Raw genomic sequence first — 49286 nt, forward strand, 5'->3', positions numbered from 1 at the left:
GCGGCGGCGGTGGCCGTGGCGCTGGTCGTCCAGTACGCGCCGAGCGGCAGGGGAGCGGCGCACGGCGGGACGGCCGGCGGCGGGGCCGCGAACCAGGCGGGAGCCCACTCGTCCGCGCCGTCCGGCGGGACCGGGCCGGGCTCCCCGAGCGGCTCCCGGACGGCGACGGGCTCCGTCGGCGGCATTCCCGGGGACAAGATCACCGTCCAGCCGCTCGACGCGCACTTCACGGACCTCGCCTGGAAGGACGACCACACCGGCTGCCTGCCCAACTCGCGGACCGACCCCGACGCCCCGGCCGAGCTCCAGACGAGCGCGCCGCGCTCGACCATGGACGTCAAGGCCGGAGGGACGACCCGGCTGGCGATGCGCTTCAAGTACACCTGGCCCACCCGCTACTACGTGGCGGCCCAGGTCCGCCAGCCCGCTTCCCTCCAGGGCAGCGACTCCAGCGGAGTCGTCATCAGCAAGCCGAGGCTCCTGCCCACCAACGGCGACTACGCCGAGTTCACCTTCCCGCAGGACTTCAGCGGCGAGGCGGCCACGACCGCGGCCCTGGTCAAGGGGACCTACACGGTCCTCTGGCTGCACGTCCACCCCAACGGGGACGCCTACTACCTAGGCTGCGACGGCTTCGCAGTCAGTTGATGGCGATGAGGGCGGATCCGTGGCCGAAGAGGCCCTGGTTGACGGCTATGGCGGCTTTGGGGGTGTCGGGGACCTGGCGGGATTCGGCCTGGCCCCGGAGTTGCCAGGTGAGTTCGCAGGCCTGGGCTATGGCCTGGGCGGGGATGGCCTCGCCGAAGCAGGCGAGGCCGCCGGACGGGTTGACGGGGACGCGGCCGCCGAGGGTGGTGGCGCCGGAGCGGAGGAGGGCCTCGGCCTCGCCTTCGGGGCAGAGGCCGAGGTCCTCGTACCAGTCGAGTTCGAGGGCCGTGGACAGGTCGTAGACCTCGGCGAAGGAGAGGTCGGACGGGCCGAGGCCGGCCTCCTCGTAGGCGGCGTGGGCGATGGCGGCGCGGAACGGGCGGTCCGGAGGCGGGACGGTCATGGCGGAGTCGGTCGCGAAGTCCGGCAGGTCCAGGACGGTCTTGGGGAACGTCGGGGTGACCGTCGAGAGGCCCGCGAGGCGCACCGGGTTCGGGACGCCGTGGCGGCGGGCGAAGTCGACGGAGGTCAGGACGAGGGCGGCGCCGCCGTCGCTGGTCGCGCAGATGTCGAGGAGGCGCAGCGGGTCGGCGACGACGGCGGACGCGCGGACGTCCTCGACCGTGACCTCCTTGCGGTAACGCGCGTTCGGGTTGGCGAGGCCGTGCCGGGCGTTCTTGACCTTCACGGCGGCGAAGTCGTCGGTGGACGCGCCGTACAGGGCCATGCGGCGGCGGGCGTAGAGCGCGAAGTAGGTCGGGTTGGACGCGCCGAGGAGGCGGAAGCGCAGCCAGTCCGGGTCGTCCGGGCGGTCGCCGCCGACGGGCTTGAAGAAGCCCTTCGGGGTGGTGTCGGCGCCGACGACGAGGGCGACGTCCGCGAGGCCCGCGAGGATCTGGGCGCGGGCGTTCGCGATGGCCTGGGCGCCGGACGCGCAGGCGGCGTAGCAGCTGGACACACGCGCGCCCGACCAGCCGAGGGCCTGCGCGAACGTGGCGCCGGAGATGAAGCCGGGGTAGCCGTTGCGGATGGTGTCGGCGCCCGCGACGTACTGGACGTCCGGCCAGGTCAGGCCCGCGTCGGCGAGGGCGGCGCGGGCGGCGGCCAGGCCGTACTCGACGAAGTTGCGGCCCCATTTGCCCCACGGGTGCATGCCCGCGCCGAGGATGGCGACGTCGTTCACGGGAGCGGCCTCCACATCCAGACCGTGTGGACGGCCTCGTCGTCCTCGAACAGGACGCCCTCGGTGAGCTCGACCTCCATGCCGACCGACAGGTCGTCCACGGTCACGTCCGGGACGGCCTGGCCGAGCACGACCACGCGTTCGGCCTCCAGTTCGACCGCGACGATCGTGAACGGGCGGAACGGGTCGGCGGCGACGTACGGGGGCGGCGGCTGGTAGCGGGCGTCGGTGTACGACCAGACGCGGCCGCGTGACGAGAACGCGTAGGGGGCGAGTTCGGAGCCGTCCTTGGGGCCGGCGCAGCCGGGGTTGCGGCAGGCCAGCTCGTTGCGGGGGAAGTAGGGGGTGCCGCAGGACGCGCAGCGCGTGCCGAGCAGGCGCGTCGTGCCGTCCGCGGCGGTGAACCATCCGTCGACGGCGGGCCGCCGGGCTTTGGTGTCGCGCTGCTGGGTGTCGCTCACCGGCGCAGTTTACCAACCAAGCGCACGCTCAAATCAAGGGTGGACGCGGCGAGCAGGGCGACGCCGTAGAGGGCCAGGACGTAGAGGGCGGTGGCCGTCCAGTGGCCGTGCTCGAACGCGACGCCGCCCGCCGAGCCGCCGATCGAACTGCCGAAGTAGTACGCGAACAGGTACAGCGCGGACGCCTGGGCGCGGCCGGTGCGGGCGCGCAGTCCGACCCAGCCGCTGGCCACCGCGTGCGTCCCGAAGAACCCGCAGGTGAAGATCAGCAGGCCGACGCCGATGAGGACGAGCACCGGCGGCAGCGTCAGCAGGAGCCCGGCCGCCGCGAGCACGATCGAGCCGAGCAGGACGGGCCGCTTCCCGATCCGGTCGGCGAGCGTCCCGGCACGGGCCGAGAACGCCGAGCCCGCCAGGTTCGTCACCGCGATCAGCGACACGACCGCCAGCGGCAGGTGGAATGGCGCGTCCAGCAGCCGGTAGGTGAGGAAGTTGTAGACCGTGACGAACCCGGCCATCGCGGTCAGCGCGACGAGGTAGAGGCGGCGCAGGCCGGGATCGCGCAGGTGGGCGAGTAGCGGACGGTAGTCGACGCGTCCGGGGGTGAAGAAGCGGGACGGCGGCAGCAGTGCCCAGAACGCGAGCGTGAACCCGAACGCCACGAGGACGGTCACCGCGAGCGCCCAGCGCCAGCCCGCGACGTCCGAGACCAGGCCGGGGACGAGCCGTCCGAGCACGCCGCCGATCCCGGTCCCGGCGACGTACCGGCCCATCGCCCCGCCCAGGGACGCGCCGTGCACCTCGTCGGCCAGGTAGGCCATCGCGACCGCCGGGACGCCCGCGAGCGTGGCGCCCTGCACCGTCCGGACGACCGCCAGCTCCGCGAACGTCGAGCACAGCGGGATCGCCAGCCCGACCAGCGCGGACGCCACCGACGACACGATCATCACCCGCGTCCGGCCGAACCGCTCCGACAGCGAGCTGACCGGGACGACCGCCAGCGCGACCGCGCCCGTCGCGAGCGACACCAGCAGGCTGGCGCGCGCGGGGGAGACGGCGAACGCCTCCGACAGCTGCGGCAGGAGCGCCTGCGTGCAGTAGAGGGACATGAACGTGGTGAGACCGGCGGCGAAGAGGGCGAGGTTGATCCGGCGGAGCCCGGCGGAACCGGCCCGGTGCCGTTCGAGAGGGGGTGCGAGGACGGCGGTCATGCCGAGAAGCGTGCGTCCGCGAGGACTGATGCGTCCAATGACGGTTCCGACGTCGATCGATGCGTGATACGCATGAGGGCATGGACCTCCAGACGGTGCGCTGGTTCCTCGCCGTCGTCGAGCACGGGCATGTGACGAACGCCGCAGCGGAGCTGCGCGTCTCGCAGCCGGGCCTGTCGCGCGCGATCGGCCGGCTGGAGCACGAGCTCGGCGTCCCGCTGTTCGACCGGGTCGGACGCGGCGTCGAGCCGTCGCCGTTCGGGCGGGTCTTCGCCGAGCACGCCCGCCGCCTCGTCGCCGAGGACGAGGCCGCCCGGCGCGCGCTCGCGCAGGCCGCGGACCCCTCGCGCGGCGAGGTCGCGCTCGCGTTCCTGCACACGCAGGGGCCGTCGTTCGTGCCCGATCTCGTCCGGCGGTTCCGGGAGACGCGGCCCGGTGTGACGTTCCGGCTGTTCCAGGACCGGTCGGCGCGGATCGTCGCGGCCGTCCGGGACGGGCGCGCCGACCTCGCGATCACCAGCCCGCGCCCGTCCGGGACGGACCTCGGGTGGCGTCCGCTGGTGACCGAGCGGCTCCTGCTGGCCGTCCCCGAGGGGCATCCGCTGGCGCGCCGCCGCCTCGTCCGGACGGCGGAGCTGGCGGGCGAGCCGGTCGTGGCGTTCCGGCAGGGCGCCGGGCTGCGGACGATCGCCGAGGAGATGTTCGCGCGGGCCGGGATCGCGCCGGAGATGCCGTTCGAGGGCGAGGAGTCGGCCACCGTCCGGGGGCTGGTCGCGGCCGGGCTCGGCGTCGCGATCGTCGCGCCGCCGCTGCCGGGCGAGGCGCACGGCGTCGCCCACGTCCGCCTCGCCGACCCCCTCGCGGTCAGGACCATCGGCCTGACCTGGTCGGACGGACGCACCAGGCCGCCGGTCGCCGAGGCGTTCCGGCGGTTCGTGCTCACCCCGGGCGGGACCCCGGAGGCCACTAACTGACCCGTCAGTTACTTCGGTACAGTGACATCGAGCCAGATGCGAACGAGGAGTGGACACATGCGGACTGGACTTGAGGGCAAGACCGCGCTCGTCACGGGCGCGTCCCGGGGGATCGGCAAGGCGATCGCGACCGCGTTCGCCGCCGAGGGCGCCAACGTGGTGCTGTCCTCGCGCAGGCAGGAGGCGCTCGACGAGGTCGCCGCCGAGATCCGCGCCGCCCACCCCGGCGCCCGCGTCCTCGCCAAGGCCGCCCACGTCGGCGACGCCGAGCAGGCCGCCGCCTGCGTGGACGCCGCCGTCGCCGAGTTCGGCGCCCTGGACGTCCTGGTCAACAACGCCGGCACCAGCCCCCACTTCGGCGCGATGACCGACATCACCCCCGAGGCCGCCGCCAAGACCGTCCAGGTCAACCAGTTCGCGGTCGTCCAGTGGACGCAGCTGGCGTGGAAGGCGTCCATGGCCGAGCACGGCGGGTCGATCGTCAACATCGCGTCCGTCGGCGGCCTGGTCACCGAGCACGGCATCGGCTACTACAACGCCACCAAGGCCGCCGTCATCCACATCACCCGCCAGTTCGGGATGGAGCTGGCGCCGAAGGTCCGGGTCAACTGCATCGCCCCCGGCCTCGTCCGCACCGCCCTCGCCCGCGCGCTGTGGGAGAACAACGAGGAGCAGATCAACAAGTACATGCCGCTCGGCCGGATCGGCGAGCCCGAGGACATCGCGAACGCCGCCGTCTTCCTCGCCGGGTCCGCCTCGTCCTGGATGACCGGCCAGACCATGGTCGTCGACGGCGGCGCCACCATCCGCCCCTCGATCGCCTAGGGGGACGCGATGCCGCGCTGGGGACTCACCCTTCCGCTGACCGGCGTCCCGCTCGCCGAGCACGCCGCGCTCGTCGCCGAACTGCCGTCCCTCGGCTACACCGACGCCTGGTCGGCCGAGACGAACGGCACCGACGCGTTCACCCCGCTCGCCCTCGCCTCGCAGTGGGCGCCCGAACTGCGCCTCGGCCCGGCCATCGTGCCGGTCTACACGCGCGGCCCGGCCCTCCTCGCCCAGCAGGCCGCGACCCTCGCCGACCTCGCGCCCGGACGCTTCGTCATGGGCATCGGCACCTCGTCCGACACGATCGTCTCGCGCTGGAACGGCATCCCGTTCGAGGAGCCGTACCAGCGCGTCCGCGACACGCTGCGCTTCCTGCGCCGCGCCCTCGCGGGGGAGAAGGTCAAGGAGGACTACGCGACCTTCTCGGTCCAGGGCTTCAAGCTGGAGAAGGCCCCCGACGTCGCGCCGCCGATCGTCCTCGCGGCCCTCCGCCCCGGCATGCTCCGCCTGGCGTCCCGCGAGGCCGACGGCGCGATCACCAACTGGCTCGCCCCCACGGACGTCCCGAAGGTCCGCGCCGAACTCGGCGACGACCCCGAGCTGATCGCCCGCCTCTTCGTCTGCCCCACCGAGGACGCCGCCGAGGCCCGCGCCATCGGCCGCTGGATGATCGCCGCGTACATGACCGTCCCCGTCTACCGCGCCTTCCACGCCTGGCTCGGACGCGGCGACGCCCTCGCCCCCATGAACGAGGCGTGGGCGGCGGGCGACCGCAAGAAGGCCCTCGAGGTCATCCCGGACGAGGTCGTCGACGACCTCATCGTCCACGGCTCCCCGTCCGCCTGCCGGGCCCGCATCCGCGAGTACGTCGACAACGGCCTCACCACCCCCGTCCTCGCCGTCGTCCCCAGCGGAACACTCTCCCCGGCGGAAGCCGTAAGAGCCCTGGCCCCCACCAACGACTAGCCCACGGCACGAAATCCGGCCCCCGGGGGCTCCGCTCATTTACGGGGTGTTCACGTTGGATTCGGATGGGTTCTCTAGGGTCGTCGCGCTGCACCTTCGGGCGGTGCGCACGTTGACGGGGGACCGATCCGGATGTCGTTGTTGGGCTGGCCGCTGCTCATCCTGTTCGTCGTGCTCGCCCTGGGGGCGCCGGTCGGGTGCCTGATGGCGTGGAACCGCGTGCCGGGGCCGGACGCGGTGCGGGTGACGGCGCGGCTCGGCATGATCGCGTTGTGCCAGGCGACGGCGTTGATGCTGGTCGGGACGTTGCTGAACCGCAGCCTGCACCTGTACCCGACCTGGGCGGACCTGTTCGGAACCGCCGGACGCAACGGGAACATCGAGGCGGCGGGCCCGACGCTGACCCGTCCCGCGGGCGGACGCGGCCTGGACGAGGGCGGGTTCCGGTTCGACCGGGACAGCCGGACGCACGTCGGGCACCCGAGCGGCGCGGTGTCGGGGATCCGCGCCGAGGTCCGGGTATGGCTGCCGCCGCAGTACGACGACCCGGCCTACCGGGGACGCCGGTTCCCGGTGATCGAGCTGCTGCCGGGGTTCCCCGGGTCGTCCTGGACCTGGTTCGGCGCGCTGCACGTCGCCGGTGAGCTGGAGAAGGCGATGAGGAACGGCCAGGCCAAGCCGTACATCCTGGTCTCGCCGACGATCACCGTCCAGCCGGGCCGGGACACCGAGTGCACCGACATCACGGGCGGGCCGCGGGTCGCGACGTGGCTCACCACCGACGTCCGGACGGCCGTGACCCGTGACTTCCGGGCGCTGCCGAACGCCGAGTCGTGGGCGACGATGGGGTACTCGACCGGAGGGTTCTGCGCGGTGAAGCTGGCCGAGCAGCGGCCGGACCTGTTCCGCGCGGCGGTGAGCCTGGCCGGGTACTTCAAGCCGACGTCGCCCGACATCACGCGCGACGCGAACGCCGTCCACGCCAACAGCCCGATGGAGCTCCTGACGACGCGTCCGCCCGTGGACCTGCTGCTCGGCGGGACCCGGACGGACAGGGGGACGGCCTCCGCGATCGACGCCATGGTGGCGCACGTGCAGCCGCCGACCAGGGCGTTCACCTACATCCTGTCGAACGGCGGTCACCTTCCGAAGGTGTGGGAAGGGATGCTGGCGAAGTCGTTCGACTGGCTCACGCAACGCGTGACGGGCCCGAGCTGAGTGTTTACGGACGCGGAACGAGGGCAAGGGGTGCGCGTCCGAATCACTTGGCAAAAAGGAAGTCAGCTCCCATGCTCACCCTGACCAGCGACGCCGTCCAGGTCATCCGCACCGTCACCGCCGACCCGCAGCTGCCGCCGAAGAGCGGCATCCGGATCCAGGCGGGCATCGACGGCTCCGAAACGCTCAAGCTCTCGGTCGCGCCCGCGCCGGAGGACGGCGACGAGGTCGTCGACGAGCAGGGCGCGCGGGTCTACCTGGAGCCCGCCACCGCGAAGATGCTCGAGGACATGACCCTCGACGCGACGGTGGACCCGAAGGGCGACGTCGCGTTCACCCTCACCGGACCCCCGACCGAGGTCTGACCCACCGCTCCCGCCCACCGCTCCCGCCCACCGCTCCCGCCCACCGCTCCCGCGCGGCGGTTCAGCGTGGCGGTTCAGCGACCGGCCGCCAGGACGACCAGGAGGACGACCACGCCGAGGGCGAGGGTCGTGAGGAGGCAGAAGGCGGCGATGACGGCGCAGGCCAGCCCCTTGGGCTGGTCGCGCCAGTTGCCGTAGTGTCCGCGCACCTGCCGGTCCAGCTCCTCCCGCGAGGGTCCGCCCGTGGCGTCTCCGGTGTCCACGGCGGTCAGTCTCGCAGACGGCCGCCGGGTCGGCGGACCGTCCACCGGAAGCGTCACCCTGGGTAGGCAGAGCGTCACTCTGGGAACGTGGGGTGCGGCCCCAGCGCCCAGTACTCGAACAGGCCGTATCCGACTCGGCCTGATCCGTCCTGGTACTCGTAGCGTCCGACGGCGTCGACCATGCCCCACATGCGCGCGGCGTCCTCGGGGATCCGGGTGTCGTAGGCGACGCCCTGGACGACCGGCTCCGGCCCCTGGTACATGCCGTGCTTCCAGTCCGGTTCGAGGCCGTAGCCGGTGCCGACCATCAGGTGGACGGGCAGGATCGGCGTCACCTTGATCTCGAACGGCTTGCCCGCGGGCGGGTGGAAGGCGAGCGTCGCGGTGACGACGTCCCGGGTGCCCTCGGCGTAGACGGGACGGTAGTCGAGGCGTCCGAGATGCTCGGGTTCGCGGTCCGGATCCGGGAAGACGCGGACGGCCTCCTCGAGGATCCGGCGTCCCTTCTCGTCCTCCTGGAGGATGCAGAGCACCGAGTGGTCCTCGAACTGGAACGGCGCGTAGACCCAGTAGAAGGTGCCCGGATTCCTGACCTGGATGCCGGGCGGCTCGGGTTCGCCGACGGGGCGGATGCCCCACGAGCGGTCGCGCGATCCCCAGTAGGCGTCGGGCGTGACGTCGATCCGCTCGCCGTCTAGGACGATGTGGCCGGTCCAGCGGCCGGTCTGGGCGAGGCGGCGCGAGTCGAACATGACGCGCTCCTGCCAGCGCAGGTAGTGCGGCGGTTCGAGCTGCGCGGGGATGGACGCGTCCCAGGTGAGGTCGAACGAGAGGCCGTTCCCGGTGTCGGCGAGGACGACGCGCAGCCTCCGCAGGCCCTCGATGACCTCGACGCGGAACGGCCCGACGGTGGTGTCCATGCGGTCCGCGCCGAGCTCCCGCGACGCCCGGACGACCTTGTGCCACGGCCCGCGGCGGACGACCGCGAACGCGTCGGTCACGCCGAGGTTCGGGTACTGCCCGACGCCGACCAGCATCATCAGCTCGCCGGACGTGTCGTGGACGTTGAAGTAGTAGCGGTCGTAGAAGTTGCGGTCGGAGGTCGCGACGTGCCGCATCACCTCCGGGGCCTGGTGGATCGGGTAGTCGTCCAGGGGCGAGAGGGTCACGCGAGGCCTCCCAGGATGCGGTCGAGCAGGCGGGTGCAGTTGTTGTCGTGCGGGAAGGCGTCGTCCGGCTCGATCCAGCCGAAGTCGATCATCGCCTGCCCGATCCGGGACATGATCACGGCGAACTTGAACCCGGACAGGACCTCGTAGAACTCCATGTCCCGGACGGGACGCCCGAGCAGCCCGGAGTACCGCCGGGTGGTCTCGGCGGCGGACGGGAAGCCCGGCAGCCGCGGGACGCCGATGCCCTCGCTGTGGTGCCGGTCCAGGAACAGGAACCAGGCGAGGTCCTCCTCGGGCGCGCCGAGGACGGCGTTCTCCCAGTCCAGGACGGCCGCGGGCACGCCCTTCCGGAAGATCACGTTCCCGATCCGGGCGTCGCCCCAGAGGACCCTCGGCGCGTCCGGTTCGCCGGGGCGGTGCGCGCGCAGCCAGTCGAGGGCGCGCAGGGCGGTCTCCTGCGGCCCGTCGTAGGCCCAGTGCAGGTAGTGCTCGTAGTAGTTGAGCCGCTGGTCCAGGCCCGTCCCGCCCCACTCCGGCTGGTCCAGGAAGCCGAGGCCGAGGTCGTCCGGGTCGAGCCGGTGCAGCTCGGCGAGGATCTCGAGCGTGGACCACCACATCGCGGCCCGCTCCTCCTCCGCGACCTCGGTGACCCAGCCGTCCATGTGGTACGGCGGCATGTCGGTCGGGACGCGGCCGTCGACGCGTCCCATCACGAAGAACGGCGCGCCGAGCGGCTCGTCGGACGGCTCGTACCAGCGGATCGGCGGGACGGGCACGCCGGTCCGCTCGTCGAGGACGCGCATCAGCCGGTACTGCTCGGCGAACCGCGGCTCGGGGAAGACCTGGTAGCGGGACGGCGCGACCCGCGCGACGAGCGGTTCGTGCCGCGCGGTGCCGTCGGGGGCCGTCCAGGCGGCGTCGAAGATCAGCGTCTCGGAGGAGAACCCGCTGGTCTCCGGGGTCTCGATCCTCGGGACACGGGCGCCGGGCAGCCGGCCGGCCAGCCACCGCGTCAGCGCGCGGCGCGTCACCTCGGGATCGCGTTGGTCGGGTACCGGCACGGGCACCTCCGGAAAGTGAAACTAGAACGTGTTCTATCAACGTCGTCCGGCCCGGTCAATGGGCGGGCGAGGTGCGGGGCCGGGACGCGGACATGAAAAAATCGGCCCATGCGTCTCACCAAGCTCGGCCACGCCTGCGTGCGGCTCCAGAAGGACGACCGGACCCTCGTCATCGACCCCGGCGCGCTCACGCCCGAGACCGACGCGCTGGACGGCGCGGACGCCGTCCTGGTCACCCACGAGCACTTCGACCACTTCGTCCCGGACCGGCTGCGCGCCGCGATGGCCGCCGACCCCCGGCTCGACGTCTGGTGCTCCCGCGCGGTCGCCGCGTCCCTCTCCGACCTGGGCGGACGCGTCCACGAGGTCGGGCACGGCGACGCCGTCACCGTCGCCGGCTTCGACGTCCACGTCTACGGCGAGGACCACGAGATCCTCCACCCGGACGTCCCGCCCATCCCCAACACCGGGTTCCTGGTCGACGGCGAGGTCTTCCACCCCGGCGACGCGCTGACCGTGCCGTCCGAGACCGTCCGGACGCTGTGCCTGCCCGGCAACGCGCCCTGGATGAAGGTCTCCGAGCTGTACGCCTACGCCCGCGCCGTGAACCCCGAGCGCGCGTTCGTCATCCACGACGGCCTGCTCAACGACGCCGGCCTCGGCGTCATGAACAAGCACGTCGACGCCGCCGGCGAGGAACTCGGCCGCGACTTCCGCCGCCTGACCCCCGGTGAGTCGGTGGAACTGTGACGAGCGTGCGCATCGACGCCGTCTTCTTCGACATCGGCGAGACCCTCATCAACGAGGGCGAGATCTACGGCCGCTGGGCCGACTGGCTCGGCGTCCCCCGGCACACCTTCCTCACCGTCCTCGGCGCCTTCATCTCCGAGGGCGCCACCAACATGGACGTGTTCGAGTACTTCCGCCCGGGCTTCGACCTGGAGAAGGAGGAGAAGGCGCGCGCCGACGCGGGCGTCCCGAACGGGTTCGGGCCGTCCGACCTGTATCCCGACGTGCGCGCATGCCTCGCCGGGCTGCGCGCCCAGGGCCTGTTCATCGGCATCGCCGGCAACCAGCCCGTCGAGGCCGCCGAGCAGATCGCCGCGCTCGACCTCGACGCCGACGTCCTCGGGATCTCCGACGTCTGGGGTGTCGGCAAACCCGACCGCGAGTTCTTCGAACGCTGCGCCCAGCTCGCCGACGCGCTGCCCGAACACGTCCTGTACGTGGGGGACCGGCTCGACAACGACGTCCTCCCGGCCGCCGACTTCGGCATGCGCACCGCCTTCCTGAGACGCGGGCCCTGGGGCCACATCTGGGACGACCCGGAGGCCGAGACACGGGCCACCTTCGTCCTCGACGACCTGGCCTCCCTCCCCGAGCGCGTGGCCCGGTTCAACTCCCCCTAAGGGATCCCCCCTAGCTCCGGAGTAGGGCATGCGAACCAGCCGTTAGGGCGATGTGAGGCGGGGTGTCCGCTTCGTAGCGTTGTTGTCGTGGCCGCGAAACCGGCGGTCCGACGATCCGCAAGGGAGAACAACGACATGAACGGCCTCTACCGTCCTCGCCACGGTCGCGTCATCGCTGGCGTCTGCGCGGGCATCGCCCGGCGCTTCGGGATGAGCCCGTGGACCGTCCGCCTGCTCGCGCTGCTGTCCTGCCTGCTTCCGGGCCCGCAGTTCGTCGTCTACATCGTCCTCTGGATCATGCTGCCGAGCGAGTAGCGCGCCCGCCACCGTCCGGGACGCCCCGCCCGCCGCCCGGCGGGCGGCGTTGACCCGGCCGAGTCAAGGCGGCGCCGCCGCGCCGGGCCGATTACGCCCCGTTCGCTGGAACGGGGGCCCGGCGGGGTGTTAGATCTGGGGGTACTTCCGAAAAAGGAAACTCCCTGTGCCGGACCTCCCCCCGCCGACCGCGACCGGCGCGCACGCCGCCCCGGACCCGCTCGCCGTGACGCGCGCCCTCCTGCGCCATCTCGGCGAGCTGTCCCGCGCCCGCGCCCGCCGCGGCCCGTCCGGCCAGCCCCCACCGAAGGAACAGCCGGCGCCGAAGGAACAGCCGGCGCCGTCCGACCCTCCGCCCCAGGACCCCGGCCCCGGTGGGCAGGCGGGGGACGGTGGCGAGGGACGGGCCGCCGCGTCCGGGACGCACTGGTTGTCGGAGCTGCCCGCCGAGGTGTTCGTCGAGGCGGAGGCGGGGCCGGGGCAGGTGCTGTTCAGCGTGCCGCTGATCCCGCTGCGGCCGCCGTCCGTGCCGGTCGAGTTCGACACGTGGCTCGAGATGCGGCACTGGTACCGGGCCCTGCGCGACCTCGCCGACCAGGACCTGGCGCTCGTCACGGGCCTCCTGTCGTGGCGTCCCCCGGAAGGCCCGCCGGTGCGCGGGCACCTGCTGTCCACGCCCGTCGAGATCAGCGTGGACGACCGGACCGAGCGCGTCGACGTGATCGTCGCCGGGCCGACGACCCCGCTCGACCACGAACTGCTCGCGGACGTGCCCGGCTACCAGCCCGGCCACGCCGCCTGGGTCTGGGACGCCGTCCAGGCGGGCCAGGGGTTCGCCCTGCGCGCGTCGGTGTCGGACGTCCTGCGCAAATGGTGCGCGGCCGCGTTCGGTGAAGACGGCGCCCCGGGCGTCGTGTACCGGGACGACTGGGCGCCGGGCGGACCACCGGGAGAGATCCCCTCGGTGCGCCTCGCGCCCGCCCTCGTCGTCCGGCGGCGCCCGCGCAGCACCGGCCTCGCGGCCCACTACGACCAGCTGATCTCCAGCCTCACCGACCCGCCGCCGGACGGCCTCGTCCGGTTCCTGGCCGCCGACCTGCGCGTCCTGCACGTCCCGGACCCGGAACCGCACGCCGCCGCCGGGCTGCTCGCCGGGATGACCGCGCAGGGCCGCCGCGTCCTGGTCGTCCGCCCGGACACCGACACCGGCGGCATCCCGCCGCGCCCGGACCTCCCCGAGGTCCCGCCGCTCACCGACGGCGAGACCGCCGAACTCCTGCGCCTGCTCGGCCGCCGCACGCTCGCGCCCCCGGCCGACACCGCCGCGCTGCCCGACCCGAACCGGATCCTCGCGCTCGTGAACGTCGAACGGGCCGTCCCGCCGGAGGCGTCCGGCGAGGTCGCGCGCCGCCTCCGCCAGTTCGACCCGGCCGTCCTGGCCCGCCTGACCGGACGCGTCGCGCAGGTGGAGGGCATCCTCAACGAACTCGGCCTCGGCGGGCACCCGTCGAGGTGGACGGGCGCCGACCCCGCCGCCCGCGCCTTCGCCGACCTCCTCGGCCGCCGCAACCTCAAGGCCTGGGAGCGCCTCGCCGAGCTGACCGTCCAGGCCGACCGCGCCCTCCGCGCCCTCCGCTCCCTGCGGGGCCGCCGGATCGTCGTCCCGCCGGAGCCGTCCGCCCGCGACCTCGCGGACGCCGCCCACGAACTCCGCGCCCACCTCCTCACCGGCGGCACCCTCAAGCGCGGCCCGATGCGCTCCGCCGCGCAGCGCAAGGCCGAACCCCTTCTCGCCACCGTCACGGTCGACGGCCAGCCGCCGGCCACACTCGCCCTCCTGGAGATCGTCCTCACCCACCTCACGGCGGAGATCACCGTCCAGGACCTGCACTACACCTGGGACGCGGCGGGCGTCCCCTTCCGCACCGACCTTCCCCTCGCCGACCGCGCCGCCCGCTTCGCCGAGGCCCACGCGCGGCTGGCCCGCGTCCGCATCCTCACCCCCGTCCTCACCGAGGTCGCCGAACTCGGCATCCCCCTGACCCACCCCCTCCAGTGGCACGGCCTGACCATCGGCCTCGCCGCCGCCCGTCTCGCCGCCGAGGCGGACCGCGCCACCGCCGCCCTCACCCACCTGCGCGACGCCGTCGACCCGTCCCTCGGCGACGTCCGGGCCGCCCTGGACGCCCGCGACCCGGACGCCTACGCCCGCGCCCTCCACGCCCTGGCGGACGCCCACCGCGTCCGCACCCGCCGCGACGCCCTCCTCGGCCGCCTCCACGCCGTCCACCCGGACCTCGCGGCCCGCATGACCGCCGACCCGTCCGCCTTCGCCCCCCTCGCCCGCACCTGGACGACGTCCTGGACCGCCGCCCGCCGGATCGCCCCGGACGCCGTCCCCCTCTGGGACGTCCCCGCCGTCGCCCCCGCGGCCCCCGACTCCCTCGACGCGATCATCCTCGACGACGTCCACGACGCGGGCCCCGAGGCCCTCTTCCTCCTCTGGTACACCACCCGCGTGATCCTCCTGGGCCGTCCGGGCGAGGACCTCCCGCCCCTGGACGCCCCCCGCCCGCCCCTCCCACAGGACCTCCACCACTCCCTCGCCCCCACCACCCCCCTCTACAAGGCCCTCCTCTCCCGAGCCCTGGAATCCCAAGAACCCCCCACCCGTGGACAAACGCCCGCCCGCCAAGAAGGACCCGCAAAGCCACAGGACGACGAGGCCCCGACTCCCGGCCAGGTCCCCCCGGAGGAGGACACCGGCCAAGCCACACCGCCGCCAGAGCCAGAGCCAGAGCCTGACGCGGTCCCCGGAGGCACGGACGACGCCGTCCGGACGAACGACGGCGAGAATCCCGCGCACAGCGAGCCGGACGCGGCGCCTGAAGGCGATTCGGCATCTGCGGCCGGTGCCTCCGAGCCCATTTCGCAGGACAGTGCTCCCGAGCAGACCGATGATTCCGGCGACAGTGCGGAGCACGCGGACCAGCCGGGAAAGGGTGCGCCGCCTGAAGGGGGCGACCCCGTGCAGGACGCCCCGCCCGCTGATGGGCCTGCGCAGTCTGGAGAGGCCGAGCAGGATCAGACGGCGCCACAGGCCGATGAAGGCGATGGAGCAGCGGCCCCCGGACAGCCTGAGGAGCCTGCCCCGGTCGACGATCCCCAGGGAGGAGACGCGGCTCGGAGTGAGGGGGCTGCGCGCGCTCTGGCTGGTGGACGTGGGGTCGGGGCCCTTGGCAGGTCCGCTGCTGAGGCATCGCTGGCGCGTGCTTTCGTTCCACGGCATGCGCGAGGTGAAGGACGTGACTCCGCTGACGGGGATCCGCGTGGCCAAGGGCCTGCGGGGAACGACGGCGCTGCGCGGGGGAGTGGTGCGTCCGTGCCCCGGCATGCGCGGGCTGAGGGATCCGGGCGTGATGAGGAGCGCGCGCACGTCGAGGGTCCTGCGGACGCCGAAGAGCGCCAAGACGCTGAGGTGGGCTCTCCCGTTGGAGGGCCCGCGGACGACGAGGCATCGGCGCACCTCGAAGAAGGCGCCGAGGCCGGAGGGCGTGCCGAGGTCGAAGGGCCTCCGCAGGGTGCCGTCCGTGCGGACGAGAAGGAGGGGGAGCCCTCGCGGAGTGAGGCGGACGCCTCCTCAGGGGCGGACGGCCAGGGGGAGGCCGTGCCGGCGGTCCGGATTGAGCCGGGGCGGTCGATTGTGAGCTATGCGCGGGACGACCTGCGGATTCTCGTGGAGCGGTTGCTGCGGGCGGCTCCGGGGCTGTCGGAGGACGAGGTGGTGGCTCGGGCCACGCGGCTGCTGGCGTGTCCGGCGGACGAGACCGAGCTGGTGGAGGTGCGGATTCGGTATGCGCTGCATGAGCGTGATTGACTCCGGTGCGTGACGGGTCATGAGGTGCTGCGGGTCTTCTGCGGGGCGGACGGGCGGTTCGGGAACGAGCTCGGCGTGGTGCTGGACGGCCCGGCCCTGGCGGCGCGGGAGGAACGGCAGGCCCTCGCGGGCAGGCTGGGCTTCAGCGAGACGGTGTTCGTGGACGACGCGTCCCGGGGAGTGATCGACATCTACACGCCCACGCTGCGGCTGCCGTTCGCGGGCCACCCCTGCGTGGGGACGGCGTGGTTGCTGGGCGTGCCGGAGCTGGTGACGGCGGCCGGGACGGTCTCGGTGCGCCGGGACGGGGACGTCACGTGGATCGCGGCGCGGGCGGACTGGGCGCCGGCGCGGACGCTGCGCGAGTTCGGGTCGTCCGGCCAGGTGGACGCGCTGGAGGTGCCGCCGCCCGGCGAGTGGGTCTACGCCTGGGCGCGAACGGACGAGGGGGCCGGGGACGCCCTGGGAATCCGGGCCCGCGGCTTCCCCGGGCGGGACGACGGGATCGACGAGGACGAGGCGACCGGCGCGGCCGCGCTGCTGCTGACGGCCGAGCTCGGACGGCCGCTGGTGGTGACGCAGGGACGCGGGTCGCAGATCTTCACCAGGCCGCTCGCGGACGGGATGGTCGAGGTCGGCGGTCGCGTGTCGCGATGAGCCCCCGCGGCCCCTGGAAGGCGAGCGACTGACCGGCCCCGAGCCGCCGGCCGCCGGCGGGTCAGGAGGTTGCGGACGTCCAGGTGAGGGTGCCTGCGCGGAGGGCTTCGATCGTCGACAGGAGCCAGGCGTGTTCGGCGGCGGTGATGGTCCGCGCGTATTCGGTTTCCAGGCCGGAAACGCGGTCGAGGCCATCGCGCGCGTTGTCGGCGAGGATCCGGTCGTGCTCGTCCAAGGCCGCGGACACGCGCGCGGCGCGCCCCTCCAGCGCTGACAGGGCCTCCTGGGGGGCGATCATCAGCAGGTTCGAGAGGGCGGCGGGGAAGTCGGGGAAGTCCTTGCGCGGCGTCGCGAGCATCTCCTTCATCCAGGCGCGCGCGGTGACGCGGCCCGCCTCGGTGATCTCGTAGACGGTCCGCTCGGGGTACGCGTGGTCGCGCTCGGTGGCGTGGACGCGGATGAGCCCCCCCTCGGCGAGCCGGTCGATCGCCCGGTGGAGGCTGGTCCGCTGGCCGACGTTGACGACCTGGTCCTTGCCCCACTCCTTGATCAGCCGCTGCATCCCGTACGGGTGCAGCGGCTTGTAGGTGAGTATCGCGAGGACGGTCAGCGCGAGAGGTGAGCTTCGGACGGCCATGGGGTCAGCCTAGGTCACCCGACTAGTTGCCACAACTCTAGTTTCTGTGTAACTATCGCCCCATGACGAACACCACGGAAGTGCGCACGGCCCTGGTCATCGGCGGAGGCATCGCGGGCCCCGTCACCGCCCTCGCGCTCGCCAAGGCGGGCATCGAGGCCACCGTCTTCGAGGGGCGCCCCGAGGCCGCCGACGGGGTCGGCGCGATGCTCAGCATCGCCCCCAACGGCCTCAACGCCCTCGCCGTCGTCGGCGCGGACGAGGCGGTCCGCAAGGTCGGCCAGCCCGTCCCCGGCGTCGTCATGCGGACCGGCACCGGACACGTCCTCGCCGACTTCCACGGCTTCCCCGGCCTGCCCGAGACGCTCGCCCTCGCCCGCGCCGACCTGTTCCGCGCGCTCGCCGACCACGCCATCGCGGGCGGCATCGACATTCGGTACGGAAAGCGCCTGGTCGGCGTGGTCGAGAAGGCGGACGGCGTGACCGCCGAGTTCGCCGACGGGACGACCGCCACCGCCGACATCCTCATCGGCGCGGACGGCATCCGCTCGACCGTCCGCAAGCTGATCGACCCCGGCGCCCCCGAGCCCGGCTACGGCGGTGTCCTCAGCTTCGGTGGCATCGCGGACGGTGGCCCGGACGCCCCGTCCGAGCCCGGCATGATGTCCTTCGCGTTCGGCCGGGCGTTCCTCGGCTTCTGGACGCTCCCGGACGGGCGCGTCGTCTGGTTCGGCAGCCTGCCGCGCGAGGAGCCGATGACGTCCGCCGAGGTGCGCGAGGTGCCGAACGAGGACTGGCTCGCGCGCCTGCGCGAGCTGTACACCGGCCACGTCCCCGGGGAGGCCCTGATCGGGCGGACCGCCCCCGAAGACCTGATGGCGGTCGGACCGATGGAGTTCATGCCGGACGTGCCGACCTGGCACACCGACCGGATCGTCCTGCTCGGGGACGCCGTCCACGCGCCGTCCTCCAGCTCCGGGCAGGGGGCGTCGCTGGCGGCCGAGAGCGCCGTCGAGCTGGCACGGTGCCTCCGGGACCGTCCGACCGCCGCCGAGGCGTTCGCCGCGTACGAGGCCCTGCGGCGTCCGCGCGTCGAGGCGATCACGGGTGACGCCCAGGGAAAGAACAAGGCCAAGGCGGGCAAGGCGGGCGACAAGCCGTCGTTCCCGACTCCTGAGCAGATGTTCGCCCACGTCCACAAGTTCCAGATCGACTGGGATAGCCGCATCTGACCGGCGCGGCACGGTCCCCCCTCGCCGCCTCGGGCTACAACCGGGGGTTGTGCCAGGACCCCCGGTCGTTGTTTGAGTGCGGGACGCCGGTGCGTGTTGGATCCGGGTGTGGCTTTCCGGTTGGCTCTTGGACGAGATTTCGCCTGGTTGTGGCGGGCGTACACGGTCAGTGCGCTCGGCACCTGGCTCGCGCTGGACGCGTTCCCGATGATCGCGGTCTTCGCCCTGCACGTGAACGCGGCGCGCGTGTCGCTCATCGCGGTGGCGGGCGGTGCGGCGGCGGCGCTGCTGGCCGTCCCGCTCGGCCCGTGGGTGGAGTTCCGGTCGAAGCGCCGGCTGATGATCCACTCGGATCTGGTGCGGTTCGCCGCGCTCGCGACCATCCCGGTCGCCTACCTGGCGGACGGCCTGACCTACACGCACCTGCTGGTGGTGTCGGTGATCGTCGCGGTCGCGAACATCGTGTTCACCGGGGCGTCCGGCTCGCACCTCAAGGCGCTGGTCCCGGCGGAGCGGCTCGGCGACGCCAACGGCAGCTTCGAGTCGGTGAACTGGCTGTCCACGGCGGTCGGGCCGCCGGCGGGCGGCGCGCTGATCGGGCTGTTCGGGCCGGTCGCGACGGTCGTGCTGAACGCGCTGAGCTTCCTCGGGTCCGCGGCCGCGATCCGCCGGATCCGCCGTCCGGAGCCCGCGCCGCCCGAACGCCACGCCGGGACGTCCCGCCGCGCCGAGATCGCCGAGGGCTGGCGGGTGATCGCCGCGAACCGCGAGCTGCGGACGCTGTTCATCGGCACCGTCCTGTACAGCGCGCTGGTCATGGCCGTGTCGCCGCTGATGACGTTCTGGATGCTGAACGACCTGGGCTTCTCGCCGCTGGAGTACGGCCTCGGCGTCGGCGTCCCCTGCCTCGGCGGGCTGCTCGGGGCGCGGGTGTCGCGTCCGCTGGTGACGCGGTTCGGGATGCGGCGTGTCACGGTCGTCTCGGGCGTCCTGCGCATTCCGGGCCTGCTCGGGCTGGCCTTCGTCGGGCCCGGCCCGGTCGGGCTGCTCGTGTTCATGGTGTCCCAGCTCGGCCTCATCGCCGGCTCGGGCGTGTTCAGCCCGGCGTTCGCGACCCGCCGCCTGGAGCTCTCGGGCGAGCGCACCACCGCGCGCGTCCTCACCGCGTGGAAGATCGGCGGGCAGGTCGGCATCGCGTCCGCGACGCTGCTGTGGGCGGGCCTCGCCACCGTGACCGACGTCCGGACGGCCGTCGCGATCGCCGGCGTCGCCCTCCTGCCCACGGCCGTCTTCCTGCCCTGGCGGGCGACGGGGTCCGTGGCGTCTTCCCCTCCCGAGCCCAAGCCCGAGCCCGCGCCCGAACCCGTCGCCAAGGCGGAGGCGGGTGCCGGGTCCGGGGGGTAAAGCCTGCCTCAGAACGTCCGGGAAAGGGCTGATAGATGCCGGTTCGCTTCTATGCCGAGGTGAGATTTCGGGGCCCCTGGAGGTAAGGCTTCCGTCACACTGCCCCGGATAGGTGTCGAGGAGCCCGTCCGACGGAGGCGGCCATGAGAAGCAGCGCCACGCGCCGGGAGCGGCGTTGGATGGAGCGCCTGCGCCACTGCCTGCTGGGCCTCGGCTGGGACGTCGTGCGCCGCTACGAGGACGAGCGGCCGCTGCTCCGCGTCCTGTCCCCGGTGAGCACCTGCATCGGTGACAGCGTCGTGATCGACGGCGGCTGGTTCCGTTCCGGGACGGGCGTCTGGCTGGCCCCCTGCCGCGAGGCGGACCGCGCCGCCGAGGCCGTGGCGCAACTCCTCGCCCCCTACGTGATAGCGATCGTGATGGCGCGTCAACAGGAGGACGAATGAGTGGTCCCCCGGGTGGACGCGCGACTTCCACCCCACCGCCGATGACTCACCGCAGGTCCGGCGACTACCGTCGGTGAACATCGGACGGAACATCGGCGGTGAAGGACATGGGTGTCTGGTTTTTCTATGCGGCCCTGATCGTCTGGCTGGCCGGGGAGGTCGGCCTCCGGGTCGTGGAGATGCGCAAGGCCGGGACGGTGCGGGTCAGCGAGCACGGGACGCTCGGGCTCTTCGTCGTCCTCGGCGTCGGCGGAACGGTCGTGGGCGCGGCGGTCGGCCGCGCGGTGCCGTCCCTGGACTGGCACGTCGGGTCGGCCGTGTACCTGGTCGCGGCGGCGGTCATGCTCGCCGGGCTGGTGATCCGGTTCTGGGCGATCGTGACGCTGGGGAAGTTCTTCCGGTCGAGCGTGCACGTCCAGGAGGGGCACGAGGTCGTCTCGGACGGTCCGTACCGGTTCGTCCGGCATCCGTCCTACACCGGGCTGATGCTGCTGTTCATCGGGGCCTCGCTGACCTTCGGCAACGCCCTCGCGGTGGTGATCTTCCTGGTGTGCGTGTCGATCGCGACGCTCGTCCGGATCCGGGTCGAGGAGCGCGTCCTGTCGGCCGAGCTGGGCGAGGCCTACCGCGAGTTCGCCCGCACGCGAGCCCGCCTCGTCCCCTACGTCTGGTGATGAGACGGCGTCTGGTGATGTGACGGCGTCCGGTGGCATGACGCCCCCGCCGGGCTCTGCGCCCAGGGCCTGCGACCTGGGCTCGGAGACCCGGGAGGCGAATCGTCGGAGGTGTGCCGTAGGGTGCGCCACGACCGCATTCCGCTGGAGGACGGGGCTTGGGGTCTGTGGCGAGTTGGGACGCGGACGCGCTGGTCGGGCTGCGTGCGGCGGACTTCCGAGGGGACGGGGCCGCCGCCTTCGGCGTGCTCCGGAACCGTCCGCTCGGGCCCGTCCTTCAGCTCGCGGGAGACCTGCTCGCGGACGCGGTGCGCGAGGGCCGGGCGGAGGCCGCGCCGCTCGCCCGCGCGTGCCTGGACGCCCTGAAGGCCCGCGACGCCGCCGGTGACGCACTCCTGGCCGCGACCCTCCAGGAAGCCTTGAACGGGCACCCGCACGGCGACGGGCACCGCCACGGCGACGGGCACCCGCAGGACGACGCACGGCCCGTCCCCGTCGATCTGGGCGCCCTGGCCTACGCCCTCGCGGACGGCGACCCGATCACGATCCTCGACCTCCACACGGGCGACCTCCTCGCAGAGGACGAAGCGACCGCGATGGACGGCACAGGCCACCTCGTCGCCCTCTACCGTGACACCGCGTCCGCCCACCACGACATGCACGCCTTCGCCGATTCCGAGCCGAACACGCCCGCGCCCATGCAGACCGTCCGCGCCTACACGGACGCCCTAGCGGGCACGAAGCTGGAGTCCGCCTGGGACCTCTTCCGTGAGGAGCGGCAACGCGGACGCGCCCGGCAGTGGCTCGCCGACCACGGCCTCCGCCCCGTCCCCAGGCGCTTCCTCTAGCTCTGCGGAAAGAGTCCTGTGGCCACAAAGAAAGACCCCGGCCCGGATACGCATCCGGGCCGGGGCCGATCGAAGCTCCAGCGGGGGAGTTATAGACCGGGACGAACCAGGGGAAACGGGACGGTCTCCCGGATCGACCGTCCGGTGAGGGTGATCAGCAGCCGGTCGATCCCCATGCCCATGCCGCCCGCCGGGGGCATCGCGTACTCCAGGGCGCGGAGGAAGTCCTCGTCCAGCTCCATCGCCTCGGGGTCGCCGCCCGCGGCCTGGAGCGACTGCTCGGTGAGCCGCTGCCGCTGCAGGATCGGGTCGATCAGCTCGGAGTAGGCGGTGCCCAGCTCCAGCCCGAAGACGATCAGGTCCCACTTCTCGGCGAGCCGCGGGTCCTTGCGGTGCGGGCGGGTCAGCGGCGACGTCTCGGCCGGGAAGTCGCGGACGAAGGTCGGGAACATCAGCTTGCCCTCGACCAGCTCCTCGAACAGCTCCTGGACGATCCGCCCCTGCCCCCACTCCGGCGCGTACCCGAGGTCGATCCGGTCGGCCAGGGCCCGGACGGCCGGGAGCGGCGTGTCCGGCGTGACCTCCTCGCCGAGCGCCTCCGACACCGAGCCGTAGACGGTGATCTCCTTCCACGGCTCGCCGAGGTCGTGCTCCACGCCGTCCCGGACGATCACGGTCCCGCCCGTCGCGGCCAGTGCGGCGTTCACGACGAGATCGCGGGTGAGGACGGCCATCGTGTCGTAGTTCCCGTACGGCTGGTACGCCTCGAGCATCGTGAACTCGGGGTTGTGGGTCGCGTCCACGCCCTCGTTGCGGAAGTTGCGGTTCAGCTCGAAGACCTTGCCGACGCCGCCGACCAGCAGCCGCTTCAGGTACAGCTCGGGGGCGATCCGCAAGTACAGCTGCATGTTGTAGGCGTTGATGCGGGTCGTGAACGGACGCGCCGTCGCCCCGCCGTGGATCGGCTGGAGCATCGGCGTCTCGACCTCCAGGTACCCGCCCTCGCGGAGCGTGTCCCGGACGGCCGCGACGGCGTCGCCGCGCATCCGCAGCATCTTCCGCGACTCGTCGTTGACGATGAAGTCGACGTACCGCTGCCGGACGCGCGCCTCCGGGTCGGACAGGCCCGACCGCTTGTTCGGCAGGGGCCGCAGGCACTTGGCGGTCAGCTTCCACTGGGACGCCAGCACCGACAGCTCACCGCGCCGGGACGTGACGACCTCACCGGTCACGCCGACCTGGTCGCCGAGGTCGATCAGCCGCTTCCACTGCTCGAGCGGCTCCTCGCCGAGGTCGTCCGCGGTCAGCATGACCTGGATGTCGCCCGTCTCGTCCCGCAGCCGGACGAAGACCAGCCGGCCGTGCTCGCGGGCCAGGACGACACGCCCGGCGACCGCGACCCGCGCCCCAGTGTGCGTGTCCGGTGCGAGGCCGGGGTGCGCGGCGAGGACGTCGGCGACGTAGTCGGTCCGCTCGAATCCGAGCGGGTAGGGCTCCATCCCGGCCTCGCGGATCTCGGCGAGCTTGGCGTGCCGCACCCGCTCCTGCTCCGACAGGCGCCGCTGCGGGGCGCGCCGGGACTCGGCCGCCTCCTCGATCTCGGAGATCTTGGAGACCAGCTCCGGCGTCGGGACGCGGTTGGCGGCCCGCTCCAGCTTGATCCGGTTCAGCGACGGGACGAACCCCTCGGCGCGGGCGTAGGCCAGGCCGAGCCGCACCAGGTCGCGGGACTGCCGGTAGCAGATGAACCGTGGACGCCAGTGCGGCAGGTACTTGGCGTTCGACAGGTACAGGGACTCCATCTGCCAGAACCGGGACGCGAACGACAGCAGCTTGTAGTAGAACCGCGCGACCGGGCCCGCGCCGATCTGCGAGCCGCGCTCGAACGCCGACCGCAGCATGGCGAAGTTCAGCGAGAGCTGCTGGGCGCCGACCGCCGCGGCGCGTTCGGCCAGCTTGGCGACCATGAACTCGTTCAGGCCGTTCTCGGCGGCCCGGTCGCGGCGCATGAGGTCCAGCGAGAGCCCGGCCCGTCCCCACGGGACGAACGACAGGAGCCCGCGCAGCTCGCCCTTGGCGTCGAACGCCTCGACCATGACGCAGCGTCCGTCGGTCGGGTCGCCGAGGCGGCCGATGGCCATCGAGAATCCCCGCTCGGTGGCCTCGCCGCGCCAGGCGTCCGCGCTGCGGATCAGCTTGGCCATCTCCCAGTCCGGGATCTGCGAGTGCCGCCGGATGCGCACCGTGTACCCGGCGCGTTCCACCCGGTGGACCGCCTGCCGGACCTGCCGCATCTCGCGGCCGTCCAGGTTGAAGTCGGTGAGGTCCAGGATCGCCTCGTCGCCCAGTTCGAGGGCGTCGAAGCCGTGCCGGGCGTAGATGTGGGCGGCGCGCTCCCCGACGCTGACCGCCCCCGGGATCCAGGAGTGCGTGCGGCACTCGTTCAGCCACGCCTCGATCGCCTGGTCCCACGACTCGGGGTCGCCGAGCGGGTCGCCGGACGCCAGCGACACCGAGCCCTCGACCCGGTAGGCGATCCCGGCGCGGCCGTTCGGCGCGAGGATGAAGTCCTTGTCGCGGCGCAGCGCGAAGTAGCCGAGCGAGTCCTGCTCGCCGTACTCGGCCAGCAGGCTGCGGGCGGAGAGCTCCTCCTCGGGGCTGAGCACCGCGTCCCGGCGTCCGGGCCGGAACAGGGCCCACATGGTGACGATCAGCAGCCCGGTGCCGAGCACCCCGATGATCACGTCCACCCAGCCGGGCACCTTGACGTTGATCGGCTCCCCGGTGATCCCCGCACCGAGGACGGTCTGGAGCACCACGTACCAGGGGTGCGTCCAGAAGCTGCCCTCCGGGTCCTCGTCGGTGACGGTGACCAGGAACGTCCCGATGCCGCCGCTCAGCACCAGCAGGACGGAGAAGACCACGGCCGCCAGGCGCCGGTTGGCACGGTCCGGCAGCGAGGTGAACTGGCTGCGGGACGCCAGCGCCAGCCCGAGCACCACCATGTACGCGCCGGTGGTGACGACCTCCCCGAAGGCCGTCGGCTGGCTCGGATCCAGCGCCGTGTGCAGCAGCAGCGCCACCGAGAACGCGGTGTACAGGCTGAACAGCAGCACCAGGACCCGCCAGGCCGCCTTCTTCCGCCGCCTGATCCCCATCGACAGCAGGATGAACAGCAGCCCCCACGGGATGCTGGGGAAGACCGCCAGGTAGTAAAGCCATCTCAGGGCCCAGATGTCGGCGAGTCGGACGATGAGGTCCGACGACAGCCAGGAGAGGATGGACACGATCCCGGAGAGCCGGGTGTACCAGAAGAAGACGGTGGGCGCCGCCTCCACGAGTCTTCGCCAACCGGTGCGCAGGCTCCCCGTTTCGCCTGTTGCCGCCATGGTTCTCCCGTTCAGGACTGTCGGATTGTAGGGATATTTGTACCGGGTGACGCCTTACGCACGCCTACCGCCGACGATAGTCACCATCCCGTCCGGTCTGTCCCTGATGTCCGGCGGGTAGGGTGACGGTCGGCCCGGCGGATCCGGCGGGTTCGATGCGGGCGTCACCGGCGGGTGAGAGGATCGTTCGCGGGCCGGGTCCAAGATTGTCATCAAAAGTCGATATGGTCGCGGATATGCCACAGGAGACCACCGGGGAGCGGTTGCTCGCCCGCCGCTACCGCCTGGTGACCCAGGTCGGTCGTGGTGGCATGGGAACGGTCTGGCAGGCCCATGATGAGGTGCTCGGCCGGGACGTCGCCGTGAAGGAGGTCATCCTCCCGCATGGTCTCACCGACGAGGAGCGCTCCGTCCAGTACAAGCGGACCTTCCGTGAGGCCCGCACCGCCGCCCGCCTCGGCCACCCCGGCGTCGTCACCGTGTACGACGTCGTGGAGGAGGACGGTCGGCCCTGGATCGTCATGGAGCTCATCCACGCCCGCTCCCTCGACCAGGTGATCAAGCAGGAGGGCGCCCTCCCGCCCAAGCGGGCCGCCGACATCGGCCGCCAGATGCTCGCCGCCCTCCACGCCGCGCACGACGCGGGCGTGCTGCACCGCGACGTCAAGCCGTCCAACGTGCTGGTCGCGAGCGGTGACCGGGCCGTCCTCACCGACTTCGGCATCGCCACCGCCGCCGGTGACGCGACCCTCACCCAGACCGGCCTGGTCATGGGCTCGCCCGCCTACATCGCGCCGGAGCGCGCCCGCGGCCGCACCGCCGGCCCCGCCTCCGACCTCTGGTCACTCGGCGTGACCATGTACGCGATGGTCGAGGGCCGCTCCCCGTTCGAGCGCAACGAGCCCATGGCCGCCCTGGTCGCGGTGATCTCCGAGGAGCCCGACCCGCCGACCCGCTCCGGCCCCCTGACCCCGGTCATCGAGGGCCTGCTGCGCAAGAACCCCGACGAGCGGATGGACGCCATCGAGGCGGGCCGCGTCCTCGACGACATCGTCCGCGCCCCCACGGTCGACACCCAGCGGACCATCGCCGTCGAGTACACCGAGGCGCCCCCGCCCGTGGCCCCGGCCCCGGCCCCCGCGCCGCCGGCCGAGCCCGAGCGCACCCACCTGACCCCGTCCGCCGAGACCGCCGCGTCCCCGGAGCGCCCGGCGAACCGCCCGCAGCTCCCGCAGCTGCCGCCCGCCCTCGCGGGCGTCTCCGCCCGCCGCGCCCTCCTCGTCGCCGCGATGGTCATCGTGATCATCCTGGCCATCACCGGCATCGTCTGGGGCGCCACCCGCGGCAAGAGCGAGCCCAAGACGTCCGGCCCCCCGTCCCACCCCGCCACCCAGACCCACGCGACCACCCCCACCACCCCGGTCAGGACCGCGTCGTCGTCGAGCACACCCCCGGCGTCCACGGGCGTCCCGGCGGGCTTCCGCACCTACAAGGACCCGCAGGGCTACTCCCTGCCGATCCCGCAGGACTGGAGCAAGCCCGAGCACAAGGACGGCGGCGGCGGCTGGTTCTTCTACTCGCCGGACCGGCAGACCTACATCCAGGTCGACCGCGCCGAGACGGCGGACACCAGCGCCCTCCAGGACTGGAAGGACCTCGAGCCCGCCCGCAGGCACGTCTTCAAGGGCTACGACCTGATCGCGATCCGCCCGGTCCACAACGGGAAGCCCGTCAGTGACCCGACCGGCGTCCGCTCGGCCGACTGGGAATGGACCTTCGACGGCCGGGGCGGCCGCATCCACGCCCTCAACCGGGGCTTCGTGATGCGCGGCCACGGCTACGCCATCGTCCTCTACGCCCCAGACAAGGGCTGGTCCAAGACCTGGACCGACCTCCAACCCGTCTACGCAGGCTTCACCTCCGAGAAGTGACGTCTCCGGTCCTCGCGGAGGAATCGGCGATTCCTCCGCGAGGACCAAGGGCGGAGGTCCCGGCCCGTTCACGGCGGATTTTTCCGTGTTCGGGCGGGCATGGAAGGGCGGCGGTTCGCCGATCCGTTACCCGTTGTCGGTAAAGTCGCTGCTCATGGCGGAGGGTGAAGTGACGGGACCGGGGACCGACGTCCCCCTCGCTGGCCGGTACCGGCTGCTGTCCGTGCTGGGCAGGGGCGGGATGGGGACGGTCTGGCGGGCCACGGACGAGACGCTGGACCGCGAGGTCGCGATCAAGGAGATCCGGCTGCACCCGTCGCTGACCGACGAGGAGCGCAGCACCGCGTACGCGCGGATGATGCGGGAGGCGCGGGCGTCGGCGCGGCTCGGGCATCCCGGGGTCGTGACCGTCCACGACGTGGTGGTGCACGACGAGCGGCCGTGGCTGGTCATGGAGCTCGTCCCGGCGCGGTCGCTCCAGGACGTCATGGACGACGACGGTCCGCAGCCGCCGCAGCGGGTCGCGGCGCTCGGACGCCAGCTGGCCGCGGCGCTCCGGGCCGCGCACGCCGTCGGGATCCTGCACCGGGACGTGAAGCCCGCCAACGTGCTCGTCACCGACGAGGGACGGGCCGTCCTCACCGACTTCGGCATCGCACAGCTGTCCGGGGACGCGACGCTCACCCGGACGGGCATGGTCATGGGCTCGCCCGCCTACATGGCGCCCGAGCGGGTCAAGGGCGAGGCGGCGGGCCCCGCGTCGGACGTGTGGGCGCTCGGCGCGACGCTGTACGCCGTGGTGGAGGGGCAGGCGCCGCACCACCGCAGCGACGCGATGGCCGTGCTCGCCGCGATCATGACGCTGGACGCGCCGCCGCCGCGCCGGGCCGGGGCCCTGGCGCCCATGCTGACCGCGATGCTCGACCGCGAACCCGGACGGCGTCCGAACATCGACCAGGTGGAGCAGGAGCTCGGACGGGTCGCCGCCGGAGGCGGTCCCGCGGCCCCGCGGGGAGGCCAGGCGCCCGCACCGGCGGCGCAGGCGTCCGTCCCGGCGGCTTGGAACGAGCAGGTGCCCCGGGAGGCGTCCGTCCCGGCCGCCTGGAATGAGCAGGTGCCCCGGGAGGCGGCCGCGCCCGCGGCTTGGAGTGAGCAGGCGACGCATGCGTCCGCGCCGGGTGGCTGGAGTGAGCAGGCGCAGGTGCCGGGTCCGCCGGTCTGGGCGCCCGAGCCGGCCACGCGGCAGGTGGCCGCCCCGGGCGGTGGCACGCATCAGGTGGGCGCCGCCGACGGCGGCACGCAGCGGGTCGAGGCGCGTCCGGGTGGAAAAAAGGGCGGTGCCTCGGGGCCGGTGGCCCTCGGGCTGGTGGGCCTGCTCGCTCTGGCGGTCATCGGCGGGGTGGGCTACTACTCCTTCGGACGGTCCAAGGACGAACCGTCCGTCACGTCCCCGTCAAAGGCGGGGGACACGACGAATCCGCCGAAGTCCCATAGCCCGGCACCCGTCAAGCCGCGGCCCTACAACCAGCCGCCCGGAACGACGATGCAGAACGTCGGCGGCCTCCGTCTCGCGGTCCCGAGCCGGTGGAGGCGCCAGGACGCCAAGACCTTCATCGACCCGACCACGTCCAGCTACGTCCAGGTCGACGACAGGTTCTGGGCGGGCACCCCCGAGGCGCACTGGCGGACCTGGACCCGCGACCCGAACACCGCCAAGGCCCTGAACGGCTTCAGCCAGATCTCCCTGGTGCCGGCCACGGCCAGGAACGACCAGCCGGCGTCCGACCTGGAGTTCACCTGGGTGCGCAACAGCGAGGTCTCGCACGCCCTGGACCGGGGTTTCCGCAAGGCGGGGCAGCCCTACGCCGTCATCGTCGTCGCGCCGGAGCGGCGCTGGGAGGCCATGCGTCCCGTGCTTCGGCAAGTGCTCGATAGCGCCGGATAATGCTGGTCCAATGAACCGGGGGGCGCCACGGAGCGTCCCACTCAGCAGCATTTGCTCCGACGGGGGACCATTTGGTCATGGGAGAGGGACGTCTGCTCGCGGGCCGCTACCGGCTGGACGCGGTGGTCGGTCGCGGCGGCATGGGCACGGTGTGGCGCGCCCGGGACACCATGCTCCACCGGGAGGTGGCGGTCAAGGAGGTCGTGCTGCCGCCCGGGCTCGCCGACGACGAGCGCGCCGTCCTGTACGAGCGGACGCTGCGCGAGGCCAGGGCGTCCGCGCGGCTGAGCCATCCCGGCGTGGTCGTGGTCCACGACGTCGTCGAGGAGGACGGCCGGCCGTGGATCGTCATGGAGCTGCTGCTGGCGCCGTCGCTGCAGGACGTCCTCGACCAGGAGGGCCCGCTCGCGCACGCGCGCGTCGCCGACATCGGGTTGCAGATGCTCGGGGCGCTGCGGCACGCGCATTCCAAGGGGATCCTGCACCGGGACGTGAAGCCGTCGAACGTGCTGCTGTGCGACTCGGGACGCGTCGTCCTGACGGACTTCGGCATCGCGCAGATGGAGGGGGACGCGACGCTGACCCAGACCGGGCTGGTCATGGGGTCGCCCGCGTACATCCCGCCGGAGCGGGCGCAGGGGGCGCGGGCCGTCCCGGCGTCCGACCTGTGGTCCCTCGGCGCGACCATGTACGCGGCGCTGGAGGGCAAGTCGCCGTACGAGCGGTCGGACGCGATGGCGTCGTTGCAGGCCGCGCTGCTGGAACCGGTGCCCCCGGCGCGTAACGCGGGCCCGCTGCGGCAGGTCCTGGACGGCCTGCTGGCCCGGCAGCCGATGCACCGGATGAGCGGCGAGCAGGCGGAACCGCTGCTCGCGCGGGTCGCGGCGGCGTCCCCGGCGTCCCCGGCGTCCCCGGTGTCCGTGGTGTCCGTGGCGCCCCCGGCGGCCGGGCCGTCCGCAGGGATCACGCTCAACGACGACGTCCGGACGGTCGCGGACGGCCCGGGGGAGACGATCACCGACCCGGCCGACCACCGGCTGGCGCTGCGGCAGGAACCGGCGTCCGCGCCGCGCGACCCGGTGCCGGCGGGCCGCGAGACGCCGCACGTTCCGCTGGCCCGGACGGCCCCGGACGAGCCGTCCACGAGGCCGGCTCCGAAGGCGTCCGAGACGATCCAGCGGGAGCCGTACACGCGCGTCCCGGTGGCGCCGTCCACCGCGCCCGCGGAGGGACGCCGCCGCCATACCGTGCTGGTGACGATCATCGTGCTGCTGGTCGTGGGGGCCGTGCTGGCCGCCGCGTACCTGATCCGGCAGAAGGTGACGGCCACGGACGCGCGGGCGGGCTACAAGACCTTCAGCCGGGACGGGTACAGCGTGGCGCTGCCGCAGGACTGGCGCTGGGCCGACTCGGTGGACAAGCTGCCGCAGATCGAGTCGCCCGACGGCGCCTCGTTCCTGCTGGTGGACACCACCCCCTGGATGATGGACGCCGCGACGCCGGCCCTCCAGGCCAAGCGGACGAGCGGGCAGGCACCGGGGTCGCCGCGCCTGCCGAACTACCGTCCGATCGGCCTGACGAACCTGACGTACCAGGGCGTTCCGGCGTCCGACTGGGAGTTCACCTTCGCGCGCACGGACGGAAAGGTGCACGTGGTGGACCGGTTCGTCCAGCTGAAGGGCCGTCCGTACGCGCTGTACTTCCGGACGCCGGAGGCGAACTGGGCGGTCGCCGCGAAGATCCGTGGCACGATCTTCGCCACCTTCAAGGTCGGCTGACCGCCCGGTCCGCTCAGGCGTTTCCGATGGAGAGGCCGGTGGCGCGGGCGTCGCGCGCGCTCACCGAGGGCTGCTCCGACACCACGTCCGTCATCGTCATGATGGGGAGGACGAGCGGCGGCGGGCTCTCGGGCGTGAACGTGAGCGGGATCCCGAGCAGCTTGGACGACATCTTCGTCGTGTACATGACCACGTCACCGGTCAGGGTGAGCAGCGGCGTGGTCATGGCGGACGCCGCCGCGCCGTGCCGGACGGTCTGGTCCACGTTCTTGAGCACGGCCTTGTCCATGCTGAACTTCAGGGCCTTGACCGTCCCCTGGCGGGTCTGGAGGTCGGCGACGCCGTCGTAGCTCAGTCCGGTCATCGCCAGCGAGCTCGCGCGCAGCGTCGAGAGGTCGCCGTACATGCCGGAGGCCGATCCGGCCGACTTCGCGTCGGGCTTCGCCGTCGGCGAGGCGCTCGGGCTCGGGGACGCACTCGGGCTCGGGGACGCGCTCGGCGTCCCCGGCTCGCTCGGTGTCGCACTCGGGGACGCGCTCGGCGTCGAGGTCGGAGACACCGACGGACTCGCCGACGGGCTCGCCGCCGCCGACGGCGGGGCCGACGAGGGGGACGGGCTCAGCAGGTTCCCGCCGAGCAGCGCGGGGGCCGCCGCGATCGGCAGGGCGATGCCGAGGATCCGTCCGCCGCGCGGGGCCGCGTGCGCGCCCCTCCGCGACTCCTGGACGGCCTGGGGCCTGGCCTCCACAAGCGGGGCCGTCTCCAGGGCGTCCGCGGGGACGGCGCCCTCGGCCTCAGGGGCAGTGCCCTCGGCCGCAGAGACGGCGGGCCGCCGGTCGCGGTGCCCGCGCTTCTTGACGCCGGGCGTCCAGGCGAACCCGAGCGCGCCGCCGAGCAGGCCCAGCAGCATGCCGAGCAGGAACCCGCCGAAGTTGGACGTCAGGAACGAGCCCAGCGCCAGCAGGACGGCCAGCACGCCGAAGAACGCGCGCTGCGCGGGCTGGAACCAGAGCAGGAGCCCGGCGACCACGAGCAGTGCGCCGAAGAGCCAGCTCGCGATCCCGGCCATGCCCTGGTGGATCACGATCGGCATCGGCGCCAGTGGAATGGCGATGATCTCCAGGCCGCCGAGGACGGCGAACAGACCGCCCCAGAAGGGACGCGTGCGCCGCCACCGGCGGAACCCGTGCGGAGTCGTGGAACTCATGCGCGCCTCAGAAGCACTCGTTGCCGAGCTTCATCGAAAGGTGGTTGAGCTTGAACGTGCCGGCGGTGGTGGCCCACGCGACCTGGCGGACGTTCTTCAGGTGGACCTCGTCGGCCTGCTGGCCGAACATGCCCTCGCCGGCGCGGCCGAGCGCCTGGGTGTTCTTGTCCATCGTGGACGCGTCGCGCCCGATCTCGATGTTCCTGAACTCGGCGTCGGCGTCGAGCTGCTCGACGTCCAGGGTGAGGTCGGTGGCCTCGACGGGCTTGCCCGCGTCGCCGGCGGTGAGCCGCAGGACCACGCCCGGCAGCACCTTCACGGACTGGCACATGTTGGTGATCTTGGCGTTCTTGATGCCGGAGATCTGGACCAGGTGCTTGGTCCCGTTCTTCTCGGCGTCGGCGCCGCCGTACTGGACGAAGCCCGTGCCGTCGAGCGAGTCGGCGTGCACCTTGAAGCTGCCACCGGAGACCGCGAACGAGGAGGCGAGGGCGCCCTGCGCGGTCATGAAGACCAGTGCTCCGGCGCCGACGGCGGCGGGCGCGGCGAGGGCGGCGAAACGCTTCCAGCGGACCTTGCCGAGGGCGGCCTCGGAGGAGTCGGACATGAAGCTCTCCCAGGGGGGCGAGGGGATGAGGGGGTTGAAACCGGTCATCTGGTGACGATCGTCACCTCGGTGACTCATCGTGCAAGTTACCCTCAAGTACTTACTTGCTCAAACCCGGGTCCGGAATCCGAAGGTAAAAACTCACGCCCGCTGACCTGGGGAATTATTCGATTGATCGTGTAATAGCGGTCGCCGGGGACTTCCGGGACCCACTACCGATAGTGATCACCTTCGGTGCCCGGCGCCCTCGCGGAGTAGCGGATCGAGCGCCTGGCGCAGTGCCCGAACCTGCGCGCAGAGCGGCGATTCGTCCGGATCCAGGTCCTCAGCGAGCGACTCGATCTCGCGCAGCCGCGCGTCCACGAGCTCCAGCCGCGCCTCCGCCGGAGTCGCGGCCGGTGCGGGCGCCAGTGCGGGCGCCGGCGCGGGCGTCGGGGCCTCGCCGGCGGCCATCACGGCGGCGCGCAGCAGGTCGGTCTGGCGGAGCAGATCGCGCTGGTGCCGGTCCAGCTCGGCGAACGCCGTCACCTTGGCGCGCAGCAGCCACGGGTCGAACGGCTTGGTCAGCAGGTCGGCCGCGCCGACGGCGTACGCGCGGGGCGCCAGGTCCGGGGCGTCGCTGGCGGTCAGGAAGACGATCGGGACGTGCCGGGTGCGCGGACGGCTGCGGATGTGCCGCGCGGTCTCCAGGCCGTCCATGCCCGGCATGACCAGGTCCATCAGGATGAGCCCGAAGTCCCCGTCGAGCAGCGCGCGCAGGGCGGCCCGGCCCGAGTCGGCGCACACGACCTCGACCGGCAGCGCGTCCAGGACGGCCCGGAGCGCCACCAGGCTGTCCGCCCTGTCGTCGACCGCGAGGATCCTGGTCACGTCGGCCACGCCAACCCTCCGAGCTCACCTCTCAGCCTGAGCCGTCCACCCCCCGACTCACCATCGCACGTCCGCACTCTCGGCGACAGAGGAACGTCGCAGAGTGAGAATTCCCCTCCGGGGCCGGGCGCCGGGCCCGGCGTCAGGTCAGCCAGCCCGGCCGGACGAGCCCGGACTCGTAGGCGTGCACCACCAGCTGCGCCCGGTCGCGCGCGCCGAGCTTCACCATCGCCCGGCTGACGTGCGTCTTCGCGGTGGCCGGGCTGACCACCAGGCGGCCCGCGATCTCCTCGTTGGACAGGCCCTCGCCGACCAGCGCCAGCACCTCGCGCTCCCGGCTGGTCAGGTCGTTCAGCCTGGGTGACACGTGCGCCGGACGCGTCCGCGAGGCGAACTCGGCGATGAGGCGCCGGGTCACCCCCGGGGACAGGAGCGCGTCGCCGCCCGCCACCACCCGCACCGCGTGGATCAGCTCGACCGGCTCGGTGTCCTTGACCAGGAACCCGCTTGCGCCGCCGCGCACCGCCTCGAAGACGTACTCGTCGAGCTCGAAGGTGGTGAGGATCACGATCCGGACGTCGCCCATCCGCTCGTCGGACGCGATCCGGCGGGTCGCCTCCAGGCCGTCCAGGCCGGGCATCCGGATGTCCATGAGGATCACGTCGGGGCGCAGCCGCCGGGCGTCCGCGATCGCCTCCTGGCCGTCGCCCGCCTCGCCTACCACCTCGATGTCGGGCTGCGCGGCGAGCAGCGCCCGGAAACCCGCCCGGACCAGCGCCTGGTCGTCGGCCAGCAACACCCTGATCATGTCCGCTCCTCCTCGGCGTCGATCGGCAGGACGGCCTCCACCCGGAACCCGCCGCCGGGTCGCGGCCCGGCCCGGAACGAGCCGCCGAGCGCCGCCGCGCGCTCCCGCATCCCGCGCAGTCCCGCGCCGCCTCCCGGCCGTTCGCCGTCGTCCTCGCCGTCGTCCCTGCCGTCGTTCCTGCCGTTGTGCTCCGCGCCGCCCGCCGGGGCGCCGCGTCCATCGTCCTCCACCCGGACGGTCAGCCGGTGCTCGCCGTAGTCGATGTGGACGGTGACGGTCACCGTGCCGGGTCCGCCGTGCCGGGCCGCGTTCGTCAGCGACTCCTGGACGATCCGGTACGCGGCCAGGTCGCACGCGGCGGGCAGCGGCCGGACGTCCCCGCTGGTCCCGGCCTCGACCCGGAGCCCGGCGGCGCGGGCGCGGGAGGCCAGCTCGTCCAGCCGGGCCAGCCCGGCCGTGGGGGAGCGCGGCGCGGACTCGTCCTGCGCGCGCAGCGCCCCGATCACCGACCGCATCTCGGTGAGGACCTCCTTGCTGGCCTCCTTGATCGCGGTGAGCGCGGCGCGCGCCTCCTCCGGATCGTCGTCCAGCAGGTGCAGCGCGACCCCGGCCCGCACGTTGATCATGGAGACGTTGTGCGCCAGGACGTCGTGCAGCTCGCGCGCCATGCGCAGCCGCTCCTCGCTGGCCTGCCGCTTCTCCCGCTCGGCCCGCGACCGCTCGGCGGCGGCGGACCGCTGCGCCCGCATCCGCATCAGCTCGCCGGTGACCAGGACGACCAGCACCCAGGCCAGGGCGAACAGCATCCCGGCCGCTTCCGGGCGCGGCACGGGGAAGGTGTTCGCCGACGTGCCGCGCTGGTCCGGGTCGATCCCGACGAGCTGGGCGACCCCGAAGTAGAGGCCGAGGCCGCCGAGCGTCCCGGCCCAGGCGATCCGCCGGTGACCCGCGTACAAGGCCGCCAGAATCGCCACGAAGGCCGCGAAGGGCACGGGTCCGTACGGATAGCCCCGCAGGAAGTAGAAGCCCGTGATCAGCCCTGTGGCGGCCAGCGTGACCACCGGACGACGGCGGCGCAGCAGCAGGACGGCCGGACCGCCGGCGACCAGCGCGAACGCCAGCGCGTCCAGCGACGTCGCGGGCACCGCCCAGTCGTCGTGGCGCCAGTGGCGGTGCGCCGCCCCCGCCGTCCCGGCGACCTGGAACAGGGCCAGGAACACGGGGACGACCCAGACGGGCCAGGACGCCGGACGCAGCCGGGGCCCGTCCCGCCGGGACACGGCGGACGGTGCGGAGACGCTCACCCCGGCACACTAGGACGGCCGCGCCCCGGCCCGCGTCCCCCAGGGGGAGGCATAACCCGTACTCCCGCGGGAGTACGCAGCTCAGACGGCCATCGGGTCCGGGCGGGACGGTGGAGCGTGGGTCACTCGCCCTGAAAGCGGCCGCCGGTGGCGGGTCACTCGTCCTGGAGGCGGCCGCGTGGAGCGTGGGTCATTCGCCCTGGAGGTGGCCGCTGAGCCAGGTGACGATCTGCGGGACCTGGCCGCGCCAGGCGGCGAGCGTCTCGGCCGTCACGGGCGTGAGCGTCTTGTCCACGCGCAGCGGCGCCTTCGCGAGCGAGGCGAACCGGTCGGCCTGCTGGGCCTGGCGTCCGTTCGACCCGGCCGTGACCAGCATCGACACGGGAGGCGGCGCCATGTGCTCGAGCCGCCAGTACAGGTCCTGCTCCTGGCGGAAGACCTTGCTGCCGCCGAACGGGTCGGCCGGGTGGGAGGGACCGTTCTGGCCCGGGGTGTCGTTCGAGGCGAGCCCGGCCGTCGGGACCTCGGCGGACAGGTCGAAGACCCCGTTGACCGCGACGGCGGTGCCGAACCGGGCCGAGTCGGTCATCGCGAGCCGGGCCGCGCACTGGCCGCTCGTGCCGAAGCCCACCACGCCCCAGCCCTTGTGGTCGTACGGCAGGTGGTAGACCTCGCCGAGGGCGAGCGGGACGTCCTGCGCGTAGAAGTCGAGCGCCTGGCCGTAGCCCTTGCCGGGAAGGTTCAGGCACGACGCCGGGTGGCTGCCCGACGCCGCCGGGGGCTTCACGCCGCCGCCGGACGGGGTGCCGGTCGGACGCCCGGACGGGCCGCCCTTCGGGGCGTCGCCCGCGGGCGGCGTGGAGGCCTGGGTGAGCCCCTTCACCGAGCGCATCATCACGTAGACGACCGGCTGCGCCTTGTTCGACGCGGTGAGCTTGGACGCCTGCTCCGGGAGGTGCGCCTGCCTGATCCAGGCGAGCTTGTCGTCCGACGTCCCGGTGCCGCCGGAGATCGCCATCACGACCGGCAGGCGCTTGCCCTTGTTCTGGGGCTGGAAGTAGGCCGCCGGGAGGTAGACGTACGCCTCGGTCGTGAGGCCGGTCGTCGCGCCGGTGATCTGCACCTTGTCGACGCGTCCGTCGAGCTTGGGGTCGGCGGGACGGTTCGGGTGGTGCGGGCCGAGCGTGGTCACGCTGTGCTTGACCAGCTGGCCGAGCGTGGTCTCCTTGCCCCGGCTCGGCTGGACGCTCTGCACCTTGGCGTTGGCCCGGACCGGACCGAACAGGTCGTCCCAGGTGTTGTAGAACACGAACCAGCGGTTCACCAGCAGGGTGATCGCGAGGGTCAGCGCGATCTGCGACCCGCCCAGCAGCAGCGTGCGGGCGCCGATCCGTTTCAGGCCGCCGCCGGAGACGCGTGACCAGAGCCACAGCGTGGCGACCGACAGGGCCGCGGCGAGCAGGCAGACGAGGCCGATGAACGTGAGATTCGAGGGTTCCACGTCACTCCCCCTGGAGGTGGTCGCTCAGCCACGTGATCGTGGGAGGGATGTACTTGCGGAACGCCTTGAAGTTGTGGCCGCCCGAGGGGAGCATCCACTTCTCCACCACCAGCGGGGGCCGTGCCGCCGCCATGAAGCTCTTCGCGGACGGATAGGTCTTCTCGCCGGCCAGCGCGGACGCCACCAGGATCGAGACCGGCGGCTGCGGCAGGTTCTTCAGCCGCCAGGTCAGGTTGCTGCTGTTGCGGACGGCCTTGCTGCCGCCGTACAGGTCGCGCGTGGTCGTGTCGAGCAGCGCGTGGAAGTGCCCGGCCATGCTGGACGCGGCGGAGAACCGGTCGGAGTGCAGCATCGCCAGCTTCGTCGCGCAGTAGCCGCCGGTCGAGTAGCCGGCGAGGCCCCACCCGCGCCGGTCGCGGGCGGTGCGGTTCTTGTAGGTGTTGATGATCGCGTCCGGGACGTCCTGGGAGAAGAAGGTCTCGACCTGCGGGCCGCCCGGGACGTCGGCGCACTCGGTGTCCCAGCCGTTCTCGACGGTCGGGCGCATCATCACATAGATCATCGGCTGGGCCTTGTGGGTCGACATCTGGAGGAACGCCTCCTCCGGGACGTGCCCCTTGTCGATCCAGGTGAGCCGGTCGGCCGCGGGGTACCCGGCGATGAACATCACCACGGGGAACCGCTTGGCGGCGGACTTCTTCTGGAAGTACTGCGGCGGGAGGTACACGTACGCCTCGGACCGGAGGCCCGTCCGGACGCCCTCGATGTCGAGGTGCTGAACCAGGCCGTCCTTGGCGGGGGTGCGGCCGTGGCCGGGGCCGAGCTGCGCCGCCGGGGTGACCGTGACCTGCGAGGTCGCGGAGGCGTTCGGGTTGGACGGCGGCCGGTCGGTGACCTGGGCCTTGCCGCCCGCGGCGCCGACCAGGTCGGACCAGCTGCCGTAGAAGAGGTAGTACTTGTTCACGGCGGTCAGCATCAGTGCGACGATGACCAGCTGGACGCCGGCCATCACGCCGACGCGTCCGGCCATGGCGAGCGGTCCCCGTCCGCCCAGCCGGTTCCAGCCGCGGAGCACGACCAGGGCCACGACGGCGGCCAGGATCACCAAGAGCAGGACGATGAGCCCCCAGCTCGTCAATCCCAGCATGTGTCGGTCCCCCTAGTGGTTCTTGCTTCGCCCCGGCCGCCGCGCGCCCACAGGAGAACTCGGCAAACATGCGGCAGAGTTCCAGCGAAGATTCAGAATCTGGATCGTAACGGGCGTGCGAACGCCTCGGTCGATCCGTGCGGTCACCCTACCGACCTGAGGGTTAGCCGCACGTTTACCCTATGTCCAAGATCACATAGGGTCGTCCGGACTCTGCGGAAACCTTACGCCGGAGTCCCTTTACGGACGGCCTGGAAAAGGGGTCTGAACAGGACCTCAAGAAGGGCCTGAACGGCCCGGGGGCCGCCGGGGGTCAGCCCGCGAGCCATTCTCCCGTCTCGACGCTCACCAGGCCATGCCGGGCCGCCTCGATCACCGCCTCGCGCTGGGAGTGCACCCCGAGCTTGCTGAGCACCGACTGGACGTGGCTGCGCGCCGTGCTGCGGGTGACGCCCATGGCCTTGGCGAGCGCCTGGGTCGACTCGCCCCGGGCGAGCCGGGTCAGGACCTCGCGTTCGCGCGGGGTGAGGAAGCGCGCCACCCGCTGCGCCTGGCTCTGCCCCGGGACGCCGGGACGCGCGTCCGGACGGCGCGGGGCGGCCTGCTCGGCGACGATCTCGCCGCGGCCGACGCGGCGCAGCACCGCGAGGATGTCGCCCGCCTGCTGGCCCTTGTGCGCGAACCCGCTCACCCCGGCGGTCAGGCCCGCCGCGAGGACCGGCGGCTCCAGGTAGCCGGTCAGCAGCACGAACCGCGTGGACGGCGCGACCGCGCGCAGCCGCGGCATCCACTCCAGCGCGGTGGTGCCGGGGAAGTTGAGGTCGATCAGGCACAGGTCGGCGCGCCGGGCGCGGAGCACGGCGAGCAGCTCGGCGGGGGAGTCGACCTGCCCGACGACCGCGTACCCGGCGTCCGCGAGGACCAGGGAGAGGGACTCGGTGAACACGCGGTGGTCGTCGCAGACCACCACGCTGACGGCGGCGCCCCGCGCGCCTCCCCGCTCGCCGACGCCCGCCTCACCGCCCGCCGCGCCTCGCGTGCCTCCCGCAGCGCCGCCTGCGGTGCAGCCCGCCGCGTCGCCTGCGGTGCTTCTCGTGGTGCTTCCCGCCGTGTCGCCCGTCATGCCGTCACCTCCTCCGGCTCATCCGATCGGCCGCCAGTCGTCCCAGTCGCCGTCCCACTCGGAGTCCGGGGCGTCCCCGGCGGGCGGGGGCGGCGCGGACGGCAGCAGCAGGCGGACGCGCGCGCCGCCCATCTCGCAGGTGCGGATCTCCAGGCTGCCGCCGTAGCCGGACACCAGGTCGTGCACGATGCCGAGGCCGAGCGAGGCGAGCCCGCCGGGGGCCTGGCCGAAACCGGGTCCGTCGTCGTCCACCTGGAGGACGACCCAGCCGCGCTCGACGCCGACGCGGACGTTCACCCGATGGCCCGCGACCCGGCAGGCGTTGTCGAGGACGTTGCGGAGCGCGCGCCAGAGCGCGACCGCGTCCATGTGCGCCCAGGCGGGCTCGCCGGCGAAGCAGACCTCGTGCGGGGTGGCGAGGCGGATGCCGGTGACGACCTCGGCGGCGAGCTCGTCGACGCGGAGCCGCTGCGCGGGCGCGGGGACCCGGGGGTCGTCGCCGTCCGGGACCTCCTCGTCGAGCTGGCGGAGCAGGTGGTCGAGCCAGCGGGTCTCGCCGAGCAGCTGCTCGATCCGCTCGCGGCTGGCCGGGCCGACGTCGTCGGCGACCGCGACCGCGGACGCCAGCATGATCACGGTGCCGAGCTCGTGCCGGATGTCGTGCCGGAGCCGCCGCCTCCAGAGCACCGGGTCGCCCGCCCCGGCGTGGGCGCACGGGTGGTCGTGGGAGGAAGGCCGGTCGTGAGCGGACGGCCGGTCATGGGAGGAGGAGCGGTCATGGCCGGAGGGGCGGTCGCGGGTGGAGGGCGCGGGGGCGCCCGGACGTTCCGGGCCGGTCGCCGGCCGCATCGCGTCCAGTGGTGGTGAGGACCGCGGCTGCCCGTGCTTCATCGAGGACCCCCGTCCGTGATGCCGGCACCTCTCCCAGTGCCGTGGGGCCGTCTCCCCACACGGCCCGTATCTCGACGGTCACCCCGCACCGGGCGCCATGTCCAGTCAATTGACCGCCACTGACCGCTGACTGACCGGTTGTGGACAGTCCGATTATCCGCGTCAACCGGGCCCATTGTCGGAACGTCGAACGATGGGCCGGGAGTCGCCGGACGATCACCCCGCCGAGGGTGCGCGCGGCCCTTTCCTTTCATGCCTTCGGCGTAGCGGTCTTGCGCATTCCGATGGGTGTGCGGCACAGGTGCGGCAGGCACAGTCGCGGTATGCCCAAGGTGACTTTTCTCGGACATGCCGGACTTGAGATACGCGCGGACGCGTTCCGCCTGCTCGCGGACCCGTGGCTCGCCCCCACCGGGGCCTTCCTGGGGGCCTGGCACCAGTATCCGAGAAACGATCACCTCGATCTTCCGGGGGTGCTCGGGGCCGACTGGGTCGCGGTCTCGCACGAACACCTCGACCACTTCGACCCGTGGGTCATCGAACGCCTTCCGGCGCGGACCAGAATCCTCATTCCCGGATATCCGGGCCCCGCGTTCAGAGAACGCATGCGCGCGGCCGCCGGTTCCCGTCAGGTCATTGAAGTGTCACCGTGGGAGAAATTCCCCTTGGACAATCGCGGGTCGTGGATCACCGTGATTCCAGAGTTGTCGCCGATGTGCCATGACGCCGCATTTCTGATCGTGGCGGACGGCCGCGCGGTGCTGCACGGCAACGACGCCCGGCTGACCGCCGCGCAGGCCCGCCGCGCCAAGCACCTGGCCGGCGGACGGCTCGACCTCATGGCGGTCCAGACGTCCGGCGCGTCCTGGCACCCGATCTGCTACGAGTACCCGCCGGAGGAGATGGCCAGGGTCTCGCTCGCCAAGCGGGTCTCCAAGCTCCGCGCGGCGCAGCGGCTCGTCCGGCAGACCGCGCCCGAGCTGGCCGTGCCGTTCGCCGGGCCGCCCTGCTTCCTGGACGACGAGGTCTCCCATCTCAACTGGGTCCTCGACCAGGAGGACGGCGCGTTCTGCGACCCCGAGGCGTCGGTGCGCTGGCTGCGCGAGCACCTGCCGAACCAGGCGTTCGAGTCGTTCCAGCCCGGCGACGCGATCGAGCTGGACACCGGCGGGATCACCCGTGACCCGGTGTCGGCGGAGTTCTCCTACGCGGGCGCCGCCCGGGACGGCTACCTCGACCGGTACGCCACCGACCGGAAGGACCTGATCGCGGGCGTCCTCGCCGCCTACCCCGAGCCCGGCCCGGACCTGTACGACCGGTTCGCCGAGCACTTCCACCGGCTCGGCGCGCTCAGCGACTACTTCCTCGAGCAGATCGCGATGACCGTCCGGTTCGAGGTGACGGGCCCGAACGGCGGCGCCTGGGACGTCGGCCTGAGGCCCGGCGCGGTGACCGTAGCCCGCGCCCGCCCCGGCGTCCGGCCGCAGTACCGGATCACCGTCGCGGGACGCTGGCTGGACACCGTCCTGACCGGCCGCCTCGCCTGGGAGGACCTGCTCATCTCGTTCCGGCTCAGCCTGTACCGCGACCCGGACGTCTACAACGACTACCTCGTCGGCCTGCTCAAGCACGCCAACGCGCAGGCCCTGCGCGCCGTCGAGGAGTACGAGACCGGACGGGACGAGTCGGAGCGCATCGTCGTCCGCTCCGGCGGGCGCGCCTTCGACATCCCGCGCTACTGCCCGCACGCGGGCGAGGACCTGTCCATCGGCGCGGTCGTCCGGGACGGCCGGATCCACTGCCTCGCGCACAACTTCGCGTTCGACCTCGCGACCGGGCGGTGCGTGAACGCCCGCGCCGCCGATCTCGGGAGCCGTCCGGCCGGGTGAGCCGCGGGCCTCTTCCCGAGGTGTGCGCCTCCCGTACGGCCGGGGGAGTGGAGGTAAACGGGGGGTAAGCGATCCGCCGTTCCGGTAACGTTTTCCCTGCTTTGCGGGGGTTGAGAGGGATTTGCGGATGGCTCTAGGAAAGATCGAAACTGCTGTGCACAAGGCCCGGCCGACGGTGCGGAAGGTGCGCGGCGACCGCCGCCGCCTCGCCGCCCTCGCCGTGCTGTTCGTTCTTCTGGTGGGCGGCATGGAGCTGCTCGCGCTGAAGCTCGGCGCGTTCAACGTGCCGTTCGCCGGGGACGACGCCCCGACCGCGATGGCGGATCACGCCGTCACGTCCACGCACTAGCCGTCCCGGGCACCTACCGCCGCCGGGTGTTGCGCTCCTTCAGGATCGACTGGAGGTCGGCGGCGTCCGAGAGCGTCGGGCAGGCGTATCTGGCCTGGTGGCCCCAGGAGTAGGCGATCTCGAGCGGTGGGTCCGGCACGAGCCGGTCCCACCGTTCGAGGAGGGCCCTGAACTGCGCGCCGGTCGGCATCCAGTACTGCTTGTCGCCGTCCGTGCAGCCCTGCCCGAACGTCTGGAGGACGGGCGCGACCGAGGCGCGCGGGATCCCGGCCTGGTCGGCGAGCCGCACCATGCGGTCGATCGCGCCGAGGTCGCAGCCGGCGCGGGGGCTGGTGCCGCCCTGGCAGGGGTACGGGTCCAGGCCGACGACGTCCACGTGGAGCTTGGCGGGCGTCGCGTCGCCCATGGGCCAGTCGGTGAGCGACACGAACGCGACCTGGCCGGGCGCCTCCGCCCTGATCAGGTCGGCGCGGCGGCGGATCTCGCCGAGCACCTTCGGGCACTCGCCCGGGTTCGGCTCGTCCGACAGGTACCAGCCGTAGACGCGCGGGTCGTGCCCGTACCGGCGGACGGCCGCCGCGAACGCGTCGAAGGACAGCGAGAAGTCGTCGCAGGTGAAGTTGCCGACCCAGAGCATCGCGCGCATCCCGGCCGGGACGCGGGCGAGCGCGGCGTCGCCGGGCTGCGCGTCCACCAGGTCGAACCCGAGCTCCTTCAGGCGCGGGTAGTCGGCGGGCGTGGTGTTCAGCGCGATCCGGCGGGTCGGGACGTGCCGCGCCGCCGGGGTCCCGGGCGTCGCGCTCGGCCCCCGGTAGGGGTGGTAGCTCCCGGACGTGCGGACCTGCACGGCGAACACCACCCCCGCGACCAGCGCGATCGCCCCGACGACGGTGAGGATCTTGAACTTCACCGTCGCCTCATACCGCGTCGGGGGCATGGTCGCCGGTGTTCTCGGTCTCCTTCTCCGAGGGCTGGGTGACCGTGCCGTCCGGCGCGACGGCCAGGGGAGGGACGGTGAAGCCGAGGATGTGCCGGACGGTGTCCCACAGCGCGCGCCACGTGGCCCGCATGGACGGTTCGCGCAGGTAGACGGCGTCCACGGCGACCCGCGCCGGGACGATCCGCCGGATGTAGTTGACCAGGTCGACGGTCTCGCCCGGCCCCAGCACGTCGAAGTCGCGGAACCGGACCTCCGACACCCCGGTGAGCCCCGGCCGGTGGTCGAAGACCCAGCGGGTGTCCGGGCCGTAGTGGACGGCGAGGTCGTAGGTCTCCGGACGCGGCCCGACCAGCGTCATGTCGCCGCGCAGGACGTTCCACAGCTGCGGCAGCTCGTCCAGGGACCATTCGCGGAGCAGCCGTCCGACGCGGGTGAGGCGCGGGTCGGCGTTCGCGGTGACGGTGAGGCCGCCGACGCCGGTCCGCATCGTCCGGAACTTCAGCATGGTGAACGGGTGGCCGCCCTGCCCGACGCGGGTCTGCCGGAACAGCCCGGGGCCGGGGCTCGACGTCCGCACCAGGCACCAGATCAGCAGGAGCGGCCCCGCGAGCAGGAGGAGGCCGAGGATCGCGCCGAACACGTCCAGCGTCCGGCGCGCGCCGGAGGGCGGGACGCCGTCGGACGGGTCGACGGGGGACGCCTGGAGTTCGGTCATGACGGGGCCGCCTCCGCTTCGAGGAGGGTCCGCCCGCGCAGCCGGGCGAACCAGAACAGCAGGACGAGAGTGGTCGTCGTGTAGGAGAAGGCGGACGCGACCGCCGCGCCCGTCGCTCCGAAGTGGGGGATGAGCAGCAGGTCGAGGGCGACGGTGACGGTGAGTCCGGCGGCCTGCGCGACGGAGGTGAGCCCGGGGCGTCCGATGCCGTAGAGGTACGCCTGGAGCAGCCCGGACACGCCGAACGTGACGAGCCCGCAGAGCAGCAGGTAGGTCGGGTTGCGCGCGCCGTCGAACGACGACCCGAACACCCACGGCAGGACGGTCCCGGTGAGCAGGGCGAGCGGGACGACGGCGAGGGCGGAGACGGCGAGCGCGGGCAGGATCAGCTTCCGCGTCCGCCGGGCCGCGACGTCCCGCGCCTCCTTCGCGAAGTCGGGGTACAGGACGTAGTTCATCGCCAGCCCCGGCAGCTGTACGAGCTCGGCGAACTTCGACGCGACCGTGTAGACGCCGAGGACGGACGGGCCGGCCATCGCGCCGAGGAACGCGACGTCCAGCCGGAGGTTCAGCAGGTCGACGAGCTGCCCGAGCTGGCCGCGCATGCCGAACCCGGCGATCTCGCGTCCGAGGGGGAACGACGGGCGTCCCCAGCCGGAGAAGAAGCCGCGCCGGGCGAGGCGGCGCGCGATCCACGCGGCGGCGGCGACGTCGGCGAGGACGAGCGCGGCGATCAGCGCGCCCGGCCCGTACCAGAGGCCGAGCATGCCGACGTAGAACGGCAGGAACACGAACTCCTCGACGGTGATCGCCAGGCTCGCGCCGCGCAGGTCGCCGGTGCCCTGGAGCAGGCCCTTCCCGACCGACACGAACCCCTGCGTGAAGGACGGCCCGGCCGCGGCCAGCGCGACCCAGAACCCGAAGTCCCGGAAGAAGAGGTGGAAGATCCCGGGGGACAGGGCGAGCCAGGCGAGCCCGCCGACGACCGCGCCGCCGACGGTCAGGTAGGCGACGGTCGGACGCACCCGCCGCTGGTCGTACCGCTCCCCGGCCAGGTAGTAGGGCGCGGCGCCCATCAGGCCCGCGTTCGACAGCTGGCAGACCATGCCGGGCAGGATCCGGACGAGCGTGAGCGCGCCGACCAGTTCGGGGCCGCCGATCCGCGCGACCATGATCGTCGCGACGCCGAGCGAGGCGAGCGCGCCGAGCCGTCCGGCCATGTTGCCCGCGACGAGGCCGACCAGGCCCCCGCGCAGCCGGTCGCGGAGCCGTCCGCGCGGCCCGGTCCCCCGGTCCTCGACGAGCGTCATGGGTTCTCCTCCCGCCGTCGTCCGTAGAGGTCCACGGCCGCGATCAGGCCGAAGAACGCCCAGCCGTGCCGGTAGTGCAGGGTCTGGTAGAAGAGCGCGGACACCAGGAACACCACGACGAGCGCCCCGAACAGCTCGGGGTGCGGGACGAGGTCGGCGTACTCGCGGTTCAGGGCGCCGCGCCGCGCGATCCGGACGCACCGCAGCAGCAGGACGAACACCAGCGCGATCACGGCGACGCCGCCGAGGAACCCGCGTTCCAGCACGGCCGCGATGTAGTCGTTGTGGGCCTCGCGGACGTAGGAGTACTGCTCGTCGTAGCTGTGCCGCCGCACCTCGTTGGGCCCGATCCCGAACGGGTGCTTCTGCTCGCTCAGCATGGTGAGGGTCGTGTTGAGGACGGTTCCGCGCGATTCGGTGCTCTCGCCGGTCGTCCGGCCGATCGAGTCGCGCAGGATCGGCGCGGTGTCCCCGACGCGTTCGACCAGGGTGGCGGTGTCGACCTGGGTGAGGAGGACGACCGTCCCGCCGCCGAGGACGCCCGCGAGCGCGCCGACGGCGACCGCGTGGTGCGCCTTGCCGTCCCTGATCAGCCGCCAGAGGTAGCCGACGACGAGCGCGACGCCGAGGGCGAGCGCGCCGCCGTTGGAGCCGGTCAGGAACTCGGCGGTGAGGAGGATCGCGCAGACCGTCCAGCGCGCCCCCTTCCGGCGGGGCAGTCGGGTGGCGCGCGCTATGAAGAACACGCAGATGAACCAGTTGGACGCGTAGTTCGCGTCACCGAAGGTGAACATGGCGCGCGCGCCGTCGACCTGCTTGCCGGACAGCGCCTCGATGCCCGCCACCATCCCGACGATCTCCATGACCGCGTACAGCGTGCCGATGTAGACGTAGGCGCGCAGCGCGATCCGGGTCATGCCGGTGTCCTGGCAGAGCGTCGCGACGCACACCGCCCACAGCAGAACGAACACGTCCTTGACCAGCGGCAACGCGCCCGCACCGTCGTTCACGAGGGACGCGGTCGCGCCCGCGAGGACGGCCAGCAGCGTCGGCACGAGGAACGGCCACGGCACCGGCCTGCGCCGCGACGCCGCCCAGAGCAGCGTCGTCCCGGTCAGCAGGACCAGCAGGACGTCCGGAACGGCGGTGTTGCCCGGCCCCGGACCCATGCCGAACGGCATCAGCATCGGCAGCGACGCGATCGACAGCACGAGGACGATCGCGGTCGGCCGCCGACGCCGCTTCACCGGAGGGGACGGGTCCACCTCCGGTGCGGCGACGTCCGGCGCGGTCAGGAGCATCGGCGTCACCGCTGGTGGGGGCGCCGCGAGACGCCCCGGTAGGTCTCGTCGAGGACGGTGCCGAGGTAGGCGGGGGAGAACCAGTCGCCGACGCGTGCGCGCGCCCGCTCGGCCATGCGCGCGGCGGCGACCGGCTCGTCCAGCAGTGTGGCGACGGCGACGGCGAGGCCGTGCGGGTCCTGCGGCGGGACGAGCATTCCGGTCTCACCCGCGAGCACCAGGTCCTGGTTGGACGGCACGGCCGTCGCGACCAGCGGGATCCCGGCGGCGATCGCCTCGACGAGCACGCACGGCAGCCCCTCCCAGCGGGACGCCATCGCCATCGCGTCGAACGCGGGCAGCAGCTCCGGGACGTCGTCGCGGTGCCCGAGCCAGCGCATCCGCTCGGTCAGCCCCAGCCGCTCCGTGAGCCGTTCCAGCTCGGGGGCCATCGGGCCGCCGCCGATCCAGAGCCCGAACACGTCCCCCGGCAGCTCGGCGAGCGCCCGGACGAAGATCTCCGGGCCCTTCTGGAACTGGAGCCGCCCGATCGAGCCGACGACCTTCACGCCGAGCGGAAGGTCCAGGCGGCGGCGGGCTCGTGCGCGCGCGCCTGACGAGGCCGCCGCCTCGAACGCCGACACGTCCACGGCGGGCCACGACAGCCGCACGCGGTCCGGGGTGGCGAGGCCGAGGCGCAGCGCGGTCGTCACGGTCTCCGACCCGATCGCCAGGAACGCGTCGGTGTGCTTGGCCGCCGCCCGCTCCAGCCGGACGTACACCGACCGGCGCAGCCGCGACTGGAACTCGTTGAACGGGAAGCCGTGCCAGGTGTGGACGATCCGCGGCACCCCGGCGCGGGCCGCGGCGATCCGCCCGATCACGCCGCCCTTCGCGCTGTGCGTGTGGACGACGTCGTACCTGCCCTCGGCGAGGACGGTCGTGAGCGTCCGCAGCGCGGCCCGGTCGTCACGCGGCGAGATCTGCGGGACGAGCGGCCTGACCTGCGTGATCTCCATGCCCGCCTCGTACGCGCGCGGGGTCAGGTCACCGGCGGCGGCGTTCGCCACGGCCGCCGCGCCGTGCAGCACGTCCAGCCCGGATCCGTTCCCGGAGCCGTCCGAGCCGTCGGCGGCGGCGCTGTCCATGCCGACGCCGCCGGTGATGACCGCGCGTTCGTACCGGTCGGGGTCGAGGGCGAGCGCGCCGTTCAGCGCGACGTTCCCCGCGCCGCCGTTGAACCGGGTGATCACGGTGGCGACGCGTAGTTTGCGGTCCGGGTCGAAGGCTTCCAAGGCGCACCCCTCTACAGGCCGGGGGGATCGGTCGGCGATCCCGCGTCGCGCGTCGGCGCGGCGGCGGACGGCTCGGGCCGCCGCGCCGGGTGGTACTCGGGCAGCAGCCGCCGCAGGATCCGCCGGACCCGTGCGGCGTCGTCGGCGTCGGCGGCGGCCCCCAGCTCGTCCAGCAGGGCGGGCAGCCCGGCGGCCGGCGGCGGTCCGGGCCGGGTCGCCCAGATCTTCGGGTGCGCGGTGCGCAGCCGCGCCTCGCAGTCCGCGAACGGCTTCTCCGCGAGCTTCTCGCCGGGGCCGAGCCCGCAGAACCGGATCGTCACCTCGGGCAGCCGCAGCTGCTCGGCGTACCGGTGCACGAGCTCGACGACCGGCACCGGACGCCCCATGTCCAGCACGAACGTCTCGGCCTCCTCGGCGAGCGCGGCGGCCTCCAGCAGCAGCCCGGCGGCCTCCTCGGCGGTCATGAAGTGCCGCGCCACCTCCGGATGGGTGATCGTGATCGTCTCCCCGGCCGCGATCCGGTCGGCGAGCAGCCCGAGCAGGCGCCCGCGCGGGCCGAGCACGTTCCCGATCCGGACGGCCGCGAACCGGGTCGGCCCGCCCGCCGCCGCCTGGAGCAGGAACTCGCCGAGCCGCATCGTCGCGCCGAACACCGAGGTCGGGTCGGCGGCCTTGTCGGACGACACGAACACCAGGTGCCGGGTGCCGTGCCGGACCGCGCCGTCCACGACGTGCCGCAGCCCGAGGACGTTGTCGGCGACGCCCCGGCACGGGTCCCGCTCGACCCGGCCGAGGTCGTGCCGCCCGGCGGCGTGGAACACCAGCTCGGGGCGGGCGGCGGCGAGCACGGCCGCGACCGTCGCGCCGTCCCGGACGTCGGCGGGCGCGACCGTCACCCGGGCCTCGGGCAGCCGCGCGGTCATCTCGTGCCGCAGCCGCGCCAGCCCGGACGCGTCGATGTCGACCAGCGTCAGCTCCGCCGGGTCGAGCCGCTTCAGCCCGTGGCAGAGCGCCGAGCCGACCGTCCCGCACGCGCCGGTCACCAGCACCCGGCGGCCCCGGACGAGCCGCCGCGCGCGCGGGCCGGTCACCGCCACCTCGTCCCGGCCGAGGAGCAGCGCCAGCGGCGTCGCCTCCCCGCCGCGCCGCGACGAGGCC

44 protein-coding genes and 1 pseudogene are annotated in these 49286 nt (G+C 73.0%); 22 read left to right on the plus strand and 23 right to left on the minus strand.

Annotation, left to right across the window (positions count from 1 at the left end; all coding sequences use genetic code 11):
- The coding region (locus tag EBO15_RS44470; RefSeq protein ID WP_199744848.1) for a hypothetical protein at window positions 1–648 on the plus strand (648 nt) is incomplete at its 5' end.
- Here the strand turns inward: EBO15_RS44470 and EBO15_RS27725 are convergent.
- The 3 genes from EBO15_RS27725 to EBO15_RS27735 are packed head-to-tail and all read right to left on the minus strand — an operon-like array spanning window position 641 to window position 3503.
- Complete coding sequence (locus EBO15_RS27725; protein WP_122197433.1) at window positions 641–1801, minus strand: lipid-transfer protein; 1161 nt, start codon at window positions 1799–1801, stop codon at window positions 641–643. The two genes, EBO15_RS44470 and EBO15_RS27725, sit on opposite strands and share 8 nt — an antisense overlap.
- A gap of 26 nt (window positions 1802–1827) precedes the next feature.
- Window positions 1828–2292, minus strand: coding sequence for a Zn-ribbon domain-containing OB-fold protein (locus EBO15_RS27730; RefSeq protein ID WP_122197397.1), 465 nt, complete (start codon window positions 2290–2292; stop codon window positions 1828–1830).
- Window positions 2289–3503 carry an MFS transporter gene (locus EBO15_RS27735; RefSeq protein WP_122197398.1) on the minus strand — a complete coding sequence of 405 codons (1215 nt, stop codon included), beginning with the start codon at window positions 3501–3503 and terminating at the stop codon, window positions 2289–2291. The genes EBO15_RS27730 and EBO15_RS27735 overlap by 4 nt, the downstream gene beginning before the upstream one ends.
- An 80-nt stretch (window positions 3504–3583) precedes the next feature.
- Here EBO15_RS27735 and EBO15_RS27740 point away from each other — a divergent pair, with 80 nt between their 5' ends.
- The 5 genes from EBO15_RS27740 (at window position 3584) to EBO15_RS27760 (ending at window position 7854) form a co-directional block, all read left to right on the plus strand.
- Window positions 3584–4477, plus strand: coding sequence for a LysR family transcriptional regulator (locus EBO15_RS27740; RefSeq protein WP_122197399.1), 894 nt, complete (start codon window positions 3584–3586; stop codon window positions 4475–4477).
- Window positions 4478–4534: 57 nt separating this feature from the next.
- Entirely contained in the window at window positions 4535–5302 is a 768-nt protein-coding gene (locus EBO15_RS27745) for an SDR family oxidoreductase (RefSeq protein WP_122197400.1), read from the plus strand.
- A 9-nt stretch (window positions 5303–5311) separates the two neighbouring features.
- Window positions 5312–6271: an LLM class F420-dependent oxidoreductase gene (locus tag EBO15_RS27750; protein WP_122197401.1), complete on the plus strand. Its 960-nt coding sequence runs from the start codon at window positions 5312–5314 to the stop codon at window positions 6269–6271.
- 132 nt (window positions 6272–6403) lie between these two features.
- Entirely contained in the window at window positions 6404–7489 is a 1086-nt protein-coding gene (locus EBO15_RS27755) for an alpha/beta hydrolase (RefSeq protein WP_122197402.1), read from the plus strand.
- Window positions 7490–7560: 71 nt separating this feature from the next.
- A complete protein-coding gene (locus tag EBO15_RS27760; protein WP_122197403.1) occupies window positions 7561–7854 on the plus strand; it encodes a Fe-S cluster assembly protein HesB in 294 nt (97 codons plus the stop codon).
- Between the two features lie 74 nt (window positions 7855–7928).
- Here the strand turns inward: EBO15_RS27760 and EBO15_RS27765 are convergent, their stop codons facing one another.
- The 3 genes from EBO15_RS27765 to EBO15_RS27775 form a co-directional block, all read right to left on the minus strand.
- A complete protein-coding gene (locus EBO15_RS27765) occupies window positions 7929–8117 on the minus strand; it encodes a hypothetical protein (protein WP_122197404.1) in 189 nt (62 codons plus the stop codon).
- Between the two features lie 74 nt (window positions 8118–8191).
- Window positions 8192–9286, minus strand: coding sequence for a hypothetical protein (locus tag EBO15_RS27770; RefSeq protein ID WP_199744850.1), 1095 nt, complete (start codon window positions 9284–9286; stop codon window positions 8192–8194).
- Complete coding sequence (locus EBO15_RS27775; RefSeq protein WP_158628365.1) at window positions 9283–10350, minus strand: phosphotransferase family protein; 1068 nt, start codon at window positions 10348–10350, stop codon at window positions 9283–9285. Before EBO15_RS27775 ends, EBO15_RS27770 begins: the two co-directional genes overlap by 4 nt.
- Window positions 10351–10458: 108 nt before the next feature.
- Between EBO15_RS27775 and EBO15_RS27780 the strand changes: the two genes are divergently transcribed.
- The 5 genes from EBO15_RS27780 (at window position 10459) to EBO15_RS27800 (ending at window position 16608) form a co-directional block, all read left to right on the plus strand.
- Window positions 10459–11100 carry an MBL fold metallo-hydrolase gene (locus tag EBO15_RS27780; RefSeq protein WP_122197406.1) on the plus strand — a complete coding sequence of 214 codons (642 nt, stop codon included), beginning with the start codon at window positions 10459–10461 and terminating at the stop codon, window positions 11098–11100.
- Between the two features lie 5 nt (window positions 11101–11105).
- Window positions 11106–11759 (plus strand): HAD family hydrolase, encoded by a 654-nt coding sequence (locus tag EBO15_RS27785; RefSeq protein WP_122197435.1) that lies wholly within the window; start codon window positions 11106–11108, stop codon window positions 11757–11759.
- A gap of 135 nt (window positions 11760–11894) precedes the next feature.
- Window positions 11895–12074, plus strand: a complete 180-nt coding sequence (locus tag EBO15_RS27790) for a PspC domain-containing protein (protein ID WP_122197407.1) — start codon at window positions 11895–11897, stop codon at window positions 12072–12074.
- A 166-nt stretch (window positions 12075–12240) separates the two neighbouring features.
- Window positions 12241–15951 carry a hypothetical protein gene (locus tag EBO15_RS27795; protein WP_122197408.1) on the plus strand — a complete coding sequence of 1237 codons (3711 nt, stop codon included), beginning with the start codon at window positions 12241–12243 and terminating at the stop codon, window positions 15949–15951.
- 9 nt (window positions 15952–15960) lie between these two features.
- Complete coding sequence (locus EBO15_RS27800) at window positions 15961–16608, plus strand: PhzF family phenazine biosynthesis protein (RefSeq protein ID WP_122197409.1); 648 nt, start codon at window positions 15961–15963, stop codon at window positions 16606–16608.
- Between the two features lie 61 nt (window positions 16609–16669).
- On the opposite strand, the gene EBO15_RS27805 is transcribed toward EBO15_RS27800, so the two are convergent.
- A complete protein-coding gene (locus EBO15_RS27805) occupies window positions 16670–17245 on the minus strand; it encodes a PadR family transcriptional regulator (RefSeq protein WP_122197410.1) in 576 nt (191 codons plus the stop codon).
- Between the two features lie 62 nt (window positions 17246–17307).
- Between EBO15_RS27805 and EBO15_RS27810 the strand changes: the two genes are divergently transcribed.
- From EBO15_RS27810 to EBO15_RS27830, 5 genes are all read left to right on the plus strand, one after another.
- Window positions 17308–18477, plus strand: a complete 1170-nt coding sequence (locus EBO15_RS27810) for an FAD-dependent oxidoreductase (RefSeq protein ID WP_122197411.1) — start codon at window positions 17308–17310, stop codon at window positions 18475–18477.
- A gap of 120 nt (window positions 18478–18597) precedes the next feature.
- Window positions 18598–19881: an MFS transporter gene (locus EBO15_RS27815; protein ID WP_233616468.1), complete on the plus strand. Its 1284-nt coding sequence runs from the start codon at window positions 18598–18600 to the stop codon at window positions 19879–19881.
- A 143-nt stretch (window positions 19882–20024) separates the two neighbouring features.
- Entirely contained in the window at window positions 20025–20327 is a 303-nt protein-coding gene (locus EBO15_RS27820; RefSeq protein WP_147481675.1) for a hypothetical protein, read from the plus strand.
- Between the two features lie 107 nt (window positions 20328–20434).
- A complete protein-coding gene (locus EBO15_RS27825; RefSeq protein WP_122197414.1) occupies window positions 20435–21001 on the plus strand; it encodes a methyltransferase family protein in 567 nt (188 codons plus the stop codon).
- 158 nt (window positions 21002–21159) lie between these two features.
- Window positions 21160–21849 carry a hypothetical protein gene (locus tag EBO15_RS27830; RefSeq protein ID WP_147481676.1) on the plus strand — a complete coding sequence of 230 codons (690 nt, stop codon included), beginning with the start codon at window positions 21160–21162 and terminating at the stop codon, window positions 21847–21849.
- 89 nt (window positions 21850–21938) lie between these two features.
- Here EBO15_RS27830 and lysX read toward each other — a convergent pair whose 3' ends face one another.
- A complete protein-coding gene (gene lysX, locus EBO15_RS27835; protein ID WP_122197416.1) occupies window positions 21939–25238 on the minus strand; it encodes a bifunctional lysylphosphatidylglycerol synthetase/lysine--tRNA ligase LysX in 3300 nt (1099 codons plus the stop codon).
- Window positions 25239–25474: 236 nt separating this feature from the next.
- Between lysX and EBO15_RS27840 the strand changes: the two genes are divergently transcribed.
- The 3 genes from EBO15_RS27840 to EBO15_RS27850 all read left to right on the plus strand — a co-directional run bounded on the left by EBO15_RS27840 (window position 25475) and on the right by EBO15_RS27850 (window position 30892).
- A complete protein-coding gene (locus tag EBO15_RS27840; RefSeq protein WP_233616469.1) occupies window positions 25475–27169 on the plus strand; it encodes a serine/threonine-protein kinase in 1695 nt (564 codons plus the stop codon).
- 154 nt (window positions 27170–27323) lie between these two features.
- Entirely contained in the window at window positions 27324–29114 is a 1791-nt protein-coding gene (locus EBO15_RS27845) for a serine/threonine-protein kinase (RefSeq protein ID WP_122197418.1), read from the plus strand.
- Between the two features lie 77 nt (window positions 29115–29191).
- On the plus strand, window positions 29192–30892 hold the full coding sequence (locus tag EBO15_RS27850) for a serine/threonine-protein kinase (RefSeq protein WP_199744853.1): 1701 nt from the start codon (window positions 29192–29194) through the stop codon (window positions 30890–30892).
- 13 nt (window positions 30893–30905) lie between these two features.
- Here EBO15_RS27850 and EBO15_RS27855 read toward each other — a convergent pair whose 3' ends face one another.
- The 9 genes from EBO15_RS27855 to EBO15_RS44475 all read right to left on the minus strand — a co-directional run bounded on the left by EBO15_RS27855 (window position 30906) and on the right by EBO15_RS44475 (window position 40350).
- Complete coding sequence (locus tag EBO15_RS27855) at window positions 30906–32099, minus strand: DUF6114 domain-containing protein (RefSeq protein WP_122197419.1); 1194 nt, start codon at window positions 32097–32099, stop codon at window positions 30906–30908.
- Window positions 32100–32106: 7 nt separating this feature from the next.
- On the minus strand, window positions 32107–32754 hold the full coding sequence (locus EBO15_RS27860) for a DUF6230 family protein (protein ID WP_233616470.1): 648 nt from the start codon (window positions 32752–32754) through the stop codon (window positions 32107–32109).
- A 177-nt stretch (window positions 32755–32931) separates the two neighbouring features.
- Window positions 32932–33585 (minus strand): response regulator, encoded by a 654-nt coding sequence (locus EBO15_RS27865; protein WP_122197420.1) that lies wholly within the window; start codon window positions 33583–33585, stop codon window positions 32932–32934.
- Between the two features lie 133 nt (window positions 33586–33718).
- The gene (locus tag EBO15_RS27870) at window positions 33719–34384 is read right to left on the minus strand and encodes a response regulator transcription factor (protein ID WP_122197421.1); all 666 of its coding nucleotides are present in this window, start codon (window positions 34382–34384) and stop codon (window positions 33719–33721) included.
- Window positions 34381–35688, minus strand: a complete 1308-nt coding sequence (locus tag EBO15_RS27875; protein WP_233616471.1) for a sensor histidine kinase — start codon at window positions 35686–35688, stop codon at window positions 34381–34383. Before EBO15_RS27875 ends, EBO15_RS27870 begins: the two co-directional genes overlap by 4 nt.
- A 190-nt stretch (window positions 35689–35878) precedes the next feature.
- Complete coding sequence (locus tag EBO15_RS27880) at window positions 35879–37189, minus strand: hypothetical protein (protein ID WP_122197422.1); 1311 nt, start codon at window positions 37187–37189, stop codon at window positions 35879–35881.
- Window position 37190: 1 nt separating this feature from the next.
- The gene (locus EBO15_RS27885) at window positions 37191–38336 is read right to left on the minus strand and encodes an alpha/beta hydrolase (protein WP_122197423.1); all 1146 of its coding nucleotides are present in this window, start codon (window positions 38334–38336) and stop codon (window positions 37191–37193) included.
- Window positions 38337–38649: 313 nt separating this feature from the next.
- Window positions 38650–39459, minus strand: a complete 810-nt coding sequence (locus EBO15_RS27890; protein ID WP_122197424.1) for a response regulator — start codon at window positions 39457–39459, stop codon at window positions 38650–38652.
- Window positions 39460–39477: 18 nt separating this feature from the next.
- Window positions 39478–40350, minus strand: a complete 873-nt coding sequence (locus tag EBO15_RS44475; RefSeq protein ID WP_158628366.1) for a sensor histidine kinase — start codon at window positions 40348–40350, stop codon at window positions 39478–39480.
- A gap of 323 nt (window positions 40351–40673) precedes the next feature.
- On the opposite strand from EBO15_RS44475, the pseudogene EBO15_RS47350 reads away from it, so the two are divergent.
- The 3 genes and pseudogenes from EBO15_RS47350 to EBO15_RS27905 all read left to right on the plus strand — a co-directional run.
- Window positions 40674–40997, plus strand: a pseudogene (locus EBO15_RS47350) (MBL fold metallo-hydrolase); the annotation flags it as partial.
- A 66-nt stretch (window positions 40998–41063) separates the two neighbouring features.
- A complete protein-coding gene (locus EBO15_RS27900; protein ID WP_233616472.1) occupies window positions 41064–42239 on the plus strand; it encodes a Rieske (2Fe-2S) protein in 1176 nt (391 codons plus the stop codon).
- Window positions 42240–42366: 127 nt separating this feature from the next.
- The gene (locus EBO15_RS27905; RefSeq protein ID WP_147481677.1) at window positions 42367–42588 is read left to right on the plus strand and encodes a hypothetical protein; all 222 of its coding nucleotides are present in this window, start codon (window positions 42367–42369) and stop codon (window positions 42586–42588) included.
- 13 nt (window positions 42589–42601) lie between these two features.
- Here EBO15_RS27905 and EBO15_RS27910 read toward each other — a convergent pair whose 3' ends face one another.
- From EBO15_RS27910 to EBO15_RS27940, 6 genes are all read right to left on the minus strand, one after another.
- A complete protein-coding gene (locus tag EBO15_RS27910; protein ID WP_147481678.1) occupies window positions 42602–43498 on the minus strand; it encodes a glycoside hydrolase 5 family protein in 897 nt (298 codons plus the stop codon).
- A gap of 7 nt (window positions 43499–43505) precedes the next feature.
- Window positions 43506–44243, minus strand: coding sequence for a sugar transferase (locus tag EBO15_RS27915; RefSeq protein WP_122197428.1), 738 nt, complete (start codon window positions 44241–44243; stop codon window positions 43506–43508).
- On the minus strand, window positions 44240–45553 hold the full coding sequence (locus EBO15_RS27920) for an oligosaccharide flippase family protein (protein WP_122197429.1): 1314 nt from the start codon (window positions 45551–45553) through the stop codon (window positions 44240–44242). The genes EBO15_RS27915 and EBO15_RS27920 overlap by 4 nt, the downstream gene beginning before the upstream one ends.
- Window positions 45550–46854: an O-antigen ligase family protein gene (locus tag EBO15_RS27925; protein ID WP_122197430.1), complete on the minus strand. Its 1305-nt coding sequence runs from the start codon at window positions 46852–46854 to the stop codon at window positions 45550–45552. The genes EBO15_RS27920 and EBO15_RS27925 overlap by 4 nt, the downstream gene beginning before the upstream one ends.
- Window positions 46855–46859: 5 nt before the next feature.
- Window positions 46860–48128, minus strand: coding sequence for a glycosyltransferase (locus EBO15_RS44480; RefSeq protein WP_158628367.1), 1269 nt, complete (start codon window positions 48126–48128; stop codon window positions 46860–46862).
- Window positions 48129–48139: 11 nt separating this feature from the next.
- On the minus strand, window positions 48140–49286 hold a 1147-nt coding region (locus EBO15_RS27940; RefSeq protein WP_122197432.1), incomplete at its 5' end, for a polysaccharide biosynthesis protein.

This window comes from Actinomadura harenae (assembly GCF_003696215.1).
In the GTDB taxonomy this organism is placed as follows: Bacteria; Actinomycetota; Actinomycetes; order Streptosporangiales; family Streptosporangiaceae; genus Spirillospora; species Spirillospora harenae.

Excerpts from the sequence above, each read along its gene's own strand:
- EBO15_RS27920 (WP_122197429.1), bottom strand. The coding sequence starts at position 45,553 with ATGACGCTCGTCGAGGACCGGGGGACCGGGCCGCGCGGACGGCTCCGC.
- EBO15_RS27745 (WP_122197400.1), top strand. The coding sequence starts at position 4,535 with ATGCGGACTGGACTTGAGGGCAAGACCGCGCTCGTCACGGGCGCGTCC.
- EBO15_RS27900 (WP_233616472.1), top strand. The coding sequence starts at position 41,064 with ATGTGCCATGACGCCGCATTTCTGATCGTGGCGGACGGCCGCGCGGTG.
- EBO15_RS27840 (WP_233616469.1), top strand. The coding sequence starts at position 25,475 with ATGCCACAGGAGACCACCGGGGAGCGGTTGCTCGCCCGCCGCTACCGC.
- EBO15_RS27810 (WP_122197411.1), top strand. The coding sequence starts at position 17,308 with ATGACGAACACCACGGAAGTGCGCACGGCCCTGGTCATCGGCGGAGGC.
- lysX (WP_122197416.1), bottom strand. The coding sequence starts at position 25,238 with ATGGCGGCAACAGGCGAAACGGGGAGCCTGCGCACCGGTTGGCGAAGA.
- EBO15_RS27870 (WP_122197421.1), bottom strand. The coding sequence starts at position 34,384 with ATGATCAGGGTGTTGCTGGCCGACGACCAGGCGCTGGTCCGGGCGGGT.
- EBO15_RS27760 (WP_122197403.1), top strand. The coding sequence starts at position 7,561 with ATGCTCACCCTGACCAGCGACGCCGTCCAGGTCATCCGCACCGTCACC.
- EBO15_RS27755 (WP_122197402.1), top strand. The coding sequence starts at position 6,404 with ATGTCGTTGTTGGGCTGGCCGCTGCTCATCCTGTTCGTCGTGCTCGCC.
- EBO15_RS27820 (WP_147481675.1), top strand. The coding sequence starts at position 20,025 with ATGAGAAGCAGCGCCACGCGCCGGGAGCGGCGTTGGATGGAGCGCCTG.
- EBO15_RS27905 (WP_147481677.1), top strand. The coding sequence starts at position 42,367 with ATGGCTCTAGGAAAGATCGAAACTGCTGTGCACAAGGCCCGGCCGACG.
- EBO15_RS27925 (WP_122197430.1), bottom strand. The coding sequence starts at position 46,854 with ATGCTCCTGACCGCGCCGGACGTCGCCGCACCGGAGGTGGACCCGTCC.
- EBO15_RS27845 (WP_122197418.1), top strand. The coding sequence starts at position 27,324 with ATGGCGGAGGGTGAAGTGACGGGACCGGGGACCGACGTCCCCCTCGCT.
- EBO15_RS27780 (WP_122197406.1), top strand. The coding sequence starts at position 10,459 with ATGCGTCTCACCAAGCTCGGCCACGCCTGCGTGCGGCTCCAGAAGGAC.
- EBO15_RS27725 (WP_122197433.1), bottom strand. The coding sequence starts at position 1,801 with ATGCACCCGTGGGGCAAATGGGGCCGCAACTTCGTCGAGTACGGCCTG.
- EBO15_RS27860 (WP_233616470.1), bottom strand. The coding sequence starts at position 32,754 with ATGACCGGTTTCAACCCCCTCATCCCCTCGCCCCCCTGGGAGAGCTTC.
- EBO15_RS27790 (WP_122197407.1), top strand. The coding sequence starts at position 11,895 with ATGAACGGCCTCTACCGTCCTCGCCACGGTCGCGTCATCGCTGGCGTC.
- EBO15_RS27850 (WP_199744853.1), top strand. The coding sequence starts at position 29,192 with ATGGGAGAGGGACGTCTGCTCGCGGGCCGCTACCGGCTGGACGCGGTG.
- EBO15_RS27805 (WP_122197410.1), bottom strand. The coding sequence starts at position 17,245 with ATGGCCGTCCGAAGCTCACCTCTCGCGCTGACCGTCCTCGCGATACTC.
- EBO15_RS27885 (WP_122197423.1), bottom strand. The coding sequence starts at position 38,336 with ATGCTGGGATTGACGAGCTGGGGGCTCATCGTCCTGCTCTTGGTGATC.
- EBO15_RS27855 (WP_122197419.1), bottom strand. The coding sequence starts at position 32,099 with ATGAGTTCCACGACTCCGCACGGGTTCCGCCGGTGGCGGCGCACGCGT.
- EBO15_RS27890 (WP_122197424.1), bottom strand. The coding sequence starts at position 39,459 with ATGACGGGCGACACGGCGGGAAGCACCACGAGAAGCACCGCAGGCGAC.
- EBO15_RS27825 (WP_122197414.1), top strand. The coding sequence starts at position 20,435 with ATGGGTGTCTGGTTTTTCTATGCGGCCCTGATCGTCTGGCTGGCCGGG.
- EBO15_RS27915 (WP_122197428.1), bottom strand. The coding sequence starts at position 44,243 with ATGACCGAACTCCAGGCGTCCCCCGTCGACCCGTCCGACGGCGTCCCG.
- EBO15_RS27735 (WP_122197398.1), bottom strand. The coding sequence starts at position 3,503 with ATGACCGCCGTCCTCGCACCCCCTCTCGAACGGCACCGGGCCGGTTCC.
- EBO15_RS27750 (WP_122197401.1), top strand. The coding sequence starts at position 5,312 with ATGCCGCGCTGGGGACTCACCCTTCCGCTGACCGGCGTCCCGCTCGCC.
- EBO15_RS44475 (WP_158628366.1), bottom strand. The coding sequence starts at position 40,350 with ATGAAGCACGGGCAGCCGCGGTCCTCACCACCACTGGACGCGATGCGG.
- EBO15_RS27740 (WP_122197399.1), top strand. The coding sequence starts at position 3,584 with ATGGACCTCCAGACGGTGCGCTGGTTCCTCGCCGTCGTCGAGCACGGG.